The 57,671-nt window shown below is 39.9% G+C and carries 55 protein-coding genes and 2 riboswitches (1 of these 57 running past the window's edge); of the genes, 50 read left to right on the top strand and 5 right to left on the bottom strand.

Translation table 11 applies throughout. The features are described 5' to 3' along the window. Window positions 1-2,018, bottom strand: the 5' portion of a protein-coding gene (locus tag B9D94_RS00280; RefSeq protein ID WP_244235581.1) for a heavy metal translocating P-type ATPase. Its footprint begins 82 nt before the window's first position; 2,018 of the gene's 2,100 nt are visible here — the first part of the coding sequence; its start codon is at window positions 2,016-2,018; its stop codon lies off the left edge, out of view. 343 nt (window positions 2,019-2,361) lie between these two features. Between B9D94_RS00280 and B9D94_RS00275 the strand changes: the two genes are divergently transcribed. The 8 genes from B9D94_RS00275 (at window position 2,362) to lgt (B9D94_RS00240) (ending at window position 9,907) form a co-directional block, all read left to right on the top strand. Beyond that, on the top strand, window positions 2,362-2,691 hold the full coding sequence (locus B9D94_RS00275) for a four-helix bundle copper-binding protein (protein WP_119851468.1): 330 nt from the start codon (window positions 2,362-2,364) through the stop codon (window positions 2,689-2,691). 360 nt (window positions 2,692-3,051) lie between these two features. Next, a riboswitch (cyclic di-AMP (ydaO/yuaA leader) is annotated at window positions 3,052-3,184 on the top strand. 4 nt (window positions 3,185-3,188) lie between these two features. Then, a complete protein-coding gene (locus B9D94_RS00270; RefSeq protein WP_036638510.1) occupies window positions 3,189-3,668 on the top strand; it encodes a C40 family peptidase in 480 nt (159 codons plus the stop codon). A gap of 279 nt (window positions 3,669-3,947) precedes the next feature. Beyond that, entirely contained in the window at window positions 3,948-5,819 is a 1,872-nt protein-coding gene (gene asnB / locus B9D94_RS00265; RefSeq protein ID WP_119851469.1) for an asparagine synthase (glutamine-hydrolyzing), read from the top strand. Window positions 5,820-5,966: 147 nt separating this feature from the next. Next, window positions 5,967-6,893 carry a hypothetical protein gene (locus B9D94_RS00260; protein ID WP_148246120.1) on the top strand — a complete coding sequence of 309 codons (927 nt, stop codon included), beginning with the start codon at window positions 5,967-5,969 and terminating at the stop codon, window positions 6,891-6,893. Between the two features lie 70 nt (window positions 6,894-6,963). Next, window positions 6,964-7,395, top strand: coding sequence for a BlaI/MecI/CopY family transcriptional regulator (locus B9D94_RS00255; protein ID WP_119851471.1), 432 nt, complete (start codon window positions 6,964-6,966; stop codon window positions 7,393-7,395). Beyond that, window positions 7,392-8,249 (top strand): M56 family metallopeptidase, encoded by an 858-nt coding sequence (locus B9D94_RS00250; protein WP_119851472.1) that lies wholly within the window; start codon window positions 7,392-7,394, stop codon window positions 8,247-8,249. Before B9D94_RS00255 ends, B9D94_RS00250 begins: the two co-directional genes overlap by 4 nt. Before the next feature lie 68 nt (window positions 8,250-8,317). After that, window positions 8,318-9,055, top strand: a complete 738-nt coding sequence (locus tag B9D94_RS00245) for an urease accessory protein UreH domain-containing protein (RefSeq protein ID WP_119851473.1) — start codon at window positions 8,318-8,320, stop codon at window positions 9,053-9,055. A 42-nt stretch (window positions 9,056-9,097) separates the two neighbouring features. After that, window positions 9,098-9,907, top strand: a complete 810-nt coding sequence (gene lgt, locus B9D94_RS00240; RefSeq protein WP_119851474.1) for a prolipoprotein diacylglyceryl transferase — start codon at window positions 9,098-9,100, stop codon at window positions 9,905-9,907. 110 nt (window positions 9,908-10,017) lie between these two features. On the opposite strand, the gene B9D94_RS00235 is transcribed toward lgt (B9D94_RS00240), so the two are convergent. Beyond that, complete coding sequence (locus tag B9D94_RS00235; RefSeq protein WP_244235582.1) at window positions 10,018-10,578, bottom strand: C40 family peptidase; 561 nt, start codon at window positions 10,576-10,578, stop codon at window positions 10,018-10,020. 1,327 nt (window positions 10,579-11,905) lie between these two features. Here B9D94_RS00235 and B9D94_RS00225 point away from each other — a divergent pair. The 5 genes from B9D94_RS00225 to B9D94_RS00205 all read left to right on the top strand — a co-directional run bounded on the left by B9D94_RS00225 (window position 11,906) and on the right by B9D94_RS00205 (window position 17,736). After that, window positions 11,906-14,107 (top strand): spermidine synthase family protein, encoded by a 2,202-nt coding sequence (locus B9D94_RS00225; protein WP_119851477.1) that lies wholly within the window; start codon window positions 11,906-11,908, stop codon window positions 14,105-14,107. Window positions 14,108-14,222: 115 nt separating this feature from the next. Continuing rightward, on the top strand, window positions 14,223-14,936 hold the full coding sequence (locus B9D94_RS00220) for a cytochrome c biogenesis CcdA family protein (protein ID WP_119851478.1): 714 nt from the start codon (window positions 14,223-14,225) through the stop codon (window positions 14,934-14,936). A 15-nt stretch (window positions 14,937-14,951) separates the two neighbouring features. Then, on the top strand, window positions 14,952-15,464 hold the full coding sequence (locus B9D94_RS00215; protein ID WP_119851479.1) for a TlpA family protein disulfide reductase: 513 nt from the start codon (window positions 14,952-14,954) through the stop codon (window positions 15,462-15,464). 22 nt (window positions 15,465-15,486) lie between these two features. Continuing rightward, complete coding sequence (locus B9D94_RS00210) at window positions 15,487-16,332, top strand: hypothetical protein (RefSeq protein ID WP_119851480.1); 846 nt, start codon at window positions 15,487-15,489, stop codon at window positions 16,330-16,332. 216 nt (window positions 16,333-16,548) lie between these two features. Beyond that, the gene (locus B9D94_RS00205) at window positions 16,549-17,736 is read left to right on the top strand and encodes a D-alanyl-D-alanine carboxypeptidase family protein (protein ID WP_119851481.1); all 1,188 of its coding nucleotides are present in this window, start codon (window positions 16,549-16,551) and stop codon (window positions 17,734-17,736) included. Between the two features lie 44 nt (window positions 17,737-17,780). Here the strand turns inward: B9D94_RS00205 and spoIIP are convergent, their stop codons facing one another. Further along, the gene (spoIIP, locus tag B9D94_RS00200; RefSeq protein WP_119851482.1) at window positions 17,781-18,707 is read right to left on the bottom strand and encodes a stage II sporulation protein P; all 927 of its coding nucleotides are present in this window, start codon (window positions 18,705-18,707) and stop codon (window positions 17,781-17,783) included. 232 nt (window positions 18,708-18,939) lie between these two features. Between spoIIP and B9D94_RS00195 the strand changes: the two genes are divergently transcribed. From B9D94_RS00195 to B9D94_RS00180, 4 genes are all read left to right on the top strand, one after another. Beyond that, the gene (locus tag B9D94_RS00195) at window positions 18,940-20,403 is read left to right on the top strand and encodes a UDP-N-acetylmuramoyl-L-alanyl-D-glutamate--2,6-diaminopimelate ligase (RefSeq protein ID WP_119851483.1); all 1,464 of its coding nucleotides are present in this window, start codon (window positions 18,940-18,942) and stop codon (window positions 20,401-20,403) included. Between the two features lie 147 nt (window positions 20,404-20,550). Then, window positions 20,551-21,333 carry a flagellar motor protein MotB gene (locus B9D94_RS00190; protein WP_119851484.1) on the top strand — a complete coding sequence of 261 codons (783 nt, stop codon included), beginning with the start codon at window positions 20,551-20,553 and terminating at the stop codon, window positions 21,331-21,333. Between the two features lie 329 nt (window positions 21,334-21,662). Then, the gene (locus B9D94_RS00185; protein WP_119851485.1) at window positions 21,663-23,111 is read left to right on the top strand and encodes an MFS transporter; all 1,449 of its coding nucleotides are present in this window, start codon (window positions 21,663-21,665) and stop codon (window positions 23,109-23,111) included. A 163-nt stretch (window positions 23,112-23,274) separates the two neighbouring features. After that, window positions 23,275-23,850, top strand: a complete 576-nt coding sequence (locus tag B9D94_RS00180; protein ID WP_172963865.1) for a YdhK family protein — start codon at window positions 23,275-23,277, stop codon at window positions 23,848-23,850. A 756-nt stretch (window positions 23,851-24,606) separates the two neighbouring features. Here B9D94_RS00180 and B9D94_RS00175 read toward each other — a convergent pair. Next, window positions 24,607-24,834, bottom strand: a complete 228-nt coding sequence (locus tag B9D94_RS00175; protein ID WP_172963864.1) for a hypothetical protein — start codon at window positions 24,832-24,834, stop codon at window positions 24,607-24,609. 207 nt (window positions 24,835-25,041) lie between these two features. Between B9D94_RS00175 and B9D94_RS00170 the strand changes: the two genes are divergently transcribed. The 33 genes from B9D94_RS00170 to B9D94_RS00010 all read left to right on the top strand — a co-directional run bounded on the left by B9D94_RS00170 (window position 25,042) and on the right by B9D94_RS00010 (window position 56,535). Next, complete coding sequence (locus tag B9D94_RS00170) at window positions 25,042-25,272, top strand: SHOCT domain-containing protein (protein ID WP_244235583.1); 231 nt, start codon at window positions 25,042-25,044, stop codon at window positions 25,270-25,272. Between the two features lie 132 nt (window positions 25,273-25,404). After that, on the top strand, window positions 25,405-27,108 hold the full coding sequence (locus tag B9D94_RS00165; RefSeq protein ID WP_119851488.1) for a multicopper oxidase family protein: 1,704 nt from the start codon (window positions 25,405-25,407) through the stop codon (window positions 27,106-27,108). Window positions 27,109-27,250: 142 nt separating this feature from the next. Beyond that, window positions 27,251-27,472, top strand: a complete 222-nt coding sequence (locus B9D94_RS00160; RefSeq protein WP_119851489.1) for a DUF2933 domain-containing protein — start codon at window positions 27,251-27,253, stop codon at window positions 27,470-27,472. A gap of 381 nt (window positions 27,473-27,853) precedes the next feature. Then, window positions 27,854-28,561 carry a response regulator transcription factor gene (locus tag B9D94_RS00155; RefSeq protein WP_119851490.1) on the top strand — a complete coding sequence of 236 codons (708 nt, stop codon included), beginning with the start codon at window positions 27,854-27,856 and terminating at the stop codon, window positions 28,559-28,561. Further along, entirely contained in the window at window positions 28,558-29,961 is a 1,404-nt protein-coding gene (locus tag B9D94_RS00150; RefSeq protein WP_119851491.1) for a sensor histidine kinase, read from the top strand. Before B9D94_RS00155 ends, B9D94_RS00150 begins: the two co-directional genes overlap by 4 nt. A 1-nt stretch (window position 29,962) precedes the next feature. After that, complete coding sequence (locus B9D94_RS00145) at window positions 29,963-30,169, top strand: hypothetical protein (protein WP_119851492.1); 207 nt, start codon at window positions 29,963-29,965, stop codon at window positions 30,167-30,169. A gap of 427 nt (window positions 30,170-30,596) precedes the next feature. Beyond that, window positions 30,597-30,965 (top strand): ArsR/SmtB family transcription factor, encoded by a 369-nt coding sequence (locus B9D94_RS00140; RefSeq protein WP_071221997.1) that lies wholly within the window; start codon window positions 30,597-30,599, stop codon window positions 30,963-30,965. 1 nt (window position 30,966) lies between these two features. Then, the gene (locus tag B9D94_RS00135; RefSeq protein WP_119851524.1) at window positions 30,967-33,114 is read left to right on the top strand and encodes a heavy metal translocating P-type ATPase; all 2,148 of its coding nucleotides are present in this window, start codon (window positions 30,967-30,969) and stop codon (window positions 33,112-33,114) included. Window positions 33,115-33,232: 118 nt separating this feature from the next. Next, window positions 33,233-33,688 (top strand): signal peptidase II, encoded by a 456-nt coding sequence (gene lspA, locus B9D94_RS00130; RefSeq protein ID WP_071221995.1) that lies wholly within the window; start codon window positions 33,233-33,235, stop codon window positions 33,686-33,688. A gap of 230 nt (window positions 33,689-33,918) precedes the next feature. Continuing rightward, on the top strand, window positions 33,919-35,178 hold the full coding sequence (locus B9D94_RS00125; RefSeq protein WP_071221994.1) for a CYP152 family fatty-acid peroxygenase CypC: 1,260 nt from the start codon (window positions 33,919-33,921) through the stop codon (window positions 35,176-35,178). Between the two features lie 275 nt (window positions 35,179-35,453). Next, window positions 35,454-36,125, top strand: coding sequence for a class I SAM-dependent methyltransferase (locus B9D94_RS00120; protein ID WP_071221993.1), 672 nt, complete (start codon window positions 35,454-35,456; stop codon window positions 36,123-36,125). A 26-nt stretch (window positions 36,126-36,151) separates the two neighbouring features. Continuing rightward, the gene (locus tag B9D94_RS00115) at window positions 36,152-36,787 is read left to right on the top strand and encodes a cadmium resistance transporter (RefSeq protein ID WP_071221992.1); all 636 of its coding nucleotides are present in this window, start codon (window positions 36,152-36,154) and stop codon (window positions 36,785-36,787) included. A gap of 40 nt (window positions 36,788-36,827) precedes the next feature. Continuing rightward, window positions 36,828-38,231, top strand: a complete 1,404-nt coding sequence (lpdA, locus tag B9D94_RS00110; protein WP_119851493.1) for a dihydrolipoyl dehydrogenase — start codon at window positions 36,828-36,830, stop codon at window positions 38,229-38,231. 84 nt (window positions 38,232-38,315) lie between these two features. Next, entirely contained in the window at window positions 38,316-38,681 is a 366-nt protein-coding gene (locus B9D94_RS00105) for an ArsR/SmtB family transcription factor (protein ID WP_028407066.1), read from the top strand. Between the two features lie 285 nt (window positions 38,682-38,966). Then, window positions 38,967-39,812, top strand: a complete 846-nt coding sequence (locus B9D94_RS00100; protein ID WP_071221991.1) for a cytochrome c oxidase assembly protein — start codon at window positions 38,967-38,969, stop codon at window positions 39,810-39,812. Window positions 39,813-39,875: 63 nt separating this feature from the next. Further along, window positions 39,876-40,589, top strand: a complete 714-nt coding sequence (locus B9D94_RS00095) for a cytochrome c biogenesis CcdA family protein (protein ID WP_071221990.1) — start codon at window positions 39,876-39,878, stop codon at window positions 40,587-40,589. A 99-nt stretch (window positions 40,590-40,688) separates the two neighbouring features. Further along, a complete protein-coding gene (locus tag B9D94_RS00090; RefSeq protein WP_071221989.1) occupies window positions 40,689-41,372 on the top strand; it encodes a DsbA family protein in 684 nt (227 codons plus the stop codon). After that, window positions 41,373-41,822: a disulfide oxidoreductase gene (locus B9D94_RS00085; protein ID WP_119851494.1), complete on the top strand. Its 450-nt coding sequence runs from the start codon at window positions 41,373-41,375 to the stop codon at window positions 41,820-41,822. Window positions 41,823-42,201: 379 nt separating this feature from the next. Beyond that, complete coding sequence (lgt, locus tag B9D94_RS00080) at window positions 42,202-43,107, top strand: prolipoprotein diacylglyceryl transferase (RefSeq protein WP_083397703.1); 906 nt, start codon at window positions 42,202-42,204, stop codon at window positions 43,105-43,107. 253 nt (window positions 43,108-43,360) lie between these two features. Beyond that, window positions 43,361-43,494: riboswitch (cyclic di-AMP (ydaO/yuaA leader) on the top strand. Window positions 43,495-43,497: 3 nt separating this feature from the next. Continuing rightward, window positions 43,498-43,974 carry a C40 family peptidase gene (locus B9D94_RS00075; protein WP_071221985.1) on the top strand — a complete coding sequence of 159 codons (477 nt, stop codon included), beginning with the start codon at window positions 43,498-43,500 and terminating at the stop codon, window positions 43,972-43,974. Between the two features lie 264 nt (window positions 43,975-44,238). Continuing rightward, window positions 44,239-45,276 (top strand): flavin-containing monooxygenase, encoded by a 1,038-nt coding sequence (locus tag B9D94_RS00070; RefSeq protein ID WP_119851496.1) that lies wholly within the window; start codon window positions 44,239-44,241, stop codon window positions 45,274-45,276. A 128-nt stretch (window positions 45,277-45,404) separates the two neighbouring features. Next, entirely contained in the window at window positions 45,405-45,779 is a 375-nt protein-coding gene (locus B9D94_RS00065; RefSeq protein WP_071221983.1) for an ArsR/SmtB family transcription factor, read from the top strand. Between the two features lie 182 nt (window positions 45,780-45,961). After that, on the top strand, window positions 45,962-48,130 hold the full coding sequence (locus B9D94_RS00060) for a heavy metal translocating P-type ATPase (protein WP_071221982.1): 2,169 nt from the start codon (window positions 45,962-45,964) through the stop codon (window positions 48,128-48,130). Window positions 48,131-48,494: 364 nt separating this feature from the next. Then, on the top strand, window positions 48,495-49,418 hold the full coding sequence (qoxA, locus tag B9D94_RS00055) for a cytochrome aa3 quinol oxidase subunit II (RefSeq protein ID WP_071221981.1): 924 nt from the start codon (window positions 48,495-48,497) through the stop codon (window positions 49,416-49,418). 24 nt (window positions 49,419-49,442) lie between these two features. Then, a complete protein-coding gene (gene qoxB, locus B9D94_RS00050) occupies window positions 49,443-51,392 on the top strand; it encodes a cytochrome aa3 quinol oxidase subunit I (protein ID WP_071221980.1) in 1,950 nt (649 codons plus the stop codon). After that, window positions 51,389-51,985, top strand: a complete 597-nt coding sequence (gene qoxC, locus B9D94_RS00045; RefSeq protein WP_071221979.1) for a cytochrome aa3 quinol oxidase subunit III — start codon at window positions 51,389-51,391, stop codon at window positions 51,983-51,985. The genes qoxB and qoxC overlap by 4 nt, the downstream gene beginning before the upstream one ends. A gap of 2 nt (window positions 51,986-51,987) precedes the next feature. Beyond that, entirely contained in the window at window positions 51,988-52,272 is a 285-nt protein-coding gene (qoxD, locus tag B9D94_RS00040) for a cytochrome aa3 quinol oxidase subunit IV (RefSeq protein ID WP_036638605.1), read from the top strand. 217 nt (window positions 52,273-52,489) lie between these two features. After that, window positions 52,490-53,185 carry a pirin family protein gene (locus B9D94_RS00035; RefSeq protein WP_148246118.1) on the top strand — a complete coding sequence of 232 codons (696 nt, stop codon included), beginning with the start codon at window positions 52,490-52,492 and terminating at the stop codon, window positions 53,183-53,185. 199 nt (window positions 53,186-53,384) lie between these two features. Further along, window positions 53,385-53,810, top strand: coding sequence for a BlaI/MecI/CopY family transcriptional regulator (locus B9D94_RS00030; RefSeq protein WP_071221977.1), 426 nt, complete (start codon window positions 53,385-53,387; stop codon window positions 53,808-53,810). Further along, complete coding sequence (locus tag B9D94_RS00025; protein WP_071221976.1) at window positions 53,803-54,663, top strand: M56 family metallopeptidase; 861 nt, start codon at window positions 53,803-53,805, stop codon at window positions 54,661-54,663. Before B9D94_RS00030 ends, B9D94_RS00025 begins: the two co-directional genes overlap by 8 nt. 177 nt (window positions 54,664-54,840) lie before the next feature. Next, entirely contained in the window at window positions 54,841-55,095 is a 255-nt protein-coding gene (locus B9D94_RS31830) for a copper resistance CopC family protein (protein ID WP_148246117.1), read from the top strand. A 52-nt stretch (window positions 55,096-55,147) separates the two neighbouring features. After that, window positions 55,148-55,456 carry an LPXTG cell wall anchor domain-containing protein gene (locus B9D94_RS00015; RefSeq protein WP_148246116.1) on the top strand — a complete coding sequence of 103 codons (309 nt, stop codon included), beginning with the start codon at window positions 55,148-55,150 and terminating at the stop codon, window positions 55,454-55,456. A gap of 482 nt (window positions 55,457-55,938) precedes the next feature. Then, entirely contained in the window at window positions 55,939-56,535 is a 597-nt protein-coding gene (locus B9D94_RS00010; RefSeq protein WP_172963863.1) for a copper resistance D family protein, read from the top strand. A gap of 114 nt (window positions 56,536-56,649) precedes the next feature. On the opposite strand, the gene B9D94_RS31825 is transcribed toward B9D94_RS00010, so the two are convergent. Then, window positions 56,650-57,045, bottom strand: a complete 396-nt coding sequence (locus tag B9D94_RS31825) for a transposase (RefSeq protein WP_367613773.1) — start codon at window positions 57,043-57,045, stop codon at window positions 56,650-56,652. Between the last annotated feature and the right edge of the window lie 626 nt (window positions 57,046-57,671).

Raw genomic sequence — 57,671 nt, 5'->3', positions numbered from 1 at the left:
ACAATTCCAGCACCGTATAATATACCGGCGGCAAGTGGAATGGCAATAATATTATAACCACTGGCCCACCAAAGATTTTGAATCATTTTATTGTAAGCTTTCCTGGATAAGTCGAGAATCGAAACGACATCATTAGGATCACTTCTTACAAGAACAATATCTGCTGTTTCAATTGCGACATCCGTTCCCGCGCCAATAGCAATGCCGAGATCTGCTTTTGCTAAGGCTGGAGCATCATTCACCCCATCCCCCGTCATGGCAACCATATAACCCTCTTTTTGAATCTCCGTAATTTTATCAGCCTTTTGATGGGGGAGGACTTCTGCATATATCTCATCTAAATGTAAGCTTTCGCCGACCCATTGGGCAACTTTTCTGTTATCCCCTGTCAACATCATTGATTTAATTTCTAACGACTTTAAGTTTTCTACAGCGTTCTTTGCACTATCCCGGACTTTATCTGCAAGGCCAATTAGACCGGCATATTGGTTATCTACAACGGCAAAGACAACCGTTTTTCCTTGTGATGCCAGCTTATTATACTCCGCAATAGGATAATCTATTTTTTGATCCTCCATAAAGCCAGGGCTAACAACCAAAACATCCTTACCGTTAACTTTCCCCTTAAGACCTTTCCCTGTCAGTGCTTCAAATGACTCTGGTTCTGGTATTTTTATTTCACGGTTTTTCACTTCTTCCACTACACCTTTAGAGATAGGATGTTCGGATTGAGCTTCTAGGGAACCAACGAGGGTTAAAATTTCCGTCTCTGTATATCCCGATGCCGGTAAAATATCGGTTATTCCAAATTTACCTTGAGTTAGTGTTCCTGTTTTATCAAATACGACAGCGTTCAATTTTCGAGCTTCTTCAAAGGCAGTACGGTTACGTATCAATAAGCCTTTTTTCGCTGCTATCGAGGTAGTGGTTGATACAACAAGAGGTACGGCCAAACCCAAAGCGTGTGGACAGGCAATAATCATCACAGTCACCATGCGCTCTATTGCGAAGTTAAAGCCGTAACCTAATGAAAGCCATACGATTAGGGTTATTAAACCTGCACCTAAAGCTACATAAAATAACCATTTTGCCGCGCGATCGGATAAGTTTTGAGTTTTAGATTTAGATTCTTGAGCTTCTTTAACGAGTGAAATAACTTGAGATAAGTAACCCTTTTCACCACTATTGGTAACCGTTACGGTTAATGCTCCTTCACCGTTAACAGCACCTCCAATGAGTTTATCTCCAGGATTCTTGATGACCGGGACGGACTCCCCTGTAAGCATGGATTCATCGAGTGATGATTGTCCTTTCACAATGATTCCATCTACAGGGATTCGCTCTCCAGGTTTAATTAATATTGTTTGCTCTGGGCTTAACTCTGACACGCTTACCTCTTTGATATCTCCATTTTCCGTAATAAGATGTGCTTCAGAAGGGATTAGTTTGACCAATTCCTCTAGGGCATTAGATGCACCTAAAATAGACTTCATTTCTAGCCAGTGACCCAGCAGCATAATAACAATAAGGGTTGCCAGTTCCCAAAAGAAATCTACATCCGTCAATCCTATGACAATTAATGAACTGTATACGTAAGCAACAACGATAGCAAGTGATATTAACGTCATCATGCCCGGGCTCTTTTGTTTTAGTTCTCGATATGCACCAACTAAAAAAGGCTTACCTCCATAAAAGAAGACAAAAGTGGAGAGTAGAAACAGTAAAACGGTGTCATATGGAAACCGCCAATGTACCCCAATGAACATCTGAATCATTGGCGAGAGAGCCATGATTGGAATCGTAATAATTAAACAAATATAAAAGCGTTTTTTAAAGTCATCTACATGATGACCGGCATGTTTATCCCCGCCGTTATGTTGGTGCCCGGTACTATGATGTGATCCAGAATGGTCATGGTAGTCGTGTTTCATCCCTTGATGATGATGCTCACTATCGTGTTTGTGTATATGATTGTTCGTGAATTGATGTTTCACGCTCTTTTTGGAGTTTTTATACATTGAATTCACCTCTTCATAAGATTATTTAGTCTAATGCCGTAATAAGAAAAGATTGTTAGGACTACATTACGTAGTATTGTTACCCATTAATACTAATTTAAACCTAAAATAGTAAAGTAATCACGGATTCAAAGCTCAGTCTTCATGTACAATCATCATTTTCAAATTTGTTCAGTTTCCTCACAAAATCTACATAACTTCGGGTTATATAATAGTCAACCTAACAATAGGTTACAAATCGTATGAAAAGCGAGGTGATTACATTATTTGATTTTTTGAATCAAATAAAAAGTGTTGTGCATCCTAAATTCTTGAATCGTAAATTCGAAAGGAGATATTGACTATGTCACATGAACAATACCAAAAGTGTATCGAGGAATGCATACGTTGTATGATGGCATGTAATCATTGTTACAACGCTTGTCTTGATGAAGAGAATATAGCTATGATGACAAAATGTATTCGTTTAGATCGACAATGCGCTGATATTTGTGCTTTTGCTGCGCATGCAATGTCAACGAACAGTGTTTATGCGCGTGAGATCTGTAGTATCTGTGCCGATGTTTGTGAAGAATGTGGCACAGAATGTAAAATGCATGATGTAAAACACTGTCAAGAATGTGCAGAAGCTTGCTTTAGATGTGCAGAGGCTTGTAGAGCAATGGCAGCGTAGAACAGACTCAATAATCAATAAACCCTCCTTGTGAGAAAGGAGGGTTTATTGATTATAAGTTACAACTAAAATTATATATGACTTGGAGATAGCTGTTAGAGCAGATCAACGTCTGCTTGAACAGTTTTTTCTGCTATACTGAAAATGAAGTGGTTACAATAATGTATTTAATAACTAACTTAGAAGAAGTCTGTGTTCATATAAGAATAATACAATAAGAGCGAAACTTCTCCTTATAATTGTACTTTATGGGGTGAATTTGAACGAAACTCGACTGTTTATAAAAAAAATGATGGATTTAGAGGATGGGATTGACAACATATACGAAAATGTACTACATTATGTAGGGTTACAAAAAATTAATTTTTAATGCCGAGTTTCATTTTGAAAACGGGGGAACCATTCCGGGTGAATTATTCTTGATTGAAAAGGAATAAAGGGAGCCTTCTACCGAACCCTTAGCTAACTCCGTAGGCATCCGAAGGGAGAGCATGTGTTTGAAGAAATTCATGATTTCATTAATAGGGTCTGCTGTCATATTATCAGCTGGTGCGACTAATGCGTTTGCTGATGATCAATCCAAATTACGTACAGAAGTAAGTCAAGTCGTAGGTACACCTTACAAGTGGGGAGGAACTTCTGTATCGAGTGGATTTGATTGTTCTGGTTTTATCTTGTATATCTTTGATAAGTTTAATTTGGAGCTGCCACGGACATCAAATGCTCAGGCAAAAACGGGTACCCCAGTTGCAAAGAAAAATCTCAAGCCTGGGGATTTGGTATTCTTTAATACAAGTGGTGCTGGTATATCTCATGCAGGGATTTATATCGGTAATGGGCAATTTGCTCATTCTTCCAGTAGCAAGGGGGTAAGGATTAGTAATTTATCGGAATCATACTATAAGGATCGATACGTTACAGCAAGACGTACAATCTCGAAACAAAGTTATACAAAAATGGTTAGTGGATTGCACTAGTACTAATTTGTAATTAGACAAGCCCTGGTAAAAACCATGGGTTTGTTTTTTTGTATCCCATATTAAGGTGAATTAAATCTTGTTAAGAAATTAATTTAACAAATTTCATTAATCTGCAATAGAAATACCATAAAATGAAAAATTGACTAGTTAAATTAAATAAACTACAATTCGTAGTGTATAATATTATTGATTTCTTGATGTTTTTAAACAAGGATCAATTTTTTTGTTAAAACACTACAATGTGTAGTTAAAAATCCGGAAGGGAAGACTTTTTCTATGTGTGGGATTACAGGGCTTTTGATGTTTGAAAACAATTCTCTGCCAACGACGGCAGCAATAAGAAAAATGACCGATGCAATCAAACATCGTGGTCCCGATCAAACGGGCATTAGGTTGGTAGATCGGATTGCTTTAGGATTTACCCGTTTGTCGATCCTTGATTTGGAACACGGCAGTCAGCCTATTTCCAACGAAGATCAGAGCCTTTGGCTAGTTTTTAACGGTGAGGTTTATAATTATCAAACATTAAAAAGAGAACTTGAAGAGCTTGGTCATACGTTTAAAACGAACACAGATTCTGAAGTCATCATCCATTTATATGAGGAGTATCAGGAGCATTGTTTAGAAAAATTGCGTGGGATGTTTGGATTTGCAATATGGGATCGGAGGAAAAAACAATTATTTGCTGCTCGTGATCATTTCGGAATAAAACCATTCTATTACTATACGGATAACACTCAATTTGCCTTTGGCTCCGAAATTAAAAGTATCCTTTCTTTGGATGGTCTGAAACCCGCCGTTAACTCAAAAAGTCTGTTCCATTATCTAACATTACAGTATGTGCCCCAACCAGATACAATGTTTGCTGGAATAAAAAAGCTAGAGCCAGGTCACTATATGATTGTCGATCAATGGGGAAATATAAAAAAACAAGCATATTGGGAAGCTAAGTTCGAACCGGAACATCGGCCAATTGAAACATTCATTGAAGAGATCCGGTATAAACTTAATGAATCTGTGAATCTTCATACCCAGAGTGATGTGCCGATAGGGAGTTTTTTATCTGGTGGAATAGACTCAACATCGATTGCCAGTTATCTTAGCAAGAGAGGGCCTATAAAAACCTTCTCAGTAGGATTTGAAGGCGAGCATAATGAAAATATATACGCTAAAAAGACGGCAACTGAACTGGGTATAGATCATTTTGATGAAGTGATATCGGTTGATCGTTTTTTTGAGGATACAATCAAGGCTGTGTGGCATATGGATGAACCCATAGCAGATCCGTCTGCAATTGCGATCTATCGACTTTCCCAAGTGGCAAGGGAGCATATTACTGTCGCATTATCGGGTGAAGGTGCAGACGAGCTGTTTGGAGGATATCGTATCTATAGAGAGCCCTCCTCACTTAAGCCATTATCGTGGATTCCTACAAACCTAAAAAAGAACATCAAGCAATTTATAGACCAAATTCCCTTCAATTTTTATGGCAAAAACTATATGAAAAGAGGCTTAACTCCTTTAGAAGAACGATTTTTGGGGAATGCTAAGATCTTTAACGAACAAGAAAAAAGACTTGTCTTATCTTCAATGGTAAATGTGAAAGCGAATTGGGAGCCTACAACCGCACTGACCAGTAAAATATATGAGATTTCGAAAGACCTTGATGATATTAGCAGAATGCAATTAATCGATCTAAACTTCTGGTTACCTGGCGATATTCTAATGAAGGCTGATAAAATGAGCATGGCACATTCCTTAGAGGTTCGTGTGCCATTTCTAGACAAAGAAGTGTTTGAAATAGCTCGAAAAATACCATCATCATACCGTGTAACAAATAAAACAACGAAATATGTACTTCGTAAAGCGATGGAAGACATTGTGCCTAATCATGTACTGAATCGTCCCAAGCTAGGTTTTCCAGTACCTTTAAAGAAATGGCTTATGGGATCTATCGGAGATATCATGATCGAACAAATCATTATAAGTGGTATTGAAGAATGGATTCAAATAGATCATGTTGTTGGTCTATTAAAGGAACACCGTAATGGGAGAGTCGACAACTCAAGAAAAATATGGACCATTTATATTTTTGCCTTGTGGCACTCGGTCTTTATACATGAAAATTCAGTTAGACTCGTGATATAAATTAGTATAAATGAGGGGTGGACCTCACATTTTTTACCTTTCTAAATTGATGGGTTCTTGGCTTATATGGTCTGAGAGAACGAGGGCTCACAAAATCTACACATTTACCAACTATAATAGGAGTTATTCTATACTCAAGTTAGGAGAATGATGATGACGGATAAGAAATCAAAGAAAAAAAGGAAGGGAATATCGTTAGGTATCGGATCATTATTTTCTGTGGTTATGATTGTCTTGATTGGTTTTGCTATTTGGGGAAATGTGAAAAAATCGAATGATACCACGCTTGATACACTGAATGCTGACTCTAACACTCATCCACATGTATTTAGCTACTCGCCTAGTAATGATACGGTCTGGGTAGGGACACATACAGGTGTTTATGAGCTGAAAGACGATATATTTCAAAGAACACTCCCAGAACTCCGTACGAATGATATCATGGGGCTTGAAATTGATCCGTTTGATCCTACAAGGATATTTGTATCAGGACATGGATTTGTCAAACGTTCCGTTGATGGTGGGGAAACTTGGCAGACAATTGAAAACGGACTCCCTAATGAAGCAAAACCCGATGAGCCCGATGCCCATTATTTAACGATGGACCCGGATGATCCGAATCATTTATTTACATTGTTAGCAGGTGAGGGTGATAACCTGTATGAAACGAGGGATGGTGGGAATACGTGGACGAATGTAACAAGTTTACCTGCCGGTGCATATTCTATTACAATGATGACTGGATCGCCATCATCCATTTTGGCTGCAACGGAAACGGGGCTTGTACGGTATGATATACAAAATGGAACCGTTCAAGAAAACAAACTGACCAATGATCCGGTTTATCAAGTCATAACTTTGCCTAACAAAGAAATAGTTACTATGACGGAAAGCGGATTCCAAAAATCAATGGATTTGAAAACATGGACGGCGATGGGCATAGAATTGAATGGGGAAATGCCACTTGGTATTAAAGCATCTAAGCAAGACATCAACCGTCTCGTTGTTATAACCGATCGTTATTCCGTTTATGAAAGTAGTAACGGCGGCGAGAAATGGACTAAAACGAAATAAGTAATTCGCCTTCTACAATTGACAGTGCTTCTAATTGTAACTACAATTTGTAGTTACAGAGGTGAGGAAATTGAAAATTAAAAAGTTTAACATGCATGAACAAGGTTTGAATCAATTTTTTGGTCCGCTGGAAGCGAAAATCATGGAAATTCTGTGGGCATCCAAAAAAACAACGATTCGTGATGTACAAACCATTGTAAGTGAAGAAGAACCACTTTCATTCAATACGGTAATGACGGTTATGAATCGATTGATTGAGAAGGGGCTGCTAAAAAAAACCTCCAAGGGGAGCGGTAGGGCAAGATTAACGTTCTTTGAACCTATACAAACCAAAGAGCAATTCTTATCAGAACAAACTAAAGAGGTTACACAAGGACTAATCCGTGAATTTGGAGATTTAGTTGTTGGTCATATGATCGATGCATTGGATGAAGCAGACCCTAAATTGATCTCTAAGCTACAAGATAAACTGAACCAAATGAATCACGGGAGTTCATCATGAAATCGGCTGTAAAAACAAATCTGATTTTTTTAATCATGTTACTCACGGGCTCATTTGTGCTGATCCAAATGGGTTGGTATGTTGCGCATCAAGTGCTAGGTGTACCACTCAATTGGAATATAATACAATACTGCTTAACCGCTATACAGGAAGACACATTGGGGCATGACATCATAAAAGTTTTATTTAATCTTGTCATTTTGTATACAGTGGTGCGACTAGTTGGCAGATCAGGTAGACAATTATTCTTGACTTGGAAATGGATGCGGACGTTTAGAAATAATACGGATCACCAGCAAACGGTATACCTAAACAAGGTATACCAGGATTGGAATACAGAAATTATGGTTGTAAGAGATGACGCATTTGTTGCTCTGGCAATGGGGATTTGGCAACCACGTATCGTTATTTCTACTGGGCTTATGAACATGTTCAACGAAGAGGAAATCAGGGCAATATTACTCCATGAATGGTATCACTGCAGGGGACGCGATCCGCTTCAAATGTTCTTGGTCGTTTTACTGACAGAGAGCATGGGGTATATTCCATTATTAAAAACATTGAGCAATCAGTTTGCAACTAGGAAGGAACTTCTTGCGGATCGCTTTGCTCTAAGACATATGAAATCTGAATATCACTTAGGGAATGTATTATTGAAGTTGTCCACTTTGGTAAATAATCGGCATATAACCGTAGCTGTGCCCTTTGCTAATACAGCGATTAATTACCGAATATTACAAGTGCTTCAGCCGGATCAACCGCTTCATATTCCTTTTTCCTACGGCAAATCTCTTTTGTTAACCATTATTATTTTTGGTATCATGATTGGTTTGATATCGGGCGGATGTTCATAAGCCCTTTTTTTTATCTTAAACACTACCATATGTAGTCTTATGAGTAAGAGCGGAGGTGATGTAAAGACGTGTATGAAATTTTTAACTGGATAACCAACGTCGTTGCTGGTCCATTAACTGAGGTAGCTTACTCTTCGAATATAGCACTTCTTTCTGTTATGTTTTTGGGGTTTGTCGGTTCAGTGGCACCGTGTCAAATTTCAGCAAACATAGGCGCCATGATGTATTTTAGTAATCGCCAAGTTCAGCGAAGATTATCATGGATCGATATCACTATGTATTTGCTCGGGAAAATTTCGGTATTTAGCATATTGGGTGCTCTATTTTGGCTATTTGGCCAAAGCTTATCCCAAGATATGATTCCATTTTTCGTATTCGCACGTAAAATGTTAGGTCCACTGCTGATTATCATGGGCCTGTTTTTTTTAGGATTGTTTAAATTACCAGGTAATTTCGGTTTTCAATTATCTTCCTATTTAAAAGATCTATCTAGACGAATCGGTGGGAAATGGGGGGCGTTTATACTAGGAGCTTCCTTTTCCTTCGGATTTTGTCCGACGATGGTTTGGCTGTTTTTCGGCTTAGTTATGCCGTTGGTATTTCAATCTTCTTATGGATTCATTCTACCTCCAATATTTGCTCTAGGAACAGCGATGCCGTTTCTATTGTTTGTGGGATTAAGCGTCGTCCTGGGGATCGATACAGCTATGATAAAAAGGTCGCGGGAATGGGGGAAATGGATGCAGAGAGTAGTCGGTGTATTATTTCTAATATTAGGATTCGCCGATACGATAACTTATTGGTAATCAGTTGCTGTTATATACTTGAGATGAGGGGAAAATGATGAAATGAAAGTTATACTCTTTTCCATTGGCGGAATTGAAATTCGTTCTTATGGCGTAATTGTAGCTCTTGCAATTTTACTTGCCATTGGAGTTGCTTATTACCTTTCGAGAGGGAGCGAATACCAGAAACATATACCCAATTTAATGACTTATGTGATTTTTGGCGCAATTATAATGGCCAGAGTTTGGCATGTTTTCTTTTTTCAGTGGAACTATTACTCATCACATCTTAATGAGATATTTGCCATTTGGAATGGGGGAATATCGATTCAAGGAGCATTAGTGGGTGGTTTTATAGTAGCAGCTATCTATACTAGGATACATCGCATTTCATTTTGGGAACTGGCGGACGTACTGGCACCTGCAATTATTTTAGGACAAGCTATTGGCAGAGTTGCTTGCTTTCTTAATGGTGATGCTTTTGGTTCTCCGACTGGTTCAAACTTTGGGATTGTTTATCCTCCAGGAACAATGGCATTCGATGTTTATGGTTCGCAGCCGCTTTGGCCGGCGGAGGTATGGGAAGGTCAGTGGGATTTAATTGTATTTGCCGTTTTACTCATATTAAGAACGAGAACTTTACCTAGAGGGGTAATGTTCCTCTCTTACAACATTCTTTATGCAGTTGGCAGATTTATGTTAGAATTTCTGCGTGGGGATTCCCCTCGCTACGTACTAAATTGGACCGCGGGTCAATGGACTAGCGTTATCGTTATCCTCGTAAGTAGTGGTCTGATTCTGTATTTCTTATTTCAGAATAAACAAAATCAGCAAAATCAGCAGATTGCTGCAAGCAAAGTAAATGTACCTTAGACCATTTCTTTTATGTGGTGTTATCTCAATGAAGGCTCTAGAAATTGGTATAGCTAAATGGACCCAGTATTCACTGGGTCCATTGTTAATTAAACTACATCTTGTAGTGTTTATCTTAAAAAACTTCCGCCAAAGAGAAATCTCTTTTCCCAATGTGTGTTCTCAATTGAATCGATTCGGACACCACCGGATGTTTTCGAATAGGTATGCAAAATCTTTCCATTCCCGAGATATATTCCATTATGCGTAATACGTGCCTTATTTTTGTCAATACCTCTATAGCTCGAGTCTTTATTCCCCTTATAAGACATGAAGAACATGATATCCCCAGGTTTTAATCCTCTCCAATCCTTTGTTACAGTTCCATTTTGTTTGATATAGGCCCCTTGCGTTCTTGAATTTGCTGGGATTAATACACCGGATCCCTCCCAATAAGCTTGCCGAACAAAATCAGAACAATCAAAGGTATTTGTATTCGAGCGGCTAGAACCAAATTCATAAGGGGTGCCTAAATATTTCATACCACTATTTATGACGTTTTGTCGGACTGAAGAAGAGTTGTCCTGCTGATATAAGGTCTTTTGTTGAGGAGCAGCCAATACTTGTCCTTGACCTGGGGCAACTGAAAATGATAGAGCAGTCAACAACCCCAATGCGATAAGTTTTTTCAAAATAATCCCTCCTGATCGTGATGATTAATGTCTTGCATCTCAAATCTATCACAACAGATGAAGGAGCATTGGATGGAATATTTACCATCCCTACATATTCAAATGAATAGGCAAACACCTACTACACCGGACAAAAGTCATATGCATAAGCTGTATGAACAAAATATTAGGAGGCTCTAATGTTGAATCAGACGAGGAAACATCACACTACCATGATGTTTCCTCGTGTACACAAAATCGTACAAGAATGTGGGGCGATGTGTGAACATATGGCTTCTCATTTTCTTTGTATGCCTGACGCACGCTCTAGAATCCACCAAATCCAATTACTCCGTGATTGTGCTACGATTTGTGAAACACTCTCTTGTTACATTGCTCGCCGTAGTGTTTTTGCAAAAGCAGCCGCTAATCTGTGTGCATATATTTGCGAAGTCTGCGGCAATGAGTGTGCGAAGTTTGCTGATCGAGAATCTCAAATGTGCAGTCGAATGTGCTTGAAATGCGCTCAAGAATGCCGTACCTTCGCTGCATAAAAAAGATCAATAGGAGCTAAGATGGACTTATTTAGCATTGGAAGGTTACTGAAGTTCAGCAGGAAGTTGGCAAAGGCAGAGAGGCGCCTGGCAAAGGCTCAGAGAAGGATAGCGAGAGTAGAGAGGCGGAGATCAAAAGCAGAGCGACGGAAAGCAAGAGCAGTAAGAAGAATTGCTAAACGAATACGGAAGGGGCTGCTTTAAGATCTAATATATATTTAAAAACATATGTTATAAATCAATAAAACCATATAACTCCTACTGATGTATTCCATCTGTAGGAGTTTGTGATTTTCTATCTTCTACTCAGTTTTATTATCTACATTCGGATCGGGTTAGTTTGATAATATGAATATCTATATTTCATCTCCGTTACGATGCCGGACGATGCGTGATGTTGGAATGGTTTGCATTTCGATTGAGGATACAGTGCCCAGGTATTCCTGAAGATGAACTTCCTTGTTGATTTGAGCGATTCTATCGTGTTGAAAAATCCAGATCAATGGAACATGGTAGGTGTCTGGATTCGGGCTCGCAATTGCCAAAAGGCAAAATTCAAGTATTCAGTGAATATGGAAAGGGGACAACATTTGAAGTATATATACAGAAATTCGAATCTTAGAAATAAAAAATGCAATTATTCATTAGGTGCCATTTATCGCTGACTGCGACAATGGCACTTTTTATTTATAATATGCTAAATGATAAATGGATTATGGCGGGTTTGGAATAAGAATGATGAGAGCAGACTGAATTACATAAGTTATACACGATAAATTAGGAAGGGGATTTTCATGGTGATCAGGGATACTCAGAGGGATGCGATTCTAACATTCGCAGCTGCTTTCTCTTTCATTGTCTACGAAGTTTTTCTTTCTCGATTTTTTGCAGTTATCTCGGATAATAACTACGTATTTTTAACCATATCATTAGCTACGCTAGGTATTGGACTTGGTGGATTCATGGCCTATAAAACTGCCGGGCGTGTTTACCAATTTCGCAATGTATGGCTCGGCTTGTTTGCACTTTTTCTAATCGTATCCGTCTTTGTCATGTATGTCTTTCCGTACCAAGGGATATGGTTTTATTCGCCAGTCGCTCTGCTCCCTTTCTTTACTGGAGGTGCTTTACTCGCTGCCATTATGCAACAACATAAACAACAAATTCGCCTCATTTATTGTGCTGATTTGGCTGGCGCAGGGATAGGAGCCGTTTCATCCATCGTGTTATTGAGTATTTTCGATCCCATCACAACGATATCACTGTTAGCTGCCATATTGTTTGGAATAAGCGTTAGTATTGACTTTAATCGTTCGCGAACACAGCTGAAATTCGTATATCTCCTGATTTTTACGCTCCTGCTTGTCAACACGGCCTTACCATTCTCGCAATACATTCCTTTTTTGGCGTTTGAAACAAGCCCATCAAATGTGTTCCAAGGAAACGCGAAATCAAAAGTTATATATACGGAATGGAATTCATTCTCTCGTACTGATGTATACGATGATGCAAACGGGGAGCTGTTATATATAACTATTGATGGGGGTGCTGTTTCTCCCATATCAAAATATACGGGGGACTTAAACGAGGTAGACTATTTACGATCAACAACCAGTTTTCTTGCTTTTGAAGATATCTTAGATAAAAAACGGGCACTTATTATTGGAGCAGGCGGTGGCCAAGAGGTATTAGCCGCCCAACTTGCAGGCTTTAAGGAAATAGAAGCGGTTGATATCAATCCTGGGAGCTTTCGAGCTGTGCAGACAGTTGCTTCATTCTCGGGCGATGTATTTAATCAACTGGGGGTAAAAGCAATCGTTTCTGATGGAAGAAATTATATACGTCAAACACAAAATCGGTATGACTTGATCTATTTGTCCCTTGTAAAAAAAGAATCGGAGAACGGCTTAGGCCTTGCTTTGACTGAAAATTATATCTTTACAGAAGAAGCCATCCGAGAATATCTAAACAAGTTGAAGCCGGGGGGGAGGCTTGCATTTTTACTCCATGATGAGTCAGAGCTCATGAAGGTAATGAATGCAACCGAGAAATCACTACGATTTGAAGGAATTCATCATAATCAATTACAGAATCATCTGGCAGTGATTGGCACATATCAGCATCTTGGTCATGTCGTTTGGGGATTCAATGGGAGTCGTATTACCAGGCCGTTGGTGATTGTAACGAAAGCCCCCTTTACTTTAGAGTCCGCACAACGTCTTAAAGTGGGAGCTGAAAAGAAACAACAGATACCTGTTCACATCCCAAAGATATATGATCGCTATGCTGATTTATATCGTACTTTTTCGATTTCACAAAACCAATTACTTTCTAATCGCGACGACATGCCCTACTTTTACAATAAGGCAAATGGGGTTCCAGTCCAACTCGTCATTCTAACGATAGGTACGATATTGATTACTTTAATACTAGCTGTAAGAGCAAAGTACACATTGGGACGTACTGCATACTTTTCTGGGTTGGGCATCGGATTTATTGTGATTGAAACAACACTTATACAGAGGTTAATCCTACCGTTAGGACATCCAACGTTATCATTTGTATTGGTGCTTGGTGTATTGTTAGTTTCTGGTGGTGTTGGCAGCCTGTTTTTTGGTAAATGGTTTTCTTTCGACAAAAATAGATACACACCTTTGTTGTGGATTTTTGTTTTAACATTGATTGTGAATGGAGTTATATCATGGTATAACGAACAATCATTTTCTTTATCATTAACCTATCGGGTTATAGCAACGGGGCTAATACTCATCCCATTAGGTTTATTTATGGGTATGCCGTTTCCGTTTGGTTTGACGAAGATTCCTGAGCGGAAGATAGCATTAAGTTGGGCAATTAATGGTCTGATGACCGTCACGGGTTCGCTTCTTGCCACCATGATCTCTTTAACCCTAGGCTTTACTGCTGCTATGACGATAGGAGCTTTGATATACGGTTTGTTATATATTTTGCAACCGAAATTAAATTTAAGTAAGTAATATAAAAAATTCCGTTATTAATTTTTCATTGGAATTGACATCGTCTATTCTTTGATACTACAATACGTAGTGTGAGGTTAATCACTACTTACTGTAGTTTAAGGAGAAAAGTAGCATGTTCAACGCTGATTTAACGGTCTGGATTGTTTTTGCAGCAGGATTTCTGTCATTTATCTCACCATGCTGCCTTCCGCTGTACCCTTCGTATATATCTTATATAACAGGGGTATCCGTGAAAGATTTACAGGAAGGTAGAGGGGCTTTTCGAAAAAGAACATTCTTTCATACTGTTTTTTTTATTTTAGGGTTTTCTATTATATTTTTCGCTCTAGGTCTGTCTGCTAGTTTCATAGGAAATCTGTTTACTGGTAATCAAGATTTAATTCGCAAAATAGGCGGTGTGATGATTGTTGTGATGGGTTTGATGATGGTGGGGTTATTTAAACCTTCAATCCTCATGAAAGATTTGCGATTTGAATGGAATAAAAGGCCTGTCGGTTATCTGGGTTCCGTATTAGTAGGGGTTACATATGCGGCAGGGTGGACACCCTGTGTTGGCCCTATACTCACAGCGGTGTTAGCTTTAGGTTTTACCAATCCCTCTGAAGCCTTGATATATACCTTTTCTTACACTTTAGGCTTCGCTATTCCGTTTTTTATCATGGCCTTCTTCCTAGGGCGAACGAAATGGATCCTAAAACATTCTAATCGACTCATGAAAGTCGGAGGAGCATTAATGGTGTTGACAGGTGTCTTGCTCTATACGGATCAAATGACAAAAATCACTATTTTTTTCATTGAATTATACGGTGGATTTACTGGTTTTTAAGGGGGCGAGTTTGTAGTGAAAAAACAATGGTGGATACTCTCGACAATTATTGTTCTCGCTATCATCGCTATTATACAATCGACGTCTGTAAGCACAGAAGAACTACCCAAGACGGGTTATCAAGCCCCGAACTTTTCACTACAAGCACTTGATGGACAGACTTATTCTCTCCAAAGTTTGAACGGCAAACCTGTCGTAATTAATTTCTGGGCTTCGTGGTGCGGTCCATGCAAAATTGAGGCACCTGAACTGGTACGGCTCTACGATAAATATAAAGCTCGTATAGAAATCTATGCGGTGAATGTAACAGCTAGTGATTCAATTGAAGGGGCTAAAGCTTTTGCTCAAGATTATGGTTTTCAGTTTCCCGTTCTGATTGATGAAAAAGGTGAAGTAGCTCAAAAATATGCGATTCGCCCCATACCAACTACGTTATTTGTCAATAGTGAAGGCATTATTATCGAACAGGTCATTGGTTTGGTGGATCCACAAACCATGGAATCCAAGTTTCGGCGGTTGTTACCTTAGGGCTTAATAGGGGGATGATATTTTGCAGTTTGGCCCGTTTGTAATCAGGATAGATTGGTTGATAATGGCAGTGTCTGGATTCGCTGGATTTATAGCCATGCAATGGTTGTGTAAACGATACGGTAATCGAGATCAGCCAATATTAGACCCAATTGCCAATGCTTTGTTATGGATATTGATCATATGGAAATTTAGCCCGCTGGTTAGTACACCATCATTGTTGAGTAACCATCCGCTTCTTTGGTTGACGATGCCCGGAACCATGATGGGATGGTGGGTCGGTTTGATAGTTGGTTCGATTTATTTATACCGTGCCTGGTATCGTCTTGAAGTTTCTTGGTGGTTAATTGGCGACTTGTTCACCTTTGGAGGGGGGGTTACGTATGTAACGTACAGTATGCTTGCTTGGCAATACGGAAGTCAGACAACTCTTCCATGGGGAATTTCAATTCATAATCCTGAATTCCATTACCACCCAATCAATGTATACCGGTTAATCATTCTTTTACCGATGCTAGTCTGGATCTGGAAAAACGCTGGGCTTATTGGAAGCGGAAAGTGGCTAACAACTGCGTTAAAATTTCCCGTGATGGGTCTGATGATCGTGTCATTATTTGATTCAAAATCCAAATGGCTCATTCCGTTATCCTTCGAACAAATGGTGTATCTCATCTTAATGTTGTTAGGAATTGGATTATCATTACGTAATGCTAGAAGAGATCAGACAAATTTATTGAATGAAACGATTATAGAGGAGGGACAAGATGAAGCATCAGGGATATTACAATCTCATTCAAGAAATCTTGATATTGACCCGATCAGACCTAAAGATTCGAGGAAAGAAAAAAGGTCATTTTTATCAGATTAGACAAGATGCAATTGCATTCATTCATACCGATTGGTTTGAATCATTGTGTTATTCAGTGAATTTGGAGCCTGATGCGGTGCGGGTATCATTTCTTGATGATACCATTCAACACTCAAGAAAATATAGGGCATCTAACCATTAGTAGAAAAGAAACCATCCATAAGCTACACATATTCTTTTAGAATATTATTGCCTTCAGAAAAGGATACGGCATCTATGAAAAAATTCTACAAGGTTTTTCTATTCCTATTCACTTTGCAGTTCAGTCTTCAGAATCTGACATTTGCAATGGAAGATAAGGATCATTTTTCACTCAATAGCGAGGCAGCTATATTGATTGACGGAACAACAGGTTCTATTTTGTTTAATAAAGAAAGTGATCGTTTGATGTATCCAGCGAGTATCACAAAAATTGTAACAGGAATTATTGCGATTGAAGAAGGGAATTTAGACGACATTGTAACCGTCAGCAAAGCGGCTAGATTTATCGATGGTACTAGAGTTTATTTACTTGAGGGTGAACGGGTCTCTCTGTTAAAGCTGGTACAAGGGCTTCTTATTAATTCAGGTAATGATGCGGCTACAGCGATTGCGGAGTACTTTGATGAAAGTGAAGCCCAGTTTGCTGAACGAATGAATGAATTTGTAAGTGAAACAATTGGGGTTAAAAAAACGACCTTTCAGAACCCGCACGGGCTATTTGATCAAAAGCACCAAACAACCGCTTATGATATGGCAATGATTACACAATATGCCATGAAAAATCCTTTGTTTCGATCCATAGTAAGTACAAAGGAAATGGAATGGGTTGGAGAAGGTTGGGAAACGACTCTCTATAATCATAACAAACTTCTTTGGCGTTATGAGGGAACGACGGGTGTGAAAAATGGTTTTGTAGATCAATCCGGCTATACATTGGTTGCTTCTGCAAAGAGAGGAAGCTCAGAATGGATCGCTGTAACGTTGAAATCGGATTCATCAGAACTAGCTTATAGCGATATGGTGAATTTATTTGATTATGGATTCGAACATTATGAAACCTACTCGATCTCGGTAGATGCAACATCATTCCAGAGTTATAAAGATCGATTTGTAATCCCTAAGACATTGGTGTTTACAGGCACAAAAGACATCGATTTTAAAGTTGAGATCGATCAATCTGACGGTCAGATCGTTGTTGTAGATTCAGCTGGGCAAATTGTATATGAGGAAAAATTGGTACCTATCGTTCAAAGCCTTAAAAAAACAACAAGTACCGATCAAGTTATAAAAACAGAAAGTGAGTCCTATTATCGTCCATCAATATTTAAAAGCATCATCTTGGCAGTAACCACGTTGTTTACGTTACTGCTTATTAGAAAACAATGGATAAAGAAAAAGCGACGTTATTTGAGTAATGATTGAAAAATCGAATGCGTTCTCACTTAATAATTTGATCAATTTATATATTAATTTAAGTCGTTATCTTCTAACCAGATCTCCTGAATAACTTTAGCTAGTACAGTTATCGTACGATAACTTTCTTCAAGATTATTTTCGACCCCTCCGATCTCTATAAGGGCACTATTTGTCGATAGGGTTTGGTTGTAATCACCATGACCACTGGCGGAGTCCTTTTTATATATTCCTTTTGAAAGATCAGGTACTTTATCGTTTAGTCCCTGTTGAATGCGTTCAGCGAATTTCATATTCTTTTCCCAATTCGGATTATTTGTTCCAACAACAAAATACACTTGAGCATAATTCAAGTTATTATGCTGAACGGTGGTTTTATCTCGTCCCTGTGAGTCACGATGGATATCAATCAGATACTCAATATTATCATGCATCGTAAGCTCCTGTTGTATTGTATTCTTTGAGTAGGTGTAGGAATAGGCATAATTAAAACTGTCGATAACTGAAGGATAATCTTTTTTTGAATGAAAAACAGGGATGTCATATGATTGCATTTTTTTTATTAAATAATCACCTAATAAGGTAACATTTGTTTTAGAGTCAAAGGCTTCATTCGCTGTTTGGACATTGCTTAATTCGGGTAACCATGATTCACGATTGTGCGAATGATAGATGAGAATTTGAGGCATGGAACGTTTGGCTTTTACTTTTTTCTTTAAAGGATTGGTTTGAGCATCGGTTGATGTTTTTTCTTTGTTTTTTAATGGAATCGGTTGTTCCGATTTGTGCTTTGAAGATTCTATTGTTAAGGGGGAACCTAGAGAGGTTACTTTAACAGACTGTACCGGTTGGGGATCCGATTTCGTTATTATTTGAGGTGAAGCGAATTTCGTGTGATATATATGAATGCCTATCGTTGTATAGAAAGTTAACGAAAAAACCAATCCAAATACTTTGATATATTTGCGTTTATTACTCATGAATTATCCCTCCTGGATCTCTCTGAATCTAGCGTTCATTTACTAGTAGATTATGAGTGGAGTAGGAGAAGTAGAACCAATAGATAGAATAAGTAATAAAAATAATAACATCTATAATCGATAATTAGGGTAAGAATTTCTATAAGATTGAATGAGGCACACATTAAACACTACAATTTGTAGTTTATGTGGATCAATCAAATTTGATAACTAATATGCCAAAGGAGCTCACATGAATCTACACACAGCTTTGAAACCATTTGTGCAGGATTATACGACAATTGCAAACATGAACATTACAGGTGTTCAATTTCATTCGGGTAAGATACAACAGGGGGATGTATTTGTGGCCATCAACGGGACCAAAGAAGATGGTCATCATTATATCCAAAGTGCGATAAAGGCGGGAGCATCAGTCGTTGTCGGTGAATATAACATAACCGACTTACCCGTCCCTTATTATCGTGTTTCAAATACTCGGAGGGCCTTAGCTGCTCTTGTTGGTCACTTATACGATTTCCCTTCTCAGCGTCACGTAATGATCGGTATTACCGGTACAAATGGGAAAACTACCACTGCGCATATGATTAAGCATATATTGGAATTTGCCGGTGTTACATGTACACTTTTAGGTACTGTATTTCAGGAAATTAATGGACGAAAAGTGATATCGACACAAACAACACCAGATTCACTACAACTGAATAAATGGTTGAATCAAAGCGATGACCAAGTGGTCATCATGGAAGTATCTTCACATGGAATTGATCAGGAGCGCGTAGCCTTCATCGAATATGATTATTCCGTATTTACGAACCTTAGTCATGATCACTTAGACTATCATCATACTCTTGAAGATTACTTTGGAACTAAAGCACGTTTATTTACTCAATTAAAGCCTAACGGAGAATCCATTATTTCAAGCCATAATGATTGGGGAATAAGGCTTATTGATCTTCTGACTACAAAAAACACAAGTATACATACGTTTGGAAAAAGTGTTAAAGACGATGTACAGATTACCAATATTGAATCAGAATTTCCATTGACGTTTCAATTGAAACAAAGAGATTCGCACTATAAACTGGTTTTGCCAATCCCCGGCTTATACAATGCATGGAACGCCGTAGCTGCTTGGTTAACAGCAAGTCGAATGGGAATCGAGCCTGAAGTCATACAAAAGGCACTCCGTACATTCGCTGGTGTTCCTGGGCGCTTTGAAATTTTTAAACATCCTTCAGGGGCAGAATTTATAGTTGACTATGCCCACACTCCTGACGGATTTCACCAATTCCTCAGAACGATACATTCGCGTACAAATAACAGAGTCATTCACATTTTCGGTTTTCGAGGGAATGGAGATCCAAGTAAAAGAAAGGAGATGATCCGGATTTCTGTTGAAAACAACGACATGATTGTTTTAACCCTAGATGATTTAAAGGGGGCAAATAAAAATGAAATGTTGATGGAAATGAGAAGTTTAGTTAGTAATTACGGGGAAAATAAATGCTTAACCATTGACGATCGTACGGAGGCGATCGAATATGTTTGGAAAAAAGCCAAGAAAGGTGATGTTGTTATAATTACCGGTAAGGGGCGAGAGTGTTATGAACAAACATTCGCAATACCAAGTAGATCTGATATTGAAACGATTGAATATTTGTTAAAATTCATTGCCCCTGATGATTCTATATAAATGCCATAAAACTATGAAAATACGGGTAAGTTTGAACTCAATAGCACTACGGTTTATAGTGTTATTGAGTTTTGTGTTGTCATAACCCGCTAATCTTACTATGTAATTTCATAGGTAATACCAATTTGTAGATGGGAGGAAACAAACTTGATTAAAAAAAAACGCTACAATGAACACGAGGAACATGTTAATGAAGGTTGGTTGATTCCTTATGCCGATTTGTTAACCTTGTTGCTAGCACTATTTATTGTGTTGTATGCAATGAGTTCAATAGATGCGAAGAAATATGAAGAGATGAGTAAAGCATTCAATACATATTTTAGTTCTGGTTCGGGGGTATTGTCACAGTCTGGAATTATAGAATCTGATATGAGTATGGATAGTACAGTAAACGTTAAGCAAACTATTGATAGAAGTATTACCAAGCAAATAAACACATTAGTCAATTTAGAGCAGATAGAGCTTGAAAAGATACAGAAGAAGATCGATTCATTCATACAAACAAATGGTTTTGAAACTAAGATTCGAACGAGTTTGACTAAAACGGAATTAACTATAATGATTAGTGATAATACATTGTATAATTCTGGTGAGTCTGTTATAAAACCCGAATCACGGGCCATTGTTATGGCAATTTCCATGATTTTAGAAGAAACTGAAGATTATAATATAATCGTTGCAGGACATACCGATAACGTGCCGATTCGTAATAGTGAATTTGAGTCAAATTGGGAATTAAGTCAGAAGCGAGCGCTTCGATTCATGGATATTTTACTTCAAAATAATAAAATGGATCCGAAAAGATTTCAGATTGTTGGCCTTGGAGAATTTCGTCCAAAAACCACAAACACTACCTCTGAGGGGAGGGCAATGAATCGGCGTGTGGAGGTGTCCCTTGTACGAAGATTCGTTATAGATAAACAAATTTAATTTCTTTTGATCAAAAGACGGCCAGAAATGGCCTTAAGTTTGAATAAATTCATTTAGGCCAAAGCTAAATTAATAACACGAATTTAAGCGCTCAAGATATTATAAATCTGAGCGTTTTTGTTATTTTCTGTAAAAATTTTTAGATAAAAGATCAGGGTATCATTATCATAAAAAAATTATGTTGACAATATAGGGTAGGGGGCTATACTATAACAATCAGATCCCGGTAAATTATGGTACATGATTACATCGCCTTTTGACGGCCGTCGCGAGTAATAATTTGGATTGTGATGGAAACCGGTGATATGAGCTAAAGGAGGATAAGTGAAATGTCAAAACAAGGGCAGAGTCTTTCGCAAGCTGATCCAAGACGATGGATGGCACTAGCATTATTATGTCTCGCAAATTTTATGGTGATTATGGATACATCAATTATCGGAGTTGCATTACCGGCAATTCAAGAAGCGCTTGGATATACACAGGAAAGTTTACAGTGGGTCTTTAATGCTTATGTGATTTTCTTCGGAGGGCTATTACTACTCGGTGGTCGATTATCCGACCTCTTTGGACAAAGACGCATGTTCATGTGGGGATTTTTGATTCTTACATTAGCATCTTTACTTGCGGGCTTTGCTTGGAACGATGATTCATTAAATATCGGTCGCGCATTGCAAGGATTCGGTTCGGCATTAATAGCACCTTCGGCTCTCACCATTGTGATGATGCTTTTTAGCGGTAATCCTAAGGAATTGGGCAAGGCACTTGGTTTCTGGGGCGCTTCCGCAGCTGCAGGAGGATCCGCGGGTGTATTTTTGGGTGGTGTTATTACAGAGTGGTTGAGTTGGCAATGGACTTTTCTAATTAACGTACCTGTTGGTATCCTCGCCTTAATTTTATCACCCGGTCTATTAGCGAAAGGGACACGAAGAAAAGGAAGTATTGACATAGCAGGATCCGTCTCGGTTACAGCATCTTTGGTTCTGATCGTGTACGGAATCGTAACTGCAGAGCATAATGGATGGGGTGCACCAATCACCATATGGACCCTTATCGCTGGGGTGATATTGTTCGTTCTTTTCCTCATCATTCAGATAAACAAAAAGGAACCACTGGTTCCGCTTGGAATCTTTAAAGCACCAAATCTGGCAGCCGGCAATATTGCGCTAATCATGTTGTCAGGTGGTTGGATTCCATTATGGTACTTCCTGAACTTATACATGCAGCAAATATTAAAGTTTTCAGCTTTCGCGGGTGGAGTTGGACTGCTTCCGATGACCATTTTGATTGCCATCTTCATGATCGTTATTACAGGCAAGTTGATTGGGAAATTCGGTATAAAAGCAAACATTGTGATTGGGTTGACGGCCCTTGGAGGTTCGATGCTCATGTTCTCAAGTAATACGCCTGTAGACGGTAGTTTCCTTATCAATGTACTTCCAGCTTCGCTTTTGGGTGCTCTCGGGATGTCTCTAGCCTATATTCCTTCAATGATGGCCGCAATGTCGGGAGCAAAGCCAGAAGAAGCCGGTCTTGCATCCGGTCTAGCCAATACAAGCTACCAGATAGGTTCAGCAATAAGCTTAGCAATCATGGTTGCCATTGCCGCATCTGCTACCTCTTCCACGACGGGTGCCAATCCAGTAGCAGCATTAAATGATGGTTTTCAACAAGCCTTCTTTTGGTCAGGTATGGTTGCTTTTGCGGGTGCGATATTAGCTTTGATGTTTATTCGCTCGCCTAAACAGACGGATGCGTCGAACGTACCGAAAGCGATGTAATTGTTTGTAACTGATTTAGTGAAGATTACAAAAGTCCTCTTCTGAATAATGAATACATTTTTTACAGAGAGGGTAAACCAATTATAATATCACTGTTAAGGATACACTTTTAATGCCTCTGTTCTAATCAGGGCAAATATTCATGTCATGAAGGGAGTTAATTATGTTAAAGAAGAAATTTAGACCAATGGCTGTAATATTAATATTCATGTCCCTTTTATTAGTTTTGGGGGCCTGCGGCAACGCTAATAATAATGAGCCCGAAAGCCCAGAGAATGCGGGGGAAATGGATCATGGTAACATGGAACACACCGGTTCTGGAGAAGTGCCTAAAGGTTTAAAAGAAGCAAAGAATCCAACCTATGGAGTTGGAACTCAAGCGATTATTGAATCAGACCACATGGCAGGTATGAAAGGTGCGACAGCGAAGATTGTGGGAGCATATGATACGACGGTGTACACTATTTCTTATACACCAACGAATGGTGGAGAAGTAGTGAAGAATCACAAATGGGTCATCCATGAAGAATTACAAAATGCAGGCGAGGCGCCATTAAAACCAGGAACTGAAGTGGTTGTAAATGCAGATCATATGGAGGGAATGAAAGGAGCAACGGCTGAAATTGATTCGGCTGAGAAAACGACTGTATATATGGTTGATTTCACTCCTACTACCGGTGGAGAAGAAGTTAAAAATCATCAATGGGTAACAGAAAGTGAGCTATCCCCTGTTAAATAATGTTAAACATAAAGGAGAGCTTAATCATAATTGATTAAGCTCTCCTTTATTGATGATTTTATTTCGGCGATTTATTTCTTTTGCGTTATTCGAAAGTGATATAGAATGTCTATCTTAGTACATGTCATTTTAAACATATCTTTTGTGCCTAATTTTTATTTTATTTTTTAACTACTAGTTCTCCGCCGAAGGACACTTAAGATAATAAGTAAGAGCGCAATAATTCCAATGAATGCAGACACAATGCATCTACCTCCTACAATCATCCATAATAGAAAAGATTTATCCTTTTTAAGATAAGCATTTATACGAATCAAGGATAATAATTTATATAATTGCTTTTCATTTCAGTTAACACTACGGTATGTCAATGTATCATATTCTGCTCTTTCCTGAATGTGCGAAAAATCAACAAAATCAGGTTGGGATGGAACATACCCCATGCCCACGACGGGGAGCTGCTGCTGGGTTCTGCCGAGGCTGTTCACGGGTATAAAATAATGGATGAAGAGAACGATCCTCGCCTAAGAATATGTCGGAGGACAAGAAACATATATGGATTAGAAGTCACGGAAGTGGCTTTTTTGTGGGGCTCGTCACTTACCGCTAAAACAGCAAAAATCCGGGGCTAATTAATATTAGTCCCGGAAGGGTTGAGGGCTACGGGTTTGGTGAGTAGTGTCATACCACTTATCATTAAGGCCAGGGCGTAAGATACAGTCAAAGAGATGCGTTCTAGGTATCTGATTCCTTCCGTTAAGATTTACCTTTCATCATTTCTTCCATTCGTCTACATCTTTCTTCGATACTGTCTACCGTTCGTTTAATTTCATTTGTCGTCATCATATGCTGCTTCATCATGTTTATCATTTCCTTCATAGGTTCAGACATCATCATATTTTCTGCTGCCATCATCTCCTGACGCATGGGTGGCACGGATCGAAACGGCGGATAATACCAGGTATAGGGATACACATTATACACTTTTCTGATCTCTCCTTGTATTGATTTCTTCACCATTGTATGACCACGACAAGGCAAATGCCATTGATGAAAAAGCCCAATCTTGGAAAGACCATTCATGTGAAAAAATTCAGTGCCTCCCAGGAGTAAGGACATTGATGGGGCTTTTGTGGAAATACTGAACTTTGTAAACCATGCAAGGGAATTTTTCTCGAGGTGAAAAATAACATGATGATAAATATGAATAACTCATTCATGATGATGTGTATGTTGCTCATGTTTTTAGGTGTGCTTATACTGATTGTTGCAGTAGGCGTGGCGGTTTATTGGGTAGTTGCTTCACTGACAAGAAAGAACAGGACGAAGAACTACCCCATTATGATCCTAGCGGAGCGGTATGCAAAAGGTGAAATCACGGAAGAAGAATTTAAACAACGAAAAATGATCATCGAAGAGTAGACGTCAAAAGACCAGCTGATAAACCATCCAGCTGGTCTTTTCATTATTTCTAATTCCAAAAAGTTTTTCTTCATAAATTCAACACAAATTTTAGATATATTGATGAAGAGAAAAATCAAAAGGAGGTTCATGATGAAGGGTAAACTCAAATTATTCCTCGCTGCAGGTGCCATTAGTGTCGTCGTGGCGGGTTGTGCAAATGCAAATAGTCAAAATGGGATGGAAGGTATGGATCAACCCAAGATGAACATGGGGGATTCTCAACAAAATACGAGTCAAAACAAAGAGCAGTCAGGGGACATGAAATTGACGCAAGCGACTCCTGTTGCAGATGGGAAGGAATTTACGGTTACCGCACAAGCGAGCAACTTGAAGGTATCGGATGATGTGACCTTGCCTGTTTGGACGTTTAACAATTCGGTACCTGGCCCACAGATTCGTGTGAAGGTTGGGGACACCGTAAAAGTTAAATTGAAGAATGAATTGGAGGAGCCTGTTTCAATACACTGGCATGGCTACCCGGTTCCAAATAATATGGACGGTATTCCAGGCGTAACGCAAGATGCAGTGGCTGCAGGTAAGGAATTCACATATGAATTTAAAGCAACGGTCCCAGGAACCTACTGGTATCATTCGCACCAAGATAGCGTAAATCAGTTGGATAAGGGCTTGTATGGTACTTTAATCGTGGAAGATCCCAATGAGAGCTATGACCGTGATTATACGCTTGTACTCGATGAATGGATGAGCTCAGGTGAGATGGATATGAGCAACAACGAAGACATGGAAGGTATGGATCATAGCCAAATGGATATGGGCGATACGAGCAACAATGAAGACATGCAGGGAATGGATCACAGCCAGATGGATATGGGTAATACGAGCAACAATGAAGACATGGAGGGTATGGATCACAGCCAAATGGACATGGGCGATACCAACAGCATGACAGAGATGGCTGGGCATGATATGAGCATGTATGATGTCTATACCATGAATGGGAAAACAGGTGATGCAATTGACAAGCTCACCGTGAAGAAAGGGGATAAAGTCCGCATTCGTTTGGTCAATGCGGGTTACATTACGCACACGATACATTTGCATGGGCATGAGTTCAAAGTCATTGCAACTGATGGACAGCCTGTTAATAGTCCAGCCGTGATCACCGATCAAGGCATTGCAATCGCGCCTGGCGAACGCTATGATCTCGAATTTACTGCTAATAACCCAGGATCATGGCTATTAGAAGAACATGGAAAAGAGGATCGCGTGAAGAATATGCGTGCAGTCATTGAGTATGAAGGAGTAAGCGGCAAACCCGACGCTTCGAACGCAAACGAAGAGCTGCCGACCTTTGATCTAACCAAATACGGTCAGCTAGCAAGAACCAATTTTTCTTTGGATCAGAAATTTGATCAAGACGTGAAGCTAGATCTGAACACGGAAATGAAAGCCGGAGAAATGGTTTACACCATTAATGGAAAGCTATTTCCTGATACCGATCCAATTAAAGTAGATAAAGGAGATAAGGTGAAAGTAACCTTCGTGAATAATTCGAAGACCGATGATCATCCGATGCACTTGCACGGGCACTTCTTCGAAGTGTTAAGCAAGAACGGAAAACCACTCGAAGGAACGCCAGTTATCAAAGACACGCTGAATGTAAAGCCTGGCGAAGAATATGTGGTCGCATTTGAAGCCGATAATCCTGGGGATTGGATGTTCCACTGCCATGATCTGCATCATGCTTCCGCTGGTATGGTTACGGACGTCATGTACAATGGATACAATAGCAATTACACACCTGACCCTACCGTAGGAAATAAGCCTGAATAATCAATAAGACTCCTGCATCGATCAGCCGTTGCAGGAGTTTTAATTATATTCATGGTCACATCAATCCTCCATCGTTTCAACACGATTTCCACACATTCTTCTTCTACAATAGAGTTACATCACCGGATAGGAGGAGTTAGAGATGGACTGGACATGGTTATTGTTATTGGTTTGCCCGCTCATGATGATCTTTATGATGCTGGGTATGCGTGGTGGTCACGGTAACGGGCATGAAAAACAAGGAGATGGGACGAGTGAAGAAACTCAAAGAATGCAGAAACAACTGGACGAGTTAAAGGCCCAAAACGAAAAAATGCGAAATGATCTTCAGAATCTAACCAAATTATACCATTTAAAGGAGTGATGAATGTTGAGTTGTTGTGGAGGGCATCATCAAGAAAACAGCCATCCGTCCCAATCTTCTTATCATGCTTCAAAGTCGCATCATTGGATCATGACAATATGCTGCGCGCTGCCGATTGTAATTGTTGTCCTCATGGTCTTGATTCGTGCCTTTCGAGGAGAACCAACCAATAATATTCTAATAGGCATCTTGCTGATATGCCCATTATTCCATATGATTTTCATGCCGTTGATGAACAAGAACCATCAAAGAAGAACATCCAAAGAATGAATCAATTGCTTTTGCTTCAGCAGAATGCTGATGACGTTTCTTCATCTTGCATTTGACGCTATGTATCGTTTACATTTTGGGTAGATTTACACATTGAAGAAGGTGGATACAATGTCAAAGATTCATGTACTTGTGGTCGATGATGAGTGGAACATGCGGAATCTACTTCGCCTATATCTTGTGAAAGAGGGATTTGTGGTGAAGGAAGCTTCCACTGGCTACGAGGCGCTGTCGATTCTCAAGCAGCACTCTTTTGACCTTCTAATCTTGGATGTGATGATGCCTGGAATGGATGGTTGGCAGGTGTGCAAAACCGTTCGAGAGACGGAGGTAATTCCCATCCTCATGCTCACCGCGCGTACGGAGACAAAGGATAAAGTTCATGGGCTCGGTATTGGGGCGGATGATTATTTAACCAAGCCATTCGAACCCGAGGAATTAGTAGCCCGGGTATTTTCGCTGCTAAGACGATCTATGATCAATCAAGCCCAAAAACCTCAAGATACGACGTTGGTTTTTAATAACCTCAAAATCAACGCAGATGCTCGAGAAGTTTACATTCGTGAAAAAAGAATTGATTTTACGCCCAAAGAATTTGATTTACTTCACTTTCTTGCTGAGCATAGTCAACGTACATTTTCGCGTGATGACTTGGTTGAACGATTATGGGGGTATGAGTATACGGGAGACGCTCGAGTCGTCGATACCCACGTCAAAAATATTCGAGAGAAGATGAATCGTGCAGGACTTGGATACGAGACAATTCACACGGTTTGGGGAGTAGGCTATAAGTTTATCGCACAGGGAGAAGAAAGATGAGAAGTAATCGAATTGGGATGAAACTGGGGCTTATCATAGCTGCGATTTTTTTTATTGTTCTCCTCTTCCTTGGTGTCAGTTTATATCAAATGTTTTCAAGCTTTTACCATTCAGAAATGAAAACAGAGATCACGGAAATGACTTCTCATGTCTCGACCATGGCCGAGACCACAGAAGCATCTTCGGAAGAAATGATGCTGACCTTCGCCGATTTTTCGAATGTCAGCATGTTTTATATTAATGCAGCAGGAGACATCACTTTTCATACAGGGGAACATAATCCCGCCGATCGTACATTTATTCGCAAAGAGGATTTGAAGAAAATCTTCTCAGGAAAAGCGATCAACTTAGAGCATGAAGATCCATTAGGCCATCGCTATATGGTGATTGGTCAACCGATCCATAAAGATCAACAGATTACCTCAGCTATTTATGTGATGGCTTCTATGCAAAGCATGGATAAGTCGCTAACAGCCATACGTAACTTGTTGGTGTTATCTGGGGTGGGTGCATTTTTGCTAGCAATGGGCATTACATGGATTATGGCATTGATCTTCTCACGACCACTCATTAAGATGCAAAAAGCGACGAAAAAAATCGCCATCGGCGAGTTAGAAACCCGTTTGGACATCCATAGCAATGATGAAATCGGCGATTTGGCTGCAGCAATTAATAATTTGGCCGCAGATCTTCAGCGATACCGGGATACACGACAGGAGTTCTTTGCGAATATTTCACATGAGCTTCGAACACCGATCACCTATTTGGAGGGATATGCCAAGGTTGTAAAGAACCATATGTATGAGACGGAGGAAGAGAAAGACCGTTATTTAGATATTATTTATCAAGAAGGAGTTCGAATCCAGCATTTGGTGGATGATCTATTTGAGCTTGCCAAAATGGAAGAAGGAAAGATCAGTTTATCCATGGAATGGATTGATTTGAGGTATGTTATCCATCAGTCAGTCCAAAAGGTATCGTTAAAAGCAAAGGAAAAAGGGTTGGAGTTGGTTGTCCATCCCACCGAGTCTGTTCCATTCATTCGAGGGGATGGCATGCGTTTAGAGCAAATTGCGCTCAATCTTTTGGAGAACGCTATACGATATACCGATGAAGGGCGTATTGATGTATATCTTCACCATTCATCCACCATGCTGACACTATCCATTCAAGACACGGGGATCGGAATTCCTGACGACGAGCTCCCCTATATCTTCGACCGTTTTTATCGTGTCGAGAAGTCCAGATCACGGCAAACGGGCGGGACAGGGCTCGGTTTGTCGATTGTCAAAAAATTAGTGAAGCTGCAAGGAGGTTCAATCCATGTTACCAGCAGGGTTGGGAAAGGCACCTGTGTTACCGTTCAATTCGTCCTTCCGATGATACAGGAGGATCAATAAGATGAAGAAAACAGATTGGTTTATTGGTTTATTTTTCATGGCACTCGGGTTGATGTGTTTGATGTTTTCGGCCTCATATTACCGAATGGGCTCGTTTATAAGTGAGGTTGGCATATTCAGATTGGCATGCATTGGAATGGCGGTCGTAGGTGCGGCCATCTATCTTATCTATCGCTTGATTCGTTTCAAACAAGGAAAGGGCAAGTAAAGGGTGACTTCCATAGGGAGTCATTTTTTTTCACAGCGTGCCCAGCATCTTCTAGCCGGTGAAAGTCCGGTCACGAGAGGGGCCAAGCCCCCGTGAGCTAAAATACCTGTGTATGGCGAAATCTATGCGTAGAAGCGTATTGACGAAAGTACCTGTCGGAGACAGGGCGAGCAACATACCAGGCCGTTTCATAAAGTGAATCCTGCCATGTCGTTAAAATGGCCTCGCAAGAGGGTATAGAAAAGCCGAATCTCGTTGCGTATGGATGAAGGCAACGAAAGCTGCTTGGAACTTTTGAACGGCAGCGAAGATCCTCTGGCGTAAGGGGATCGGCATGGGGGGGGGAGCCTTTTTAAGGTTTTCTTTGACAATTAAAGAACTTGGGATTATTATAATAATCAAATAATTATTTGATTGAGGTGATTCGATGGAAGTTAGAGATACATGCGATATTTTTTGTTATGACGAGCATAAGGTCAATCGAGTGAAGGCAAAGCTAAGCACACATGATTTTCAAGATATGGCACAAGTGTTTAAGGTCTTAGCAGATCCAACGAGACTGAAGGTTGCTTATGCACTTTGTGATGAGGATGAGTTATGCGTGTGTGATGTTGCAAATATTATTGGTTCTACTATGGCAACGGCTTCCCATCACTTACGGCTGCTGCGGAACATGGGGATTACGAAATATCGTAAAGAAGGAAAACTTGTTTTTTATTCAATGGAGGATGCCCAATTGAAACAAATCATCCGTATCGCGATTGAGCATCAGAAGGAGGCTGTTGGAGTTGAGTAATATGGCTGAATCAACAGATAAAAAAAATGTATATCGTGTAGAAGGCTTTACATGTGCGAATTGTGCAGGGAAGTTTGAGAATAATGTGAAACAGCTTCCGGGAGTACAAGATGCCAAGGTGAATTTTGGTGCATCCAAAATTTCCGTGTATGGTGACACAACGATCGAAGAACTTGAGAAAGCCGGTGCGTTTGAGAATCTAAAGGTTGCCCCAGAAAAGGCTCAAAGGGAAGCGACAGCAGACTCTAACAAAGAAGAAAAGGAACCATTTTATAAAAAGCATAGCACGTTATTGAATGCGGCTTTACTGATTGTTTTCGGATACCTTTCCTTAATTGTAAACGGTGAAGAAAACCTGATTACGTCCTTGCTTTTTGCTGCCTCTATCGTTATCGGCGGGTTTTCGCTTTTTAAAGTTGGTTTTAAAAACTTAATGCGTTTTGAGTTTGATATGAAAACCCTTATGACGGTAGCTATTATTGGAGCCGCAGTTATCGGGGAATGGGCGGAAGGCGCAATTGTAGTCATTCTCTTTGCGATAAGTGAAGCTCTGGAACGATTCTCGATGGATCGCGCAAGACAATCCATTCGTTCGCTAATGGATATTGCACCAAAAGAAGCCCTGGTGAGACGCAATGGGCAGGAGATGATGATACATGTGGATGACATCGCGCTAGGCGATATCATGATCGTCAAACCTGGACAAAAGATAGCCATGGATGGTGTTGTTGTTAGTGGCTATTCAGCAGTAAACCAGGCAGCAATTACGGGTGAGTCAGTCCCCGTAGAGAAAAAAGTAGATGATGATGTATTTGCCGGTACATTAAATGAAGAAGGTTTGCTTGAAGTTAAAGTAACCAAACTGGTTGATGACACGACGATTGCAAAGATTATCCACTTAGTTGAGGAAGCACAGGGTGAACGTGCTCCATCGCAAGCCTTTGTTGATAAATTTGCGAAGTACTATACACCTATCATTATGATTGTGGCAGCATTAGTCGCTGTGATCCCCCCATTATTCTTCGGTGGAGATTGGACTACATGGATTTACCAAGGCTTATCCGTACTTGTTGTCGGTTGCCCTTGTGCCCTGGTTATTTCCACGCCGATTTCTATTGTGTCGGCCATTGGGAATGCTGCGAAGAAGGGCGTTCTCATCAAAGGCGGTGTATATCTGGAGGAAATGGGTGCTTTAAAAGCAATTGCTTTTGATAAAACCGGCACGCTCACCAGAGGTGTTCCTGTCGTTACGGATTTTAATGTATTGAATAAAGCTGCCAATGAAAAAGAATTACTCTCCATTATTACTGCCTTGGAGTATCGTTCTCAACATCCTCTTGCCTCTGCGATTATGAGAAAGGCAGAAGAATCCAATATTTCTTATTCGGACATTACGGTTGAGGATTTCTCTTCGATAACAGGCAAGGGGATTAAGGGTAGCGTTAACGGAACGACATATTATATAGGAAATCCAAAACTCTTTAAGGAACTGCAAACCGTTCACTTTACTCCTGACCAAGAACAACTGGTTGCGTCCCTCCAAAATCAAGGGAAGACGGCGATGATTGTTGGTACAGAAAAGGATATTCTTGCTGTGATTGCTGTAGCAGATGAAGTTCGCGATTCCAGTATGGGTGTTATTCAAAAATTACATCAACTTGGCATTAAAAAAACAATTATGCTTACCGGTGACAACAAAGGTACGGCTACGGCTATCGCTGGATCTGTTGGTGTATCGGATGTACAGGCCGAATTATTACCTCAAGATAAATTAGATTTCATTAAACAGTTGAGATCGGAATACGGTAATGTAGCCATGGTTGGTGACGGAATCAACGATGCCCCTGCACTGGCTGCTTCCACAGTTGGGATTGCCATGGGCGGAGCTGGGACGGATACGGCGCTCGAAACTGCAGACGTGGCTTTGATGGGAGATGACTTGAGAAAGCTGCCTTTCGCAATTAAACTAAGCCGAAATGCGCTATCGATAATCAAACAAAACATCACGTTTGCATTAGCGATCAAGCTCATTGCTTTGCTGCTTGTTATACCTGGGTGGTTAACGCTATGGATTGCCATTCTTTCCGATATGGGTGCAACACTCCTGGTTGCATTGAATGGCTTACGTCTGATGCGCGTGAAAGAATAAAAAGTACGGGCTGAGTCATTCAAGCGTTAGGCTCTGGCTATCCATATAGCCAATCATAAAATTAAACTAGAGTTAGAGGTGTACGCCTCTAACTCTTTATTTGTGAGGATGTGAGAATGTGCTTCGATACTATGTCGTTGCGATTGTCGCCTTTGCTGTCGACCAGTTCATCAAATGGAGTGTAGCTACTTTTATGGATATCGGTCAAAAGATACCACTTATATCGGGTTTTATTCAATTGACATCCATACGAAATCGGGGGGCCGCGTTTGGCATCCTGCAAAACCAGCGGCTCTTTTTCATTGTGGTGACGACAATTGTTCTTATTGGCATTATCTTTTATTTGTACAAAATTCATCGCAAACAAAAAGAGCTAGCTTATGCTCTAGCTCTGATTTTTGGAGGGGCACTCGGAAATTTTGTAGATCGTGCCCTTCACGGCGAAGTTGTGGATATGCTGGAATTTACCTTCATCAACTATCCCGTGTTTAATTTGGCCGATGTGTATATTGTCACAGGGGGCGTTTTGGTCATGATCAATACGCTGCGGGTTTCTAGAACGGAGAAGGCATGAGGCAGGAGTAATTAGGAGTGGTTGAAGACGGCCTTTTGGCAAAGTGATACAACTCGTGGGTTCAGGTGTGGATCCGGAGCTGATAGACGAAATCATCAATCATAGCTCTTTAGCATCAGCTTTACTCTTCAACTGCCTTTCCGAAAAATCTGCGTTACATAATTTTTGAATAAAGAGGCGAAAGAAGTAAATGTTATGAGTATTACTCATGATGAAATGGAGAGACATATATGTCAAATACAAATCAAATGCCTAAAGAGGAAGGAATCGACCATAGTTTGAGCCTTATGAGAGAAGGATATATGTACATTTCGAACAGATGTCACAGTTTTAATTCTGAAATTTTTGAAACCCGATTACTTGGCATGAAAGCTATCTGCATGAAGGGAAAGGAAGCTGCGGAACTTTTTTATGATACTGAGAAATTTATAAGGAAGGATGCAGCACCAAACCGAGTGGCGCAAACATTGTTTGGAAAGAATGGCGTTCAGGCGCTAGATGGACAGGCCCATAAACATCGAAAGGAAATGTTTATGTCTCTCATGTCTCCTGACGGACTTCAAATCTTAAATGACATTACAAAAGAACAGTGGGAGAAAGCAGTCGACAAATGGGAACAGACAGATAGGGTTATTCTTTATGATGAAGCAAAGGAAATTATGTGCAAGATAGCCTGCCAGTGGGCGGGTGTTCCTGTTCAAGAAGATGAAGTTAAGGAGTTAGCAAAAAAATTGGGGGCAATGTTCGAGTCGGCTGCTACTATTGGTCCAGTTCATTGGCTTGGGAGACATGCGCGGAATCAGGTGGAAAAGTGGGTCGGAGACCTCATAAATGAGGTTCGTGGTGGGAAATTGAATCCCCCTGCAAATTCAGTATTACACAGATTTACTTGGCATCGCGATCTGGAAGGGAATCTTTTGGATACCGAGACTGCTGCTGTAGAAGTGATCAATATCTTAAGACCGATTGTGGCAATCGCCGTATTCATTAATTTCATTGGGGTGGCAGTTCACCACTATCCAGAAGAGAGGGAGAAACTTATATCCGGCGATGCAAATTATGCTCGAATGTTTGTACAAGAAGTTCGCCGTTTCTATCCGTTTTTTCCGTTCGTTGTGGCTTTGGTAAAAAAAGAGTTCACCTCGAACGGTTATAAATTTGAAGAAGGTACATTAACCTTACTAGATATTTATGGGACAAATCATGACCCCATGATTTGGGAAAAACCTGATATGTTCTACCCGGATCGGTTTGCTAAATGGGAAGGAAGCCCCTTCAGCTTTATTCCGCAGGGTGGTGGCGACTACTTAATGGGTCATCGCTGTGCAGGTGAGTGGGTCACTATTGAAATCATGAAAGTGACCCTTGATTATCTAGCAAATCAAATCGATTATGATGTTCCCGACCAAGATTTAAGTTTCAGCATGGTCAACATGCCCAGTATTCCACACAGTAAAGTAGAGATCACAAATGTTAAAAGGAGGTTGTAATTTCATCCTTAAAGGAGAAAATGAGCACCAAGCAACCTTAGTTCAGTATCCCCGGATTAAGGTTGTTTAATTTCTTTTGGAACCACCGGTAATTGAGACGTGCTTTCGTTTTTCGTATTACGATACCAGTCTAAAAATGCATGTCATAACCGTTCGAATACTCCATTTTGTAAACAATCAAATGAACATTTGACTATTTGAAAATAATGGTGTATTATAATCATACATTCAAACGACTGTTTGATTATTAATGTTCAGTGAATTGGGGTAGATCAATGAAGAGGAGAAACGACAAAACCAAATTGGATTATATTCCGGCTCTACGTTTTCACTGGCTCACGTCCTTTTATGATTCTGTATTACGTTGGACGATGAGAGAGTCTACATTTAAAAACCAATTAATCAAACAAGTTCAAAGTTATCCAGGACAACGAATACTTGATCTTGGGTGTGGTACAGGTACATTAACGGTGCAATTAAAACAAAGTTATCCTGAATCAGAGGTCACTGGTCTTGATATTGATCCCGATGTTCTTCGAATGGCAAAGGCAAAGGCCGACCAGAGGCATTTAAGCATTAAGTTTGATCAAGGTAACTCGTACGAGTTACCATACCCTGATCACTCATTTGATCGCGTGGTCACTAGTCTAATGTTTCATCATTTAACCACAACAAACAAGCTCCAAACATTGAAGGAGATATTCAGAGTACTTAAACCAGAAGGAGAGCTGCATATCGCCGATTGGGGGAAAGCGAAAAATGGCATTATGCGTGCAGCATATTACTCCATTCAGATCCTCGATGGATTTTCAACAACCACGGATAATGTAAAGGGACTTTTACCTGAATTTATCCTAAAGGCTGGATTCCATACGATAAAGGAAACAACACAATACACAACCTTATATGGGAGTCTTTCGCTATATAAAGCAAAGAAGTGTGGTTAAGCCCCATATAGAAAGGAGAATCATCCATGACTATTACGCAACTCTTATCGGCCATTGGTACCTTTATCGTAACCAACATTGATGATATTTTTATCCTCATGATCTTTTTTGCCCAAATTGATAAAGTGCGTCATATGCAAATTGTAATTGGTCAGTATCTTGGATTCGGACTTTTAGTGATACTGAGCTTACTTGGCGCTTTTGGCTTTACTTTTCTACCACCAGAGTGGGCTGGGTTTCTTGGCTTGATACCGATTTATCTTGGTATTCGAATGTTCTTCACCAAAGAGGAAGATGAGGCTGAAGAAGCACTGGAGAAGTTAGGTGATGTAAAGGCTCAATTAACGGGTAATCGTTTTTTTGGTCCATTGACTGCTAAGGTAGCAGCGATTACCTTTGCGAACGGTGGAGATAACCTAGGAATATATATTCCTTATTTTACAACCCAAAGCAGTGACTCACTCATTTATATCGCGCTCGTTTTCCTGGTTATGGTTGCGGTCTGGTGTTTCTTGGGTTATCGTCTAGCGAGTTTCCCAGCTATTGTGAAGATATTGCAGAAGTACGGTAATGTTATCATTCCGATCGTTTTTATCGTTCTGGGTATATCCATCATGCTTCATGGTGATGTTTTAGATGTTATCAGAAGCTCTTGGAATTAATAATACAAACATTTTATAAACAAAGATGGAGGAGATTAGGATGGATCAAGCAAATCAGCACTTTGAATTGTTGGTAATTGGCGGGGGATCAGGTGGATATGTGGCTGCAATCAGAGCAGCTCAACTCGGGAAGAAAGTATTATTGGTTGAAAAATCAGAACTTGGCGGCGTTTGTTTGAATTGCGGGTGTGTACCATCCAAAGCATTGATCTCGGCAGCCCATAGACACGAAGATATGCATAATCCAGGAATACCCGGACTAACAGCAAGGGATATAGAAATTGACTTCTCCCAAATTCAGCAATGGAAGCAGAAGGAAGTGGTTGATCGGCTGAAGTCAGGTATTCATTCGCTAATGAAAAAAAATAAAATTACGGTTATCAAAGGGGAAGCAACATTTATAAGTGACCGTGAAGTACAAGTATCAAATAAGCAGGAAAGCTATCATGTTCATTTTGAAAACTGTATCGTCGCTGTAGGTTCTCGTCCGATTGAATTAAAACCATTTCCTTTCGGAGGACGTATCTTATCTTCGACGGAAGCTTTAAGCCTCACTGAAATCCCAAAGCGTATCATTATCATCGGTGGAGGATATATTGGTATTGAACTTGGACAAATGTTTGCAAAATTCGGTACAGAAATCACGGTGTTGGAAGGGGCCAGTACCATATTGCCAGGGTTTGAGAAGGATATTACACGTATTGTAAGTAAGAACTTAAGTTCTTTGGGCGCTACAGTGTATACAGATGCGATGGCTCAGTCAGTTGAGCTAACGGAGAATGAAGTTACCGTAACGTTTACCGTAAATAATGAAGAAAGACAAGCGACGGCTGATTATGTACTAGTTACAGTCGGTCGTAGACCGAATACGGATGGTGAACTTGGTCTCGATAAGATTGGTGTTAAATTAGGAGAACGAGGACTTGTTGAAGTCAATGAGTCAGGTCAAACCAGTCTACCACATATATACGCGATTGGAGATATTATTCCAGGACCGGCATTAGCTCATAAAGCCTCATATGAAGGGAAAATCGTAGCAGAAGCCATTGCAGGACTTCCAAGTATTTTTGACTATAAAGTGATTCCTTCCGTTGTATTTTCTGATCCGGAAATTGCATCGGTCGGCCTTTCTGAGCTCGAAGCTAAAGAGCAGGGGGTTGATGTATTGACAGGTAAATTCCCTTTAGCTGCTAACGCTCGAGCACTATCTTTGACCTCAGCTGAAGGGTTTGTAAAGTTAGTAGGGGATAATAAGACAGGTCTTGTGTTAGGTGGACAAATTGTAGGGACCAACGCATCAGATCTGATTCCGGAGATCGCATTAGCCATTGAACTGGGTTCAACCTTAGAAGACATTGTGCTTACCATACATGCTCACCCAACACTTGGTGAAATGACTGCAGAAGCGGCTGAAGTTGCTCTTGGACATCCTATTCATATTTAGTTTGCTGCGTATTGGCTTTTTTGACAACCATCCGTAACTGAAATATGATAATACTCAAATGAGTATGAGATTGAGGTGTTACACATGTCAACGGAGGATACTTGCGATATATTTTGTTACGACGAAGATAAAGTGAGACGTGTTAAAGCAAAGTTGAGTAATCATGATTTTCAAAATATGTCCCAAATTTTTAAGGTCATTGCCGATCCTACACGGTTAAAAGTCGCCTATGCCTTATGCGATGAGGATGAGTTATGCGTCTGCGATGTGGCCAATATTATTGGTTCTACAATGGCGACAGCATCCCACCATTTACGACTGCTTAGAAATATGGGGATCGCGAAATACCGTAAAGAAGGAAAACTTGTGTTTTACTCACTAGAAGATATGCAGTTAAAGCAGCTGATAAAGCTAGCTGTAGACCATCAGTCAGAAAGTATTCAGTTTTGAACCTAGTTTATCCAAAGAGGACCAGTTCTGTTCAAATGAATATATTGATTTCTCATATTAATGGACGGAATAGAAACGGGGAGATTGAACTCATGTAGAGTGCAGATCTTCCCGTTTCTTTGTTCATTTCCTTGGTGAGTCCTAAAATCAAGTGGTAGATACACATATTATATTCAGTTCAGTAAGTTGACAAACAATTGTAATAACCAGTAACCTTGAGTTTGTAATATACTATGTTGTGTAGTCTTTTAACTGTTTGATACGGAAAAGGAGTTATTGCCATTGATGAATCAGAGTGTATTAACACATTTCAGTTTTTCAGAATTATGGGGTCCGCTCGTATTTTTTATAACCGTTTTATTATCTGTAATCTACTTGTTATATGTTGGTCCATTACGTAACCGCTTTTATGAGAGTGAACCCGTTAGAACCGGACAAAAAATATGGTTTATTTCGGGTTTGTTTACGTTTTATATAGCGGTTGGAAGTCCAATCAATGCGTTTAGTCATCATGTGTTATTTAGCGCTCACATGTTGAAGCAAGCTTTATTATACTTTATTATGCCGCTGTTTTTTTATTTAGGTACGCCATCATGGTTAATACGCCCTTTATTAAATACCAAGTTTTCCTCGAAGTTTCTCTCATTTTTTAGTCGACCTATCTTAGCCATGTTTCTATTTAACTCTGCTTTATCCTTATATCATTTCCCAGTAGTTTTTAATAAGCTGATGGAGATCCCATTCCTAGGAGGCTTATATCATGTTTTTTTAGTGATTGCGTCATTTCAGATGTGGTGGCCACTCATGTGCCCTGTACCGGAATTTGATAAACTATCCAATGTAAAAAAGTTAGGGTACATTGCAGCCAATGCAATTCTGTTATATCCAGCATGTGTAGCCATAATTTTTGCCGGCAACATTCTTTATGATCCATATGTGAATGCTCCACAACTACTTTCATTTTTGAGTCCCATTGATGATCAACAATTAGGTGGGATTATCATGAAAATGACGCAAGAGGCCGCATTTGTAGTCACACTTGCAATCATTTCAGCAAGATGGTATCGGAAGGAGAAACATGATGACCCCATTGAAGTTTATGATGTGAAAATTGACTCATCGAATACTTAGACCACAAGCATTGCATAATTCCCAAATAATTGATTTTTTCTCATTGCAGAAAGGAAGTTAACTATGGGCCCAGACAATTTGACTCTATGGATAGCATTTGCAGCAGGATTTTTGTCTTTTATATCTCCTTGCTGTCTTCCGCTCTATCCATCCTATATATCTTACATTACCGGGATTTCTGTTAAGGAGTTAAAGGATGGTAAGGGGATCATGCAAAAGAAGGCTTTTGCTCATACCATATGCTTTATGCTAGGATTCTCTGTCATTTTTTTCGCATTAGGGTTATCAGCCAGTTTAGTAGGAGATTTATTTTCAAATAATCGCGAATTGATTCAAAAATTAGGCGGATTATTAGTGATTGTCATGGGATTAATCATGCTTGGAGTTATTCAGTTACAGATTTTAATGAAGGATAGGAAGTTTCAAATCAAGCATAAACCGTCAGGATATCTTGGATCCATATTAGTTGGATTATCATTCTCTGCAGGATGGACGCCGTGTATCGGACCCATTCTTTCAGCCGTTTTAGCTATGGGAGTTACAAATCCTGAAAAGGCAGTGGGCTATATTAGCGCATATACGCTAGGGTTTGGAATACCGTTTCTTATTATGGCTTTTTTTATTGGCAGATTAAAATGGATCTCAAGGTACTCTTCACTAATGATGAAAATTGGCGGAGCGATGATGGTGCTCACGGGAATATTGCTTTACACAGATCAAATGACCAAGATCACCATCTGGTTAATTGGGTTATACGGCGGATTTACAGGTTTTTAACCTAATCGAGATGTGGAGTTAAGGCGGTGATAAACATATAAAACGGCAAGTAAGTAACATCTAAAAGGTCACTAAACGAATAAATAGCTGAGGTGAAACATGAATAATAAGAAGAAATCATCAAGAAATCTAGTTATCTTTACCATCATCATTGTAGGGCTAATGGTAGCTTTGGTTTTGATAAACCAAAGCAGTCAGAAATCAAAAAGTTCGGAAGGGGCATTCGATAATCCACCGGTTACGGAAAATCAGCCTACCCTAGGAGACCAAAATGCAAAGGTTTCAATCGTGGAGTTTGGTGATTACAAATGTCCCTCCTGCAAAGCGTGGGGGGAGAATATAATGCCACAACTTTCGAAGGACTTTATCGAAACAGGACAAGCATCATTCTCCTATATTAATGTTCTTTTTCATGGTGAAGAATCAAAAACAGGCGCACTTGCTGCAGAAGCGATAATGCTGCAAGATCCTGACGCATTTTGGACATTTCACCATGAAGTATTTAATGCACAACCTGCAACAGAGGAGCATGATAACGCATGGCTAACCCCAGATAAGGCGCTGGAGCTTGCTAAAGAATATACGCCCAATATTGATCTAGCGAAGCTTAAAGAAGATATGGGAAGTAAGCAGATCGAAGACCAAGTTAGTTTAGATGAGGAATTAGTCCGTGAATATAATATACAACAAACACCAACGATTATGATCAATAATGTTATGGTATCGAACCCGTTTGATTATGAGGAGATATCTTCCTTAATCAATGCGCAACTTAAGGAATAGATGGGAGAGGATCGAGTAGTGGTACGTGACAAAACAATATATTTAGCCTGGGTTGTCGCACTTACAGCAACGCTTGGAAGTCTCTATTTTAGCGAGATAAGAGGATTTATTCCTTGCGAATTGTGCTGGTATCAGAGAATACTAATGTATCCACTCAGTATCATTCTAGGAATTGCGGCTTTTTACAGTGAGACAAGGATAAAAAAATATGTGCTTCCATTTTCGATTTTTGGAGCATGCGTTTCATTATTTCATTACTTGGAGCAGAAAGTCCCTGGATTTGCGGAGATCAAGCCCTGCACGAACGGGGTGCCGTGTAATGTACAATACATTAATTGGTTTGGTTTTATAACGATTCCTTTTCTCGCATTAGTAGCCTTTATTTTAATTACAATCTTAATGATACTTACAAGATCTGAGACTGGTGTGAACCCAAAATCAGGTTCCTAACAGCTAAAAAAACACCAAAACCACTACTAGAATCAGTACTAATGAGATAATAGTTGTTAGCGTTGCACCAAGTAACCAGGACACTTTGTTCTTCACGAAAAGGGATAATAGTAAATGGATGACAAACGGACAGATATAATATGCTATCAAATGAACGGTATTGTTGAAATCGATAAAATAGATATCCGTCAGAAAAACGATACTAATCATAGTAAACAGTAACAGTGAGCTTAAAATCATAATCCTAGGCTTGAGAAGTGAAAGAAAAGTATCATTGTTCAAAGTGTATCGCCTTCCTTATGTAAATATAGGGTGTTTAATTAATTATGAACTACTCAATACATCGGTTACAAACGATGTGGGATTGAGGTGAAAGGATTTGTACGAGGCGATTAATCCAATTGCATTTCGATTAGGGCCAATTCAATTATACTGGTACGGGATTATTTTAAGCGTAGCTGCACTCATAGGTCTTATCGTTGTTATACAAGAAGGCAAACGGTATCAGATCCATCCGGGGTTCTTTTTGGATATGGTACTTGTAGGCGTGCCATCCGCTATCGTCGGGGCTAGAGCTTACTATGTCGTATTCAAGTGGGAAGATTACCGCAATAACTTCTGGGACGTTTTCAAAATATGGAATGGTGGAATCGCCATTTACGGAGCTTTAATCGGAGCGATTATGGCTATGATTTTTTTCTTTCGTTTGCGTGGCTATAATTTTTGGCGCATTGCAGATCTATGTGCTCCGGGATTGATTATAGGACAATTGATCGGGCGTTGGGGAAATTTTATAAATCAAGAAGCTCACGGAGGGCCAGTATCTGAGGATTTTCTCAGAACAACATTACATCTGCCTAACTTTATTGTCAATCAAATGAATATCGAGGGTGTCTATTATCATCCGACCTTTCTGTATGAGTCCATATGGAATTTTGTTGGTTTGTTGTTGCTCTTATGGTTGAGACGTCAGCCTTTTCTACGTTCAGGGGAATTATTTTTGACTTATTTCACTTGGTATTCCATTGGACGGTTTTTTATCGAAGGACTGCGTACCGACAGTTTAGCTTGGTATGCCTCTAACTGGCTTGCAGCGTTGATGAAATTGCTTTGGTCACCGATGGGGCTTTTGTTTCACGAAGGCGAAATGAGTTATGGTACTGTTCGTGTTTCGCAGCTATTAAGTGTCTTGATTGTCCTTATTGCCATAAGCCTTATTGCAAACCGAAGGTTTAGAAAACATCAGGAACGATATGCAGACCCAATCGCCAGCAATAGACCTTAATTAATTTAATATAAGAGGCAGTCGACCTTGGTTCGACTGCTATTTATATTTCGAACCTCTGCAAAAGTATTACAGTATTGTTTTATTTGCTTCTGCGTTCAAAATGAATTCTTTTTGAATAATGTCCTGATATAAGTCCAATAGGTACGGGATTTGAACAAATCTTAACATTAATTTAAGGAGGGAAAGAATTCTAATGATAAGATTGACAATCGAGAAAAAATGGACTACATTATGTAGGGTTACAAAAAATTCATAAATTGTGCCGAATTTCGTTTTTGAAAACGGGGGAACCATTTTTGGGTGAATTATTCTTGTAGTAAAGGGAGTATAGGGATCCTTCTACCGAACCCTCAGCTAACTCCGTAGGCATCGAAGGGAGAAATAATCTTGAAGAAAATTTTACTGTCGTTGTTAGGGTCTGCCATTATATTATCTTCGGGAGCAGCCAGTGCGTTTGCAGATAATCAACCTAAGTTGACTACTGAAGTAAGTAAAGTCGTTGGAACACCCTATAAATGGGGAGGTACAACTTCAAGTGGTTTCGATTGCTCCGGCTTTATTCTTTACATTTTTGATAAATTCAACTTAGATTTGCCACGTACATCGAGTGCTCAGGCCAAAGTGGGTACTCCAGTCTCAAAAGCTAATCTGAGACCGGGTGACTTAGTTTTTTTTAATACGAGTGGCAGGGGAATTTCTCATGCTGGAATCTATATTGGCAATGGTCAATTTGCACATTCGTCCAGTAGTAAGGGTGTAAGGATAAGTAAACTGTCAGAAACCTATTACAAACAACGTTATGTAACTGCAAGAAGAACCATTAGTCAAAAAAGTTACATGATGATGGTCGGAAGTTACAACTGAAATAATTAAAATGAACAAGCCCTTCATAAATGAAGGGCTTGTTTTATGATTTCAATTCAATGTTACCCTCATAGGTTTGCAATCGTGTTTCCTTCTTAGACATACGTTTGTACTTATAATTAAGTGTACAAAACACCAAATACTTGATGCCTATATAGAAGATCTACATTTCTGCCGATACTCAATATTGAGATATTCATTATTGATGAATAAATGCTCATATGATACTTTAAGTAAAAATATTATAGGAGGTATGATATTTATATGTTAGATACTATTGTCATCGGTGGAGGTCAGGCCGGGCTTGCGGCTGCTTACTATCTCAAACAAAATTCAGTGAATTTCCTCATCCTTGATGGTCACAGGGAGGTTGGTGATTCATGGAGAGACCGCTATGATTCTCTTCATCTGTTTACGCCAAGAATGTATAATAGTTTACCTGGTGCTCCCTTTCAAGGTGATCCTCAAGGTTTACCACATAAAAATGAGGTTGCCGATTATTTGAAAAATTATGCGAAGCGTTTAGAACTTCCTGTTCAAAGCAATACACAAGTTACATCATTAAACATGAACAATGGAATCTTTGAAGTCTCCACAACGAAGGGTACGTTTAGATCAAAAAAAGTTATAGTAGCCACCGGTCCTTTTCAGAAGCCACTAGTTCCTTCCTTTCATGACAAGCTTGGTGATGCAGTTATACAATTACATTCTTCTGAATATCGAAATAAGAACCATCTCAAGGAAGGGGGTGTTCTTGTTGTAGGTGCAGGAAACTCTGGGGCCCAAATTGCCAGTGAGTTGGCAGATGATTTTGATGTGCATCTGTCTGCAAGCGGTGAGATCCAGTATAAACCGTTACATATTTTCGGGAAGAGTATTTTTTGGTATTTCGACAAGGTGGGCTTTTTAACAGCAAACCGCAAAAGTACGTTAGGTAAATGGTTGCATGCAATGCCAGAACAGATTTATGGAAAAGAGTTAAAGCTGCTCATTCAACAAGGAAGGATACAACTTCATGCAAGGACGGAAAAGATAGTAGATCAAACGGTGTATTTTCAGAACGAAGAATCTCCCATACATATCGACAACATTATCTGGGCTACAGGTTTTAAACGTGATGATCACTGGATAGATATAGAAGCGGCATTTAAAGATGGGCATATTGATCATATGGAAGGTGTATCCGTTGTAAAAGGACTCTACTTTGTTGGATTACCGTGGCAAACATCAAGAGGGTCAGCGCTGCTTGGATGGGTGAAGTATGATGCTAAGCGTATTGTTGATTATCTACTGAGAGAATAAAAATAGGGTAGAAGTCGTTCGAGACTTTTTCTTCTGACAAAATTCGGATTGTTAATCGTAATCCTTTCGTTTTTTGTGCCTTTGCTATAAAATAAGTGGTAATGGTAAATAGGATGGTGATTACGAAAATGGAGCAGAAGGATCCCTTGATTGAAGATTGTGACACATCATGCTTTGGATCAGAGGCTGATTTAAAACAAGTTAAGGCCGAAATGATTGATGAGCAAGCAGCTGTTCAAGTGGCAGACTGGTTTAAAGCCTTCAGTGATCCTACTCGGGTTAAATTGATCAATGCTTTATTGCAGAAAGAATTATGTGTCCATGATCTCTCTGTATTACTCGAGATGGGACAGTCAGCGATCTCGCATCAACTGCGATACCTTCGTAATATGAGGATCGTAAAACGTCGTAAAGTGGGCAAGACGGTGTTTTATTCATTGGATGATACGCACATCGAGCAGATTTTTACACAAACCCTACAACATACAATGCATGGAGAATAACATGAAAGCACCCGCAGTCAGCTGCTGGTGCTTTTTTTGATGTGTTTAGAAGTCTTCACCTAATTTAGAGGAGAATGTACGAAATAATTGACAACTAAGTTTTCATTTGAATATAATGAGTTTAAATAACATATGAATAATTGTTCATGTGTGTACGGCAAGGTTGGTGGAAAGGAGATTATATGATGGAAGCTCAACAACAAAGGGTTAAAAAAGAATTGATATTAGAAGGATTAGATTGTGCTAATTGTGCAATGAAAATCGAAAATGGTGTTAAGAAAATTGAAGGTGTAAGTTCCTGTTCCGTTAATTTTGTAACGAAGACACTAACGATGGAAACTGCGAACGGACAGGTTGAAAACATTGTATCGAAAGCCAAGGAGAAAGTGAAAACACTAGAGCCTCATATCCGAGTAATTGAAAAGAACAAATCTGCAGCAGGGGCCTTACATTCAGAGGACAGTCACGGTCATGAAGATGATCACGGACATTCTCATGAACATGGAAATGAAAATACGAAACGGATGTTAATTCGTTTATTGTTTGGTACCGCTATTGCTGCGGTTGGCTTATTTTCTTCTTTCTCCGGTTATTTAGAATTTGCACTGTTTGCAGTAGCTTACATTGTTATAGGTGGAGATATTGTCTTTCGGGCAGCTAGAAATATTGTTCGCGGCCAGGTTTTTGATGAAAACTTCCTTATGACGATAGCAACACTTGGTGCTTTCGCCATTCAGGAATACCCTGAAGGTGTCGCCGTGATGTTGTTCTATCAGGTTGGGGAGATGTTCCAAGGGATCGCTGTAAATCGTTCTAGAAAGTCCATCAGTGCTCTTTTAGATATTCGCCCTGACTATGCAAACCTTAAAATGGGTAGCGATACAAAACGTGTATCTCCGGAAGAAGTTAAAATCGGTGACTATATTGTCGTAAAGCCAGGCGAAAGGGTACCTTTGGATGGTAAGGTCATTGAAGGGATGTCAGCGGTGGATACCTCTGCATTAACTGGTGAATCGGTTCCAAGAGAAGTGGAACCAGGTCAAGATGTTCTGAGTGGATTTATTAATAAGAATGGTGTGTTAACGGTAGAGGTGGCCAAGGATTTTGGTGAATCTACAGTTTCAAAAATTCTGGATCTAGTTCAGAATGCCAGCAGTAAAAAAGCACCAACAGAAAATTTCATAACAAAGTTTGCCCGCTATTATACACCAGTGGTAGTCATTATTGCGGTATTGCTCGCTGTGCTACCTCCTCTTATTATAAGTGGAGCCACATTCACTGATTGGATTTATCGTGCTTTAGTATTCTTAGTTATTTCATGTCCTTGCGCTTTAGTTGTTTCGATTCCGCTCGGATTTTTTGGTGGTATTGGAGCTGCTTCGAAAAAAGGGGTATTGGTTAAAGGAAGTAATTATCTCGAAGCTCTTAATGATGTCAAATACGTTGTTTTTGATAAGACGGGGACCCTTACAAAAGGAGCATTTACGGTAACCAACATCCATCCCATGGGCGAGATTTCTAGAGACGAGTTGCTCAAATATGCGGCTTACGCCGAAATGCACTCTACCCACCCGATTGCAGAATCAATAAGAGCAGCATACGCTCAGGAAACACGTGAAGAAGAATTGGAAGGATACAACGAGATATCTGGTCATGGCATTCAAGTAAAGGTCAGTGGAAAAGAAGTCTTGGCCGGTAATGCGAAATTAATGAAGAGAGAGCAAATTCCATTTGATCAACCTGAAGATTTAGGTACTATCGTACACATTAGTATTGATCGAGAATATGCAGGGTATATTGTCATTTCGGATGAGGTGAAAGAGGATTCTGCAGAAGCTATTCGCTCATTGAAGGAACTGGGCATTAAGAAGACGGTTATGCTAACCGGGGACTCCAAAACTGTAGGAGAAGCTGTGGGACGCAAACTCGGATTAGATGAGGTACATGCTGAACTGCTTCCACAGCATAAAGTAGAAGAAATTGAAAAGCTGGATCAACAGAAAACATCAAAAGAGAAAATCATATTCGTTGGAGATGGTATTAACGATACACCTGTATTAGCTAGAGCGGATGTGGGAATTGCAATGGGTGGACTCGGTTCAGATGCGGCCATTGAGGCTGCTGACATCGTTATTATGACAGACGAACCATCCAAGATTTCATCCGCCATTCGTATTGCGAAGAGAACCCGAAGAATCGTGTGGCAAAATATTATCTTCGCACTTGGAGTTAAAGCCGTGTTCTTGTTACTTGGAGCCTTTGGCATTGCAACGATGTGGGAAGCCGTTTTCTCCGACGTTGGGGTAACACTCCTCGCTGTATTAAACGCAGTTCGTGTCATGAAGAGTTAAAATCAAAGAGCCGTAAGCGGCTCTTTTTTTATTTCATAACCATAGTACCTTCTTTAGCAGTTCTATAACCAGCAAGCTCGAAAGGATCAAAGGGTTCGGATGTTATCTCCTGGCATTAGGATATAAACTATCTAACAATACAGAGCGTGGTTGTGAATATTCTGAGGCTGATTTGTGTTGAAAAGGTGAATAAAGCGTGAAAGAGTTATGACAATCGCCTAAAAGACCACATTGCGTAGTCTTAATTATATACAATGGTTTAAGCACGTATAAGTCGACAGGAGGAGTGAAGGAAAGATAACTATTGAGTGCGATCTGATAATCTAAAAACGTATGACTTGAATTTATGAGAAAGGGGTACTTCATGAAAACAAAATGGGCAACGTTATCATTGATTTTTATTTTTGCTACTATTCTGACCGGTTGTGAGCCACTTAAGGTCTTAGATCCGAAGGGACCGCAAGCTCGTACAACAGCTGATGTCATTATGATATCCATATGGACCATGGCGATTGTTGTTGTGGTTGTGATTGCACTTTATGTTTCGATTATAAGGAAGTATCGAGCCTCCAAGCAAAGTGATGAGTATGAACCTCCTCATATTGAAGGAAGTCTCAAACTCGAAATACTCTGGACATCGATCCCCATATTAATCGTAGCTTTCCTTTCGTTTGTAACGGTGAAATCCACTTATGAAGTGGAAGCTATCCCTAAAGGATATAAGGAGGAGCCTTTAGTCATATACGCATCTTCTTCCAACTGGAAATGGCATTTTAGTTATCCTGAAGAAGATATTGAAACCCTAAATTACTTGTTTATCCCGACTGACAGACCGATTCAATTCAAACTGTATTCTTACGGACCCATATCGAGTTTTTGGATTCCCCAGCTCGGTGGACAGAAGTATGCCATGGCTGATATGGTAAACACTCTAAATCTTGCAGCTGATGTGCCAGGTGAATACACCGGCCGGAATGCTAACTTCTCTGGTGAAGGGTTTGCTCAACAGACGTTTAGCGTAAAAGCACTTTCTCCAGAAGAATATGATGATTGGGTCACTGAAGTTAAAGCAACAGCTAAACCTCTCACCGAAGAGAAATTTAACGAACTGCTCGAACCAGGACATCTTGGACAGTCCACATTTACAGGAACACACTTAGGCTTTTCACCACCTCCAGCAGGGCACCATCCTTCAACCAAAGAAACGGATGCTGAAGGTGATCCTCCAACTGACGAAAAAGGCAAAGAAAATCCTGATGAAAGCAATATGAGTAACATGAACCATTGAGTTCAGCAGAAAGGAGACAGGAGCATGGATTTTTTCGATCGATTTGCCGTCCCCAACCCGGGGCCGACAATTTATGCCTCAATGGTTGCTATAGCTCTTACCGTTTTCGCGATAATCTTTGGCTTAACCTACTATAAAAAATGGGGTTACTTATGGCGTGAGTGGTTAACAACGGTTGACCATAAACGTATTGGTATCATGTATCTCATATCTGCTCTGCTGATGTTATTCAGAGGCGGCGCAGACGCGATTATGATGCGTGCACAAACGGCTGTACCTGATAATAATCTTCTTGGAGCCCAAGAGTATAATGAAATATTTACAACCCATGGGGTTGTCATGATTATCTTTATGGCGATGGCATTTATTATGGCTTTAATGAACTTTGTGGTGCCACTTCAGATTGGCGCTCGGGATGTTGCATTTCCGAGGCTAAATGCCTTAAGTTATTGGTTATATTTTTCCGGTGCCATGCTATTTAACATTTCTTTTGTAATCGGTGGATCTCCTGATGCTGGTTGGTCATCTTACTTCCCTCTTGCCGGGAACGAGTTTAGCCAGTCCGTAGGAACGAATTACTATATGTTCGCTCTTCAAATTTCGGGCATGGGTACTTTGATAACGGGGATCAACTTTATCACGACGATATTAAAAATGAGAGCACCAGGTATGACCTTGATGAAGATGCCCATGTTCACATGGTCCGCGCTGATTACTAACCTTATTATTGTGTTTGCGTTTCCTGTCCTAACCATTGCGCTCATCATGGGGACAATGGACCGATTATTTGCCACCAACTTCTTTACAACGGCAGATGGCGGCATGGACATGCTTTGGGCTAATTTGTTCTGGGTTTGGGGTCATCCAGAAGTCTACATTTTAATCCTGCCAGCATTCGGTATTTATAGTGAGATTATTTCTACCTTTGCTCGACGTAATCTCTATGGCTACAAATCCATGGTAATATCCATGGTTGCCATCTCTGCACTTTCATTCTTAGTTTGGGTACATCATTTCTTTACAATGGGTCAGGGAGCGCTTGTGAACAGTATCTTCTCGATTACGACTATGGCTATAGCCGTACCGACGGGGATCAAGATATTTAACTGGCTATTCACCCTTAGAAAAGGGAAAATTGTTTTTACGGTTCCCATGCTGTATTCCTTAGGGTTTATCCCCATTTTCACCATTGGTGGAGTAACCGGCGTCATGCTGGGAATGGCCAGTGCGGATTATCAGTACCATAACACCATGTTCTTAGTGGCCCACTTCCATCTGGTTATTATTCCAGGAGTCGTATTTGCGATGCTTGCGGGTCTTACTTACTGGTGGCCAAAAATGTTCGGCTTTATGCTAAATGAGAGAATCGGGAAATGGGCATTCTGGTTTATTGCAGTAGGTGTTTGTGTAACCTTCTTCCCTATGTTTATCTCTGGCTTAGACGGACAGGCAAGACGAATGTACACATATTCAGAGTCTACCGGATTTGGTCTGTGGAATATGATTTCATTTATTGGAGCAATTGGGCTGTTAATCGGATTTGTACTCATCGTGTATAACATCTATTACAGCACTCGATTTGCATCAAGAGATATTCCGGCTGATCCTTGGGACGCTCGATCATTAGAGTGGGCGACACACAGTCCAGTACCTGAATACAACTTTGCTGTAATTCCAACGGTAAATTCAACTGAAGCGTTCTGGGATTATAAGAAGAAAGGATTCAAACTTTTCAGAAATAAAATTGATCAAATTCATATGCCGAATAATAGCGGATTACCATTCATCATGGCGATTATTTTCTTCGTATGGGGATTTGCACTAGTCTTCGCTATGTGGGGCGTCGCCATTGCAGCTACAATCGGCATTTTTGCTTGTTTGGCGTATCGCTCATTTGAAAAAGATGATGGACATTACATCCCCGTTGAAAAAATTATTGTTACTGAAAAAAGATTGGGGGAGGTTAGAGAATGAAAACAGATCCATCGCTCCCACTAGAATATGGAACAGAACAAAACCGACTCAATATTTTTGGATTTTGGATTTTTCTTGGGGCTGAAATCGCACTCTTCGGAACGCTGTTTGCTTCTTATTTTACACTAGTTAATCGAACAGGCAGCGGCCCGACAGGTGCTGAATTATTTGAAATCGCCCCAGTAATAATTGAAACTATTTTGCTTTTGGCAAGCAGTTTTACAATCGGATTAGGCATACATGCTATGCGCATAGGAAGACCAAAAGCAATGATCACATTTTTTCTGATTACGTTGCTTCTCGGATTAGGCTTTCTAGGTGTCGAAATATATGATTTCTTTGTGTACGTTCATGAGGGGGCTACTCTCCAGACTAGCGGTTTTACTGCGATTCTATTTACTACCTTAGGTATTCATGGGGCGCATGTTGCGATAGGTTTAGCTTGGGGATTGTTCATTATCATTCAAATAAAAAAGCATGGATTAACTCCAGCAACCACGAATAAAGCATTTATTTTCTCTCTGTATTGGCATTTCCTTGACGTTGTTTGGATTTTTATCTTTAGCTTCGTCTTCCTGAAAGGAATGATGTGACCATGAAAGAGTTATTCCCGCGAAAACAAGTGATCGGTTTTGTATTTTCACTTGTCCTGATCGCCGCTGCCCTTACGGTATACTTCCTGGATATGTCCTTCGCGGTCGGGGCCACCATTCTTCTTGTTACAGCGTTCATTCAGGCAGCTATACAATTAGTTGTGTTTATGCATGCTGGTGAAACGGAAGATAAGAAATCAATATACACAAGTCTGTATTATGGGATTTTTATTGCTTTAGTCACGGTATTCGGTACACTTCTGACATTAATCTGGGGTTATTACTGATTAAATCAATGTGCAAGTCGGACTGCAGGCGGCTACTTCTTGATTGTGTTCAATAAGTAGTCGCTGATTCCAATTCGAATGTATCTATAAGTAAGTCAGCAGCTCTCCCTGAATGCTTTTTGGTGGCGTATTCTTCATTCATACGAGTTGAATTGTTTTAACAGGGGCTATATATGAACATTCACATTTATCCATCTCGTAATCAAGGGTTTATGGAATGGGGGCACAATTAAACGGTCATATACCCGTCAGTTGTGGCAAAACACCGGACGAAAAGGAAGTGGGTCCTCTGTTTTACTGGAACTGGTTTCGAGTAAGTGATTATTTTAGTTCCCCTATGCAATATCATCATCGGTACGAAATTTTGACTTATATACTACAGGGAACAATGGAACATGACGTTAAAGGGAAGGTCTATAGAGTTAGTCGGGGGGGAGTCCACGTACTGCAGACTGCAACGGGGGTATGTCATCAAGAGCGTTTCTTAGGTGCCCGAGCACATGGATTTCAAATATGGTTTGATCCGAAACGCCCCCAAAGTGTTAGAGATCTTCCGCGCCATCGTGGGTATCATTCAAGTGAGTTTTTTGTGAAACAAAAGGGAGGTGTGAGAGTTCGTCAGATCATTGGTGACAATTCCCCAATTACGCTAAAAACAGATGTTTCCATGATAGATTTGGAGCTTGAACACAGGGCATCCACGTCATTAACCCTTGCACCGTTTCGAGTCATGACCCTGTTTATCGTTGAAGGCCAAGGGAATCTAAATGATGGTTTAGGCCACTTTCAAAAAGGGGACTTTGTGGTGGTTTATTCCACAGAAAGTGACACAGAAGCTGTACATCTTCAAACTTCTCACAATGGTTACCTTCGAGCCGTTATTGTTGACGTAAGGCGGGATGATTTTACTTAAGCGCATATTCAGGTCTGGGTAAAGCTATTTGTCGATTTCAGTTCCGAGACCGATTAAGATATTTTTTTATTCCTATAAAAAGGATCCTCATCCAGTTGAATGAGTGTTATTGGCATATTCCCAAAGATGATTTAAAGTATAGTAGTCGGTTTAAAACATCATACTATGATATTAATCAACTTGGAAAAGGTGGATTATCATGCGAATAAAAAAGATTAACATGGATGAGGAAGGTCTTAATCGTTTTTTCGGCTCGTTAGAAGCGAAAATTATGGATATCATATGGGCAAAAGGTAGAGTAACAATAAAAGAAGTTCACGAGATGATTGATGATGAGAATCCGATATCGAAAAACGCTGTAATGACAGTCATGACAAGACTGGTCGAAAAGGAATATCTCATTAGAGAATCATCGGGTAAAGGGCGGGCAAAGGTGTCACATTTTTATGCCCCCCAAACGAAAGAGCAATTTATCACTGAGCAGACACGAGCTGTTACAGACAGTCTCTTTGCGGACTTTGGTACATTTTTGGTCAAAAATTTAATCGATAATCTAGACAGTGCTGACCCTGATTTAATCAAACAATTAGAGCTAAAGTTGAAGGAAATGAGACGAGATGAATAAACCAAGTGATTTTAGTCATAATCCGAAAATATCCTTAACCATTGCTTTACTAATCTGTGCAACTGTCTTGCTTCAGATGGGTTACAATGTCCTTCACCAAATTAAAGATGTGCCGTTCGATTCCGATATTACCCCATTGATGATGTCTACCATTCGAGATGCATTGTTTAATCATGAGATTTTTATAAATGCTTTTATTGCGTATTCACTCATCATTCTTAGTTATCAAACCATAAAGCAAATTTTTCTATATCGAAGTTGGGGGAAATTCGTTAGTTCTAACGAATTGCCTGAATTGTCTATTTACTATACAGAAAAAAACGTAGATTTGAATTGTAAGGTCAAAGTAGTCTCAGATTCAAGAAAGATTGCAGTGACGTCAGGTCTCTTTAAGCCCTACATCGTGCTATCTACCGGTCTTATCAACCATTTCAATGATGAGAAACTAAATGCAATTATTTTGCATGAATCATTTCACTGTTTAAGGCGGCATCCTCTTCATAATGTAATGTTATGTATCGGTTCTAAGAGTCTTATTTATGTCCCGATCGTAAAAGAGCTGGTTCAATACTATCAAATATGGATGGAACTGAATGCAGACCGATTTGCAATTGCAAAGATGGGGAGTGAGTCGCCTTTAGGCCATGTACTCCTTGATTTAATCAAGAATCAAACCGTAAAAACTCCGGGTTATGGTGTGCACTTCTCACATACCGCGATAAATTATCGAATTCAGCAGCTGATGGACCCAGAGCGTCGATTACAAGTGATGGTATTTAGAAAGAAAGCTTTGTATGCTTCCCTGATTGTGCCGGTATTGATGGGAATCATCATTATCATGGAATGTATTTAATTCGTACCTAATTAGTTTTATGAAGTGCGCAACAATCTAACAGAGTGAATTTCTGCATAAGAAATTCACTCTGTCTTAAATTTGTCAGAATTAGAGTTTTAACATTATTGAATGAACATATCTTCATGTGTTAGTCTGATAGCAATGTTAATTTAAATTTGAAAGGGTTGCTTTATTATGATAAAGAAAATAGGTCAGCACATAATAATAGGGATGATGTTTGCACTTGTTTTTGCCTTCCCAACCACCATATTTGCACATACTCAATTGGAAATGTCATCACCCAAAGAAGGGGAAACCGTAACGACGGAACTTAAGGATGTATCCCTGCAATTTGACACGAATATTGAAAAACTTAGCTCTTTAAAATCATTCATGAATCGAAACAGGAAGTGCCTCTTGATCAAACTACGATTGAGGGGAATACGATGACAAGGCATATTATGGATGGGACTGCTCTTGAAAATGGTACGTATACCATTGAATGGAGAATTGTTGGAAAGACGGTCACCCTATAGAAGGAAAATATGACTTTATTGTTAATATCAAAGCAAAGGAGCCGGTTACAGAAACCAATGAGAAGGAACCGGAAATAGCAGATAAAGAGGCTGTTTCTGAGCCAAAGGAAACTCCTGAGGTGACATCCGAAACGGCAAGCAGCAATCAAGCGAATACGGAGTCGGACATAAATCAAACAGGAAAAAGTAATATTTGGATTTATTTTGTGGTTGGTATTATGATCATCCTTATTATAGCTGGAGTAGGAAGAGTAATAACTCGGAGGAAAAAATGAATTGGTATTGGATAGGGGAACCCATACTTTATAGTTGCTTAGCTATCTTATTCGGGGGGCATTATCGTCCCACGTATTCATACACAAGTTAAATTCCCTGCCAAATTATTAATCATAGCAGCAGTAGGAGTCGCAATCTTTTCGTTCCTACGGTTCTCAGATTGTCCTCTTCTTCTCTGATGATGCTGGTTTTGCACTTATATTTAAGAATGTCATGCTGTTTTTCTCGGAAGGGAAAGCATATATTTGGACTGTGATATTCACAGGCTTATTTATCAGTATCGTGTTGGTGAACAACGGAGTTAATAATAGAGGAACCAATAAAACAGCTCTTACGGGTTATTCTTACTAGCGATTGGTATTATCGGACTCTCTCGTGGTCAAGCCATGCATCCTCCAATTTTGGAATCATAGGTTTTTGGACACAATTTTTACATTTGCTTTCTGTGAGCGTTTGGGCAGGAATTCTGGTTGTTGCTGGCATGTTTATACCCAGTAAAACAGATGAGTGGAAGGTGTTTTTAAGATGGTATCATCCGCTCGCAATTATCGCTATGGTTATCATCCTTGTATCCGGATTACTTTTAAATATGAGAACAGATCCTGATTATGTGAACTCTTGGATCACTTCATATGGCCAATCCTTATTGTTAAAACATCTATTCGTGATTCCACTTTTGGTCATTGCTTTCTTCAATGGTTTCTTAGTAAAAAGGAAGCTAAACCATACGGATTTCAATCCTAAAAAGTGGGTGTTGGTTGAGGGAATCATTATTCTACTGATCTATACCGTTACAGGCTATATGAATCAGCAGCCAGCCCCTCATGATTTAAATCCTCAATTGATGGAATCATCAGCATCCAAGTTATATATGTGGTTGATTCAAGGAAAAGGAGTGCGGGTTCCTGTTGAAATGACATGGAGTCCGATATCTGTGTTCCTCTTTATAGTGGCACTTTGTAGTATCGTTTCAATGTACCTGTTGTTTAAGAAAAATAAGAATGCTTACGCTGCTCTGATATGTGCCTTCATATTTACGTTTGTTTCATTTGTAGGGTTTATGACCTTAATATCCTGAGCTAAGACTTTAAATGAAATTACTTATCAAAAAGGAGCTGTCCCATAAGTAGTTTAAAGTCTATAAGGGATAGTACCTCTCATCGAAAAAGATGAAGAACGGTCGTTCAGGAGCTTATTCCTGAACGACCGTTTTCGCTTTTTGGCTTATGGTCGCTTGCTTCAGCAGATTATGGGCAAGCGAAAGCCACCCGACCTCCAGGCTCACTTTTGGCAAGCTTCGAAGCAGGAAACGCCGGAATCCCCGGTTGTTCTTTATTTGCCCAAATACACTCTCCACCTCCGTCATGCGCCGGACGGATAATTCGCGACCTTCTTCGCTCCGGAGTTTCTCTCTAGCTCTTTCTTTGTAGCGAAGATAGGTCATACTCACCTGTATTTCTCGATTTCCTTTCGCTTTGCTACAGCGATCTTTGAGCGGACATTCTGCACAGTCCGCGCTGCGGTAATGCCGTATTCGTATTTCATAGCCGCTTTCGTTCTTTTGCTTACTCTCACGTTGGAAGTGCAGCGTTCGACCGCTCGGACACAGCCAGGCACCCGTTTCTTCCTGATAAGTCCAGTTGTCGAGTTTGCCTTCGAATTTTCTTTGTGAAAAGTATTGTACTTCACCAGTGCCTCGCGCTCTTCTTTCTCTAGGTAAGCATAGTTTTCTTCACCGCCGTAACCGGCGTCCGCAATTATGGTCTTCGGTAGTTCGCCAAGGTTAGCTTTTACTTTCTCCAAATGCGGGATGAGGCAGCGCGTGTCTGTTGGCCGCTGATGCAGTGAATAGCCGATAATGAACTGGTTTTCCGTACCCACCTGTACATTGTAACCGGGCTTGAGTTGGCCATTGCGCATATGGTCTTCTTTCATCCTCATAAAAGTTGCGTCTGGGTCAGTCTTGCTGAAGCTGTTTCGATTGCCTAGCAGCTCTCGTTGCATTTCGTACTTCTGCTGCCGGGGAAGCAGGTCTTTGCGTAGTAAGCGGACAGCTTTCTTGATGGGCTTATTCTTCGGCTCTTCTTTCAGTTTTTGTTCGAGCCGGTCCATGGCCTTCTCCAGCTTCGAACTGGTTAACTCGCTCGCTTCGCCGAGTTCGGCAGAATCTTTGCCGCCATGTTCCGCTTCTTCCAGTAACTCTTGTTGTTCAAT

Origin of the sequence: Paenibacillus sp. Cedars (assembly GCF_003184205.1) — a bacterium.
GTDB classification, from domain to species: Bacteria; Bacillota; Bacilli; order Paenibacillales; family Paenibacillaceae; genus Paenibacillus_AQ; species Paenibacillus_AQ glucanolyticus.
Note: the sequence above shows the minus strand (reverse complement) of the source record. Positions and strands in the feature narration are given on the sequence as shown.

Bases quoted from the DNA above. Each gene is read 5' to 3' on its own strand.
- B9D94_RS00225 (WP_119851477.1), top strand. From the start codon at position 11,906: ATGGTGATCAGGGATACTCAGAGGGATGCGATTCTAACATTCGCAGCT.
- B9D94_RS00100 (WP_071221991.1), top strand. From the start codon at position 38,967: ATGAATCAGAGTGTATTAACACATTTCAGTTTTTCAGAATTATGGGGT.
- B9D94_RS00150 (WP_119851491.1), top strand. From the start codon at position 28,558: ATGAGAAGTAATCGAATTGGGATGAAACTGGGGCTTATCATAGCTGCG.
- B9D94_RS00205 (WP_119851481.1), top strand. From the start codon at position 16,549: ATGAAAAAATTCTACAAGGTTTTTCTATTCCTATTCACTTTGCAGTTC.
- B9D94_RS00275 (WP_119851468.1), top strand. From the start codon at position 2,362: ATGTCACATGAACAATACCAAAAGTGTATCGAGGAATGCATACGTTGT.
- B9D94_RS00165 (WP_119851488.1), top strand. From the start codon at position 25,405: ATGAAGGGTAAACTCAAATTATTCCTCGCTGCAGGTGCCATTAGTGTC.
- B9D94_RS00140 (WP_071221997.1), top strand. From the start codon at position 30,597: ATGGAAGTTAGAGATACATGCGATATTTTTTGTTATGACGAGCATAAG.
- B9D94_RS00250 (WP_119851472.1), top strand. From the start codon at position 7,392: ATGAAATCGGCTGTAAAAACAAATCTGATTTTTTTAATCATGTTACTC.
- spoIIP (WP_119851482.1), bottom strand. From the start codon at position 18,707: ATGAGTAATAAACGCAAATATATCAAAGTATTTGGATTGGTTTTTTCG.
- B9D94_RS00115 (WP_071221992.1), top strand. From the start codon at position 36,152: ATGACTATTACGCAACTCTTATCGGCCATTGGTACCTTTATCGTAACC.
- B9D94_RS00025 (WP_071221976.1), top strand. From the start codon at position 53,803: ATGAATAAACCAAGTGATTTTAGTCATAATCCGAAAATATCCTTAACC.
- B9D94_RS00060 (WP_071221982.1), top strand. From the start codon at position 45,962: ATGATGGAAGCTCAACAACAAAGGGTTAAAAAAGAATTGATATTAGAA.
- B9D94_RS00220 (WP_119851478.1), top strand. From the start codon at position 14,223: ATGTTCAACGCTGATTTAACGGTCTGGATTGTTTTTGCAGCAGGATTT.
- B9D94_RS00085 (WP_119851494.1), top strand. From the start codon at position 41,373: ATGGGAGAGGATCGAGTAGTGGTACGTGACAAAACAATATATTTAGCC.
- B9D94_RS00035 (WP_148246118.1), top strand. From the start codon at position 52,490: ATGGGGGCACAATTAAACGGTCATATACCCGTCAGTTGTGGCAAAACA.
- B9D94_RS00145 (WP_119851492.1), top strand. From the start codon at position 29,963: ATGAAGAAAACAGATTGGTTTATTGGTTTATTTTTCATGGCACTCGGG.
- B9D94_RS00030 (WP_071221977.1), top strand. From the start codon at position 53,385: ATGCGAATAAAAAAGATTAACATGGATGAGGAAGGTCTTAATCGTTTT.
- qoxC (WP_071221979.1), top strand. From the start codon at position 51,389: ATGAAAACAGATCCATCGCTCCCACTAGAATATGGAACAGAACAAAAC.
- B9D94_RS00185 (WP_119851485.1), top strand. From the start codon at position 21,663: ATGTCAAAACAAGGGCAGAGTCTTTCGCAAGCTGATCCAAGACGATGG.
- B9D94_RS00160 (WP_119851489.1), top strand. From the start codon at position 27,251: ATGGACTGGACATGGTTATTGTTATTGGTTTGCCCGCTCATGATGATC.
- B9D94_RS00120 (WP_071221993.1), top strand. From the start codon at position 35,454: ATGAAGAGGAGAAACGACAAAACCAAATTGGATTATATTCCGGCTCTA.
- B9D94_RS00195 (WP_119851483.1), top strand. From the start codon at position 18,940: ATGAATCTACACACAGCTTTGAAACCATTTGTGCAGGATTATACGACA.
- B9D94_RS00170 (WP_244235583.1), top strand. From the start codon at position 25,042: ATGATGATAAATATGAATAACTCATTCATGATGATGTGTATGTTGCTC.
- B9D94_RS00065 (WP_071221983.1), top strand. From the start codon at position 45,405: ATGGAGCAGAAGGATCCCTTGATTGAAGATTGTGACACATCATGCTTT.
- B9D94_RS00125 (WP_071221994.1), top strand. From the start codon at position 33,919: ATGTCAAATACAAATCAAATGCCTAAAGAGGAAGGAATCGACCATAGT.
- B9D94_RS00015 (WP_148246116.1), top strand. From the start codon at position 55,148: ATGGAGAATTGTTGGAAAGACGGTCACCCTATAGAAGGAAAATATGAC.
- B9D94_RS00180 (WP_172963865.1), top strand. From the start codon at position 23,275: ATGTTAAAGAAGAAATTTAGACCAATGGCTGTAATATTAATATTCATG.
- B9D94_RS00155 (WP_119851490.1), top strand. From the start codon at position 27,854: ATGTCAAAGATTCATGTACTTGTGGTCGATGATGAGTGGAACATGCGG.
- qoxD (WP_036638605.1), top strand. From the start codon at position 51,988: ATGAAAGAGTTATTCCCGCGAAAACAAGTGATCGGTTTTGTATTTTCA.
- B9D94_RS00105 (WP_028407066.1), top strand. From the start codon at position 38,316: ATGTCAACGGAGGATACTTGCGATATATTTTGTTACGACGAAGATAAA.
- asnB (WP_119851469.1), top strand. From the start codon at position 3,948: ATGTGTGGGATTACAGGGCTTTTGATGTTTGAAAACAATTCTCTGCCA.
- B9D94_RS00260 (WP_148246120.1), top strand. From the start codon at position 5,967: ATGATGATGACGGATAAGAAATCAAAGAAAAAAAGGAAGGGAATATCG.
- B9D94_RS00010 (WP_172963863.1), top strand. From the start codon at position 55,939: ATGTTTATACCCAGTAAAACAGATGAGTGGAAGGTGTTTTTAAGATGG.
- qoxA (WP_071221981.1), top strand. From the start codon at position 48,495: ATGAAAACAAAATGGGCAACGTTATCATTGATTTTTATTTTTGCTACT.
- B9D94_RS00095 (WP_071221990.1), top strand. From the start codon at position 39,876: ATGGGCCCAGACAATTTGACTCTATGGATAGCATTTGCAGCAGGATTT.
- B9D94_RS00090 (WP_071221989.1), top strand. From the start codon at position 40,689: ATGAATAATAAGAAGAAATCATCAAGAAATCTAGTTATCTTTACCATC.
- lpdA (WP_119851493.1), top strand. From the start codon at position 36,828: ATGGATCAAGCAAATCAGCACTTTGAATTGTTGGTAATTGGCGGGGGA.
- lgt (WP_119851474.1), top strand. From the start codon at position 9,098: ATGAAAGTTATACTCTTTTCCATTGGCGGAATTGAAATTCGTTCTTAT.
- B9D94_RS00070 (WP_119851496.1), top strand. From the start codon at position 44,239: ATGTTAGATACTATTGTCATCGGTGGAGGTCAGGCCGGGCTTGCGGCT.
- B9D94_RS31830 (WP_148246117.1), top strand. From the start codon at position 54,841: ATGATAAAGAAAATAGGTCAGCACATAATAATAGGGATGATGTTTGCA.
- B9D94_RS00135 (WP_119851524.1), top strand. From the start codon at position 30,967: ATGGCTGAATCAACAGATAAAAAAAATGTATATCGTGTAGAAGGCTTT.
- qoxB (WP_071221980.1), top strand. From the start codon at position 49,443: ATGGATTTTTTCGATCGATTTGCCGTCCCCAACCCGGGGCCGACAATT.